This window comes from Pseudomonas sp. Sample_22, from assembly GCF_004307635.1.
Taxonomy (GTDB): domain Bacteria; phylum Pseudomonadota; class Gammaproteobacteria; order Pseudomonadales; family Pseudomonadaceae; genus Aquipseudomonas.
Genome location: NZ_RCNY01000013.1, coordinates 119,361 through 173,755, shown reverse-complemented (window position 1 = coordinate 173,755; position 54,395 = coordinate 119,361). Strand labels below are relative to the sequence as shown.

Sequence of the window (54,395 nt, the reverse complement as noted above, 5' to 3'; positions counted from 1 at the left end):
GTCCTTGAGCGTAACCTCTCTCTTTGGACTCAGGGTCAACATACAAGGAGCGAGGTTTTCCCGCGAGGGCGTCTTTACTGACAATACACTTGCGTGAAAACCACAGTTTTTCCCCCGCCCATTGTCACCTCGCTCTACGCGCATCAGCTTATCCCCGCTATACTTCCCGGCTTTTCCTGAATAAATGCCAATAGGGTCCCGCCGCGCATGGATAAGACCTACCAGCCGCACGCCATTGAAACTTCCTGGTACAACACCTGGGAGTCAGAGAATTACTTCGCCCCGCAAGGCGCGGGCGAGTCCTACACCATCATGATCCCGCCGCCGAACGTCACCGGCAGCCTGCACATGGGGCATGGCTTCAACAACGCGATCATGGACGCCCTCATCCGTTTCCGCCGCATGCAGGGGCGTAACACCCTGTGGCAGCCAGGCACCGACCACGCCGGTATCGCGACGCAGATGCTGGTGGAGCGTCAACTGGAAGCCCAGGGCCAGAATCGTCACGATCTGGGCCGCGACAAATTCCTCGAGAAAGTCTGGGAGTGGAAGGACCAGTCGGGCGGCAACATCAGTCGTCAGATCCGTCGCCTCGGCTCGTCCGTGGACTGGAGCCGTGAGCGCTTCACCATGGACGACGGCCTCTCGGAAGCCGTGAAGGAAGCGTTTGTCCGCCTGCACGAAGACGGCCTGATCTACCGCGGCAAGCGCCTGGTCAACTGGGACACCAAGTTGCACACGGCGATTTCCGACCTCGAAGTGGAAAACCATGACGAGAAAGGTTTCCTGTGGAACCTCAAGTACCCGCTGGCCGACGGCGCCAAGACCGCTGAAGGCAACGACTTCCTGATCGTCGCGACCACGCGTCCGGAAACCATGCTCGGCGACGCCGCAGTCGCGGTGAACCCGAACGATGAACGCTACAAAGCCCTGATCGGCAAATTTGTTGAGCTGCCACTGGTTGGCCGCCGCATCCCGATCATCGCCGACGATTACTGCGACCCTGAATTCGGCACCGGCTGCGTGAAAATCACGCCGGCCCACGATTTCAACGACTACGAAGTCGGCAAGCGCCACAACCTGCCGCTGCTGAACATCTTCGACAAGAACGCCGCGGTCCTGCCGGCCTGCCAGGTGTTCAACCTCGATGGCACGCTCAACGAAAGCATCGACGGCAAGATTCCGGCCGAATATGCCGGCCTGGACCGCTTCGAAGCGCGCAAGCAGATCGTCGCTGCGTTCGAAGCTGCCGGCCTGCTGGTCAGCGTCGACGATCACGGTTTGAAGGTGCCGAAAGGCGACCGCTCCGGCACCATCATCGAGCCATGGCTGACCGACCAGTGGTACGTGTCCACCAAGCCTTTGGCAGAACCGGCGATTGCCGCCGTTGAAGACGGCCGCATCCAGTTCGTACCCAAGCAATACGAAAACATGTACTTCTCGTGGATGCGCGACATCCAGGATTGGTGCATCAGCCGTCAGCTGTGGTGGGGTCACCGGATCCCGGCCTGGTACGACGAGTCGGGCAAGGTCTACGTCGGTCGCGACGAAGCCGAAGTGCGTACCAAGCACAACCTCGGCCCGGACGTGGCGCTGCAACAGGACAACGACGTTCTCGACACCTGGTTCAGTTCGGGCCTGTGGACCTTCTCGACGCTGGGCTGGCCGGAGAAGACCGAGTTCCTGAAGAAATTCCACTCCACCGATGTGCTGGTCACCGGTTTCGACATCATTTTCTTCTGGGTTGCCCGGATGATCATGCTGACCATGCACCTGATCAAGAACGAGGACGGCACGCCGCAGGTTCCGTTCAAGACTGTGTACGTTCATGGCCTGGTGCGTGATGGCCAGGGCCAGAAAATGTCCAAGTCCAAGGGCAATGTCCTGGACCCGCTGGACATCATCGACGGGATCGAACTGGAAGAATTGGTGCAAAAGCGCACCTCCGGCATGATGCAGCCGAAACTGGCGAAAAAGATCGAGAAACAGACCCGCGACGAATTCGCCGAGGGCATCGCCAGCTATGGCACCGACGCCCTGCGCTTCACCTTCTGCTCGCTGGCGTCCACCGGTCGCGACATCAAGTTCGACATGGGCCGCGTCGAAGGCTATCGCAACTTCTGCAACAAGATCTGGAACGCCGCGCGTTACGTGCTGGACAAGGGCGAAGACTGCGGCCAGAACGGCGAAGCCTACGAACTGTCGCTGGCGGATCGCTGGATCATTTCGCAACTGCAGCGCACCGAAGCCGAAGTGACCCGTCAACTGGATCAGTTCCGTTTCGACCTCGCCGCGCAAGCGCTGTACGAGTTCATCTGGAACCAGTACTGCGACTGGTATCTGGAACTGTCCAAGCCTGTGCTGTGGGACGAAAACGCTCCGGTCGAGCGCCAGCGCGGCACCCGTCGCACGCTGGTGCGCGTACTGGAAGTGGCGCTGCGTCTGGCGCACCCGTTCATGCCGTTCATCACTGAAGAAATCTGGCAGCGCATCGCGCCGCTGGCCGGCATTCAGGGCAAGACGATCATGCTGCAACCTTGGCCAGTGGCCAACGAAGAGCGCATCGATCCGGCGGCCGAAGACGACATCGAGTGGCTCAAAGGCCTGATGCTGGGCACGCGCAACATCCGTGGCGAGATGAACATCGGCCCGGGTAAACCGTTGCCGCTGTTCCTGAAAAACGTCAGTGCCGAAGATCAGCGTCGCCTGACCGAAAACGAAGCGCTACTGAAGAAGCTGGCGCGCCTGGAATCGATCACCGTGCTGGCTGCGGGCGAAGAAGCACCGCTGTCCGCCACCGCACTGGTTGGCGAGATGGAAGTGCTGGTGCCTATGGCCGGCCTGATCGACAAAGGTGCCGAGCTGGCGCGTCTGGACAAGGAAATCCAGCGCCTGCAAGGCGAAGTGCAACGGGTTGGCGGCAAGCTGTCCAACGCCGGTTTCGTTGACAAGGCGCCAGCCGAAGTCATCGAGAAGGAACGCGCCAAACTGGCCGAAGCCGAACAGGCTTTGGGCAAGCTGGCCGAGCAGCATGCGCGGATTGCCAGCCTGTAACGGCGACTCGCAATGAACAAGGGAGGCCCAGGTGGCCTCCCTTTTCATGCCTACCGTTCTTCGCCCCCCCTGTAGGAGCAAGGCTTGCCCGCGATGGCGATTCCACAGACGCCATCGCGGGCAAGCCTTGCTCCTACAGGAGGTATCCGCAGACGCCATCGCGAGCAAGCCATGCGCCTGCAGGTCCCCGTGTTGGCATTGTCTGTGGGACAATGCCCGCCACTTTCAGCCATACCCGAATCGACCACCGCCATGACCGCCCCCCGTACACCGAAACCTGCGCGTAGAAAGCCTGAGTCCGCAACCCCGGCCAAAGTCGTGGAGCCGCGCGAAAAGGCCAGCCTGCATCCGCGCAATCGCCATCAGGGTCGCTACGACTTTGTGGCGTTGATCAAAAGCACCCCGGAACTGGCGAAGTTCGTGATCATCAACCCGTACGGCAAGGAAAGCATCGACTTCGCCAGCCCGGACGCGGTGCGGGTGTTCAACCGCGCGCTGCTGAAGTCGTTCTACGGCATCGCCCACTGGGACATTCCGGCCGATTACCTGTGCCCACCGGTTCCCGGCCGCGCGGACTACGTGCACTTTCTGGCCGATCTGCTGGCCAACGGCAATGACGGCGTGATTCCCCGCGGCGCCGCGGTGAAAGTGCTGGACGTCGGTATAGGCGCAAACTGCGTGTACCCGCTGATCGGTCACAGTGACTACCGCTGGCAGTTTCTCGGCTCGGAAATCGATGCCACGGCCATCGCTGCGGCCAAGGCGATCGTTCAATCCAACGGCTTGAACAAAGCCATCCAGATTCGTCAGCAAACCAATCGCAAGCAGATTCTTTTGGGCTTGCTGGAAAGCACCGAGCGCTTTGACCTGACCCTGTGTAACCCGCCGTTTCATGCTTCGCTGGAGGAAGCCACCCGCGGCAGCACGCGCAAGTGGCGAGCGCTGGGCAAGGCCGATCCAAAACGCAAACTGCCGGTGCTGAATTTCGGCGGTCAGGCGGCGGAGTTGTGGTGCGAGGGGGGTGAGGTGCGATTCGTCACGCAACTGATCGCCGAGAGTGCACAGGTCAGCCAACAGGTGTTGTGGTTCAGCACCCTGGTGTCGAAAGCCTCGAACCTGCCGGCTATCCAGACCGCGCTGAAAAAGGCCGGTGCACTGGAAAGCCAGGTGGTGGAAATGTCCCAGGGTCAGAAACAAAGCCGCTTCGTCGCCTGGACCTTTCAGACCAAAGCGCAACAACAAGCCTGGCGGCAGGCGCGCTGGAGCAAAGTCTCTGCAGAGTAAATGATATTGGCAGACCGCCCATGCACTTGTAGGAGCCAGGCTTGCCGGCGAAGGCGTTTTCAAGAGCGCCTTCGCCGGCAAGCCTGGCTCCTGCGAAAAAGGCATGCGCCGATCTGAGCCCACAAAAAAACCGTGCCCGGATTGCTCCGGCGCACGGTTTTTTTTAACAAGTCTTACTTGTTGACAGCGTCGGTCAGGCCTTTGGCCACAACCAGCTTGATCACTTTCTTGGCAGCGATTTCGATGGCAGCGCCAGTCGAAGGGTTGCGGCCGGTACGGGCAGGACGCTCAGTCACTTTCAGCTTGCCGATACCTGGCAGAGTGATTTCGCCGCCGTTTTCCAGCTGATCGGCAACGATTTGGCCCAGTTGGTCCAGAGCGTTACGCGCGGTGGTTTTTGGCGCGTCGATAGCTTCAGCGATGTCGGCGATCAGTTGGTCTTTAGTAAGAGCCATGTAGTGTTCCTTCCCTATCAAATTCATATGGATTGCAGAGTGCAATGTCAGCCATCGAGCCCGATCTTCTGGATCTGGCACCCTCGGCGAAATAACCTCGGGATCGGGGTTATAGATGCCGAAATCAGGGTTTGGTTCGACCTGACAAAAGCTGACTGCAGGCTTAACGCAGTGACTTCGCGCAAGACCGGGCAAAACTAGCACAGAGACGGGGAAATATCCGCCTCTAGCTACCCATTTGGTCAGCTTTATTGCTCTAAACCGGGAAAAAATCGCCCAAGCGCCGCCGGTCGCCCGGGAATTGGCCTTCGAACCGCGCCAAAACCAATGGTTGCGGTACACTGGGCGCTTTTTCGGGGGAGCCTGGCCTCCTCTCTTCAATCAGCCGAGAAGCCCATGCCGATCCGTCATTGCATCGTCCACCTGATCGACAAAAAACCCGACGGCACGCCTGCAGTTCTCCACGCTCGCGACTCTGAACTGGCCGAGTCCGCCGCCATCGAGAACATGCTTGCCGACCTCAACGAAAGCTACAACGCCAAGCAAGGCAAGGCCTGGGGATTGTTTCATCCGGAGTCCGGCGCCTTCCCGTTCAGCGGCTGGTTGAAGGAATACCTCGACGGCGCCCAGGACTTCACAGCCTTCAGTCGCGTAGCGGTGGAACACCTGCAAAAACTGATGGAAGAATCCAACCTCTCGGTCGGTGGCCACGTGTTGTTCGCGCATTACCAACAAGGCATGACCGACTATCTGGCCATCGCCCTGCTGCACCACAGCGAAGGCGTCGCCGTGACCGAGCAACTGGACGTCACGCCGTCCCGTCACCTGGACCTTGGCCAGCTGCATCTGGCGGCGCGGATCAACGTGTCCGAGTGGCAGAACAACAAACAATCCAAGCAGTACATTTCGTTCATCAAAGGCAAGAACGGCAAGAAAGTCTCGGAATACTTCCGCGACTTCATCGGGTGTCAGGAAGGCGTCGACGGGCCGGGTGAAACCCGCACCTTACTCAAGGCGTTCAGCGACTTCGTCGAAAGCGAAGACTTGCCGGAAGACGACGCTCGCGAGAAGACCAAGACCCTGGTCGACTACGCCAGCAGCCAGGCCAAACTCGGCGAACCGATGGGCCTGGAAGAGCTGTCGGAATTGATCGACGAAGATCGTCCAAAAGCCTTCTACGATCACATTCGCAACAAGGACTACGGTCTGTCGCCGGAGATTCCGGCAGATAAGCGCACCCTCAACCAGTTCCGGCGCTTCACCGGCCGCGCCGAGGGCCTGTCGATCAGTTTCGAGGCGCACCTGCTGGGCTCGAAGATCGAGTACGACGAAGAAGCCGGCACGCTGATCATCAAAGGCCTGCCGACCTCACTGACTGATCAGCTCAAGCGACGCAACTGATGCTCGGCAATGTCCTGAAAAAGGTCATGCTGGTTCTGCTGGTCGTGGTGGTCTATCAGAACTGGGGCAAGATCGAGCGGGTGTTCAACCCGTCGCAAGTGGTGTCCGAGCAGACTCAAGCCAGGGCCAAGGTCGTGCTGTACGCCACCGAGTGGTGTGGCTACTGCAAACTGACCCGACGCTTTCTCGACCAGAAAGGCATTGCGTACAAGGAATTCGATATCGAAAAAGATGCCCTCGCGCGCAAGGACTACGAGGCGCTGGGCGGTGGCGGGATTCCGATAATCGATGTGAACGGGACGCTGATTCGTGGGTATGACCCGGATGCGATTCTGGCTGCTTTGAAGTAATCCTTCAGATACACGCAATGCTGTGGCGAGGGAGCTTGCTCCCGCTGGACTGTGTAGCAGTCCCTTTTCCGGGGGCCGCTTCGCGCCCCAACGGGACGGTGCGGCGATCCGACAAGCTCCCTCGCCACAGGTACAGTGTTTGTCCTTAAGTGAACAGCATTACTAGAGCGAGTCAGATCGCTTCGATACGAAAGCCAAAGCGCGGAAAGTGCACATGCACCACACCGCCACGTTCGTCTTCGCGACGCACAATCAATTCCTCGCGCCCGGCAAACAACAACTCGCCCGTCACCGGATCAACGCCATAGTCGGTGGCTGCGACCAACACTTGCTGGCCCGCCGTGAACCCGTTTGGATCGACGAAATCCTCATTCGGTAACGCCGCTGGTGTCGACGAACGAGCCACCTCCAGCGCCTCTTCGGAGGACATTTCGCTGGATGCACCATGACCGAAGCCCAGCACCCGGGCATGCCAGGCGCTGACCGCCGGATACGCATCGACCAATGGCGCAGTCACCGGCGTCGCCTTGAGAAACCACAGCGAGTGCGCCAGCGCGAAGTCGGCAATCGATGGCTCGCCAAACAGGAAGTCGCCCTGCTCGCGCTGCAGTTGCAACTCCAGGCGCGACATGAGGGTGGGCCACTGATGTTTGGCCTGCTCGATGGACAGTTTTGTCGCACTACCACCGCTGAAAAATCCGGCACGGTCGGCGAGAAACGCCTTGATCGCTTCCGGCGGTAAATTGCCGAAGCGCACGGCGACCGATTCCGGTTGGAACACCAGGCTGACCGCATGCTGGAACACCACCGAATCGGCCCAGGTCGCAAAGCTGGCCGTGATCATTTCCTGGCCTTCGGGGAAGAACGCCGGCAAGGCTTTTTCCTGTTCGAGTCGGCGGGCGATCAGCGCCGTGTCGCAATAAATATCCGCGCCGACCTGCAACACCGGCGTCTTGCGGTAACCGCCGGTCAGGGCCGTGAGATCGGGTTTTGGCATCACCGGCGAGATTTTCACCGAACGCCATGACAGCCCTTTGAAACCCAGCAGCAAGCGCGCCTTCTCCGCAAAAGGTGACGTCGGGTAATGATGCAGAATCAACTCGGACATGCTCGGCTCCGCCGCAAAGATCAGGAGCCCGCAGCTTAGCGCGCAATCGTTTAGCAGCCTACAGATCTGCCTGATGGGAACCGATCAGTCAGATTGATAAGACGCCACCAGGCATTCCTTGGCGCTCTTGCGCAACTTTTTGATCAGTCGTTCCTGGCGCAGCGCTTCGCTTTTGTCGCGGCAGACTTCGGTGTAGACCAGCGCCATGGCCGGGCTCGAGAGGAAAAAGCGCGCGCCCTTGCCGCTTTGATGCTTGGCGAATCGTCGCACCGGGTCGTCGCTGATGCCGCAGTAAAGCGAACCGTTGGCCGCACGCACCAGGTACACGAACCAGGGTTTAGTGATGGGAGCTTCGCTCGGGCTGTTCACGTAACGATCGGGACTTGAGTGGAAACAAGCCGCAATCTTATCAGCGACTGGCCTGGAATGCCTTCAGCCCCTTGAGGGCTTGAGTGCGGACGGCGTTGCGTACCAGCGGTGTCCAGCCCAGCAGTAGGCCCTTGACCCCGAGCGCCTGACGCGACCAGGCCCACATATCGAAGCGGTCATGATGTTCGCAGATCTTGCCGTCGCGAAACACGAACCGCGCCTGAATATCGTTGACCACCACATTGCCGGTCTGGCTGAACAGATACGTCGCCACCCAATGCGCGCCGCCTGTGCGCTCGTCACTGTGCACGTTATCGAAGTTCAGGGAAAAGTCCTTGGCGCGGGTGGTGAGCATGCGCCACATGTCGCCGGCATCGCGCCCGCGCAGTTCACCAAACGCAGGATCACTGAACACCACGTCATCGGTATAGCAGGCGCTCATCGCTTCGGCATCCAGTCGCTGGAAAGCCTGGTAGAAGCGGGTGATCAAGGCGTTGTGGGCATCACTCATGGACCGGCTCCGCAAATATCATCAGTAGGTCAGCACGATATGCCGCGAGTGCGTGAATAACCATGGCTATTCACCAAAAAAATGCGGGCACTGCTGCTGCCCTGCGACCCACTGAATGACGCTTCGCAACTTAAAGGTAAACGATATCCAGGGTAGCGCTGCCATCTATGGGCATCTCGGCTGAGAGCGTTCCTGGTTTGTTGATACTCGTCGCCACAATCAGATCGGCCGCCAGTGTCTGGATGGCGACGGGCGTGTAATCCGGGTTACCCGGGCCGCTCACGGACCTCATCCACTCAGGTTGCCAGATTTGGCCAGTGCTCGAATAGAACCATGTATTGCCATTGACTGACTCCACCACTGGAAGTACCGCGCCATCCCCCAGCACGTTCTCCATGGTCAAGTTATAAAACCCAACCTTGTGGTCACCTTCGCCCACACCCAACCCAAAGGAAGACAGGCCATTGTTAGAGGCAGTCCCCTTCCTGTTATCGGTACTTTTAACTGCAAACAATGTAGCGGCATCACAACTGACGCTCATTTGTAGAGCAACTTGCGGTAACGTATTTACGCCATTTTTCAGATCTTTGAATGAGATCTTTCCGTGATCGACCATTCCACCATTGGACAACTGCGGCATACACGCCGCTGGCGTGATTGTCCCCGTAACATTCAAATCGACGCTCGATGCAGCATTGACGCTGGTCGTGCCAGCAACCAGCAGAGTGGCAGCGATATAACTTAAACGCTTTTTCATTCCCTTATGTTCCTTCAGACACTTTATTTATTTTGCAGAGGCGGACTTCAACTTATCGAAATCAGCAAATACCTTGCTTGGCGACTGCAATATAAGCCCACAATAAGCGTCAAAAAATACAACTAATACGAATTTTCCTTGAGGGTGCTGACCCACACGAATTTATCAATCCTGATGCACCATTCCGCTCTCACGGGCATAGGCGAACAGATCCACATCGGTAGAAATGCCCAGTCGTCGCATGGCCATGATTTTCTGTTTGCTGATCGTGGACACGCTGCGGTTGAATTGCTCGGCAATTTCACTCACGGTCATGCCGCTGGCGAGCATTCTCACCACTTCATGTTCCTTGGCCGACAACGATGGAGATCCCGATTGCGCCTCGGTTTCTGCCGAAGCCAGTGCGGCGCGCAAGGAGTCGCTGAGAAATCGCCGCCCTTCGCCCACCGCCTTGACGGCCATCGGCAGCTCCCTGGCCGAGGCATCCTTGGCGATGACCCCCATTACACCTTGGGCAATCGCCGCTCTGAGCGTCATGACGTTGGCGAGCATCGTGACCAGAATGATCGAGGTTTGCGGATAGTGACGCCGCACCATTCCGAGCATTTTCAAGCCATCGGCCTGCACGTTGCCGGGCATGCTGAAGTCAGTGATCAGCAAATCGCAAGGCGATGTTGAAAGCAGGCTCAGCAGGCTGTCAGGCCCCTCAGCCTCGCCCACAATGACGCAAGTGCCGCTCAGGTCGATGAGCATCCGCATTCCAATACGAACCACCGGATGGTCATCAGCAATGATTACCTGCATTGTCGGATTAATCCTGTTGAGTGACTGGAGTGCGCAAAAAAATAGCGCCGTCCTTGCACCATCACAACGACCAATCTCGCACGCCAAAAAATGTCAGCCAATGTCTGCGGGGGACTGTCCTTTATCCGATAGAACAATAAGAATCGCCCTACAGTTCATATATCCGATAGACCACATAGACAGCCTACAGACAACACCCTCACTCAATACAACCTGTAGTACACCTCGCACTTTCTTACAGTCAATGGCACGTTTTCGTATTAGTTGCATTCCACCTGATTACCTCGACCGTTAGATTGCGCCTGTCCGTACACGGCAACTTCCAATCATCTTCGTTCAAGGAAAAGCGAATACATGAACCAAGGACGACCCATCACGCAACGATGCGCCCTCGCTTTGATGAGCATAACGTGGCTGACCTGCGCGCACTCTGCGCTGGCGGCGGGCAACGCCGATCTGAGTGTCAGCGGAATCATTACACCGAGTTCCTGTACACCCTCACTGTCGAACGGCGGCATCGTCGATCACGGCAAACTGACGTCGAAAAATCTCGATCAGGACTTGCCTACTCGGTTGCCCGCCAGCGAACTGCAGTTGCAGATCGATTGTGAAGGCCCGACCTTTTTCACCCTGACCACCATCGACAATCGCGCCGGAACGTCGGCCGTCAACCAGGCCTATCACGGCCTGGGTACGGTCAACGACGACCAGAAGCTGGGTAGCGTGGGATTCGGAATCTTCGAACCGCAAGCTGACGGCAATACGGTGTTGACCATCATGTCCCGCGACAACGGCAGTAACTGGGGACTTTCGACGTATCTGGGGCACGCCGGGTTGACGGCGTTTGCCAGCCCTGACGATCTGCGTACGCCCATCGCGTTGCAGCACCTGAGTGCTCGCTTGCGCGCCGTCACCCTCATTGCGCCAGCCAGTGGCCTGACTCTGCTTGATGAGGTGCCGATCGACGGGCACGCCACACTGCAGATCACTTATTGATCATCGCGCCGCTGTTTATTCCACATCAGGAGCTTCACCATGAACAAGACTTTCAACACCCTCTTCGGCGCCATGTTGCTGGCCGGCAGTGCCTGCGCTTTTGCTGCCTCCAGCGTCGACCTGAGCGTCAGCGGGACGATCACTCCGAGCGCCTGCGAACCGACCCTGTCCAAAGGCGGGCTGGTGGACTACGGCAAGATTTCGGCCAAGAGTTTGAACCCTGACAAAGCGACATGGCTGCCCAAACAATACGTGCAACTGACGCTCACGTGCGACGGACCGACTCTTGCCGGCCTTGAGGCCAAGGATAACCGTGAAGGTTCGGATTTCAATAATGACCCCTACGATTTCGGCCTCGGGCTGATCAACACTAATCAAAAACTGGGAGCGATGAACCTGGAAATTTGGAGACCGCTGGCCGATGGCGTGACAGTCAGCACGATTGGTTCCGAGGACCGCGGTTCGACCTGGAACCAAACCCGCGAACTGATGCGAACCAACATTCTCACCGTCGCCGACGTCAGCAGCGTAATACCAAAACCGTTTCAGACACTGGTTTCCGATCTCGAGATCGCACCTCGAATTGCCCCTGCCAACCAGCTCAACCTGACCAACGAAGTGGCCATCGATGGCTCGGTAACCCTGTCTGTGGTTTACCTGTAAACCATCGAGAAATCGAAGCGCGGCAGGTCGTCCACCCGACCTCCTGCCCGTTCACCAGGACTGCGTTGACCAGAACTAACTCTAGCCATGCTGACTTTTCCTTTTTTTACACAGGCATCCACCATGACTCTTTTCAACGGCGCGCGATGCAGACGTTTCTGTCTGGGCACGCTGGCCTATCTGTTCGCTGGCTACGTCGTGGCCGATGGCATGGTCCCCGACACCTCTGTGGTGATCGTCAATGAAGCCGATGGCGAAACCTCGGTGTCGGTCACCAACACTGACGCAAACCTGTCGTTGCTGCATGTCACCCTCGAAGACATTCCCGAGGACAAGGAACCGCTGTTGTTCGTCACGCCGCCGCTGGCCCGGGTCGAGGCGGGCAAGAGTCAATTGGTGCGGTTCATCCTGCAGACCTCCACGCCCCTGACCACCCAGCGCCTGAAGCGGGTGATTTTCGAGGGCATGCCTCAAGACCGTAAACCGGCCGAAGCCGGGCGTGCACGGGTCGGCGTGACGGTGCGGCAAAATTTGCCGGTGATCCTGCACCCCAAGGGCTTGGCGCCCAATCGCACACCGTGGACGGGGCTGACCTGGCGCCTGCAAAACGATCAGGTCAGCGTGCACAATCCATCACCCTATGTCGTGCGTTTGGCCCAGGAACTGACGCTGCTGCCCGGTAATGGTTCGGCGTTGTTGCCGCGCACCTACGTGCTGCCGGGGGAAACCTTGAGCGTGCCCGCCAAAGGCGCTGCCGCCACCCGCGTACGGATACAACCGGCGACGGTCTACGGCTTCGCGGTGCCGCATTTCGAAACACCGTTCGAGTCCTGAACCGCCACGACTGCGCGACGATGGAATAACCCGCGCCGAAGTTTTCGGGTAACGGCCAGCGAGCTGTTACCCAAGGCGTGACTGAATTTCAACGATCAGTTCAGCACGCCCGCATAAACCAAGTGAACCCCATGAACACAGTAACTTTTTACCGTGATGGCGAAGCCGTGCCTGTGATTCGGACCCGCGTCCACTCACGCCGGTTGCGTCGACGGACAACATTGGCCTTATTGCTGATCAACACGCTGATGGTGCTCGACGCTCGCGGTAGCGAATTACTACTGGCGTCCTTCGATAGCAACACGCTGCGACAGCGCGGTATCGATCCGGCACTGGCGACCTTGCTGATGGAAGCGCCACGCTTCGCCACGGGCCGGCATTCGGTGACGCTCAACGTCAACGGCCAACGACAGGGTCGCGTCGACGTCGCCTTCGATCGCGCCGGTGTACTGTGCTTTGACCGCACGCTGCTCGACAAGGCCAACCTGAACGTGCCCGAGCAGATCCTCGACGACGATGGCCGTTGCTACGACTTTCTCGCCCTCGCGCCGCAAACCGCCATCGAACAGGATCCGGCCAACCTGGCCCTGACGCTGGTTGTGCCGACCCATGCTATTCGACCCGCCGAACGCGATGTCAGCGGCTATCAAACCGGCGGCGTCGCTGCGCTGCTCAACTACGACATTACCGGACAGCACAGCCGTTTTGGCGAGGGTACGAGCCGCTATGCCTCGGCCAACACCGAGCTGGGTTTTAATGCCGGCGACTGGATCGTGCGCAGTCGTCAGGTGCAGACCTGGCAGGATGAAGTGTCGCGCACAACGCATATCGCCGCTTACGCCCAGCGCACCTTCGCCAGTCACGAAGCCGTGTTGCAGGCCGGCCAGATCAACCTTTACAACCCGGTGTTGGCCGGTGCGCAGATCACCGGCGTACAGGTTCTCAACGAACAGGCGCTGCAAGCCGAAGGGCAAAGCGCGGTCATCGAAGGCATCGCCAACAGTCAGGCACAGGTCGAAGTGCGGCAGAACGGTTCGCTGATCTATTCCACCGTGGTGCCCGCAGGCCCCTTTGCCCTGAACAACGTGCGCCGGCTCAATAGCCGCTCCGACGTCGAAGTCACAGTCAAGGAGGAGGACGGCAGCCAGCGCAGTTTCACGATACCGGCGGCGATGCTCGGTATCGGCTTGCCAGCGCCAGGCTTCTCCCTTGCGGCGGGAACCGTGCGCAGGAGTGGCGATGAGCAAGGTGACGAACCTTGGGTCGTCAGTGGCGGATGGAGCGGCGTATTGAACCCGCAAATATTGATCAGCGGCGGGCTGACCGGCGCCGCCGACTATCGCGCGGCCGGTACCAGCGTCGGCCTGTTGCCTTCGCCGGATACCCAGCTCCAGGCGACACTGACCGGCGCGGATGCCAGCGGCCGCCAAGGCGGCCAGGGGCTTCAGGCCGACCTGAGCCTGTCGCACCGTTTCAGCGAGCGCTGGGCACTGAATGCCGCAAGTTCCTACCGAACCCTGGGTTATCGGGAACTGGAAGACGCGGTATTTGACAACACTAATGACGACCAGAAATCCCGCTACCGCGACCAGCAAAGCGCGGCCCTGTCATGGTCCCATCCGTGGTTCGGCGCCTTCAGCGGTGGCTTCAGTCAGTCAAGCTCGTTCGATGGTCAGAGCAGCAGCCGCGCCCTGGCGTCCTGGGGCACCAACATCAAAGGGGTGTCGCTATCGGCAACGGCGGAATGGCAACTCAGTGGGGCCAATCGCACCGACGATAGCGTCTACCTGAATCTGAGCATTCCCCTGGGTGAAAACCGTCGTGCGCGCACCTGGGTACGCAGTTCCGGTGGCGAGTACCGCAGCGGCGTGGGCTTGAGTGAACAGCTCAACGACCAACTGGCGTACCGCGTCGGCGCTGAACACGACTCCCGCAATAAAGAGGTGCAGTCTTCCGCCGGCGTTTCCCTGCTGCCGCGCTACACCCAGCTGGATCTCAACTACACCCGCGCCGACGCCGCGCGCTCCAGTTACCAGGCCAGCGCCCGAGGCGGTGCGGTGCTGCACGACCGAGGTTTGACGCTCTCGCCTTACCCGATCAGCGACACCTTCGGTTTGCTGTCTGTGGGTGAGATGGGTGCCATCAAGGTGTCGACGCCGAGCGGTCCGGTGTGGACCGATTGGCAAGGTCAAGCAGTGATTCCACAGCTCACGGCCTATGGCAAAAGCCCGGTGGAAGTCGACACCAAAACCCTGCCGCGCAACGCCGACATCAGCAACGGCCTGGCGGTGATTTCCGCCGGGCGCGGGGCGGTCGACAAGGTCGAATTCGGCGTCAGCCTGACCCGCCGCGCACTGCTAAAAGTCACCACCGCCAACGGTGCACCCCTGCCCCGCGGCGCTGCGGTGAATACCGAGGATGGCGAGTTTGTCACCCTGGTTCAGGAGGGCGGACTGGTATTCCTGCCCAACGTACTGGACAGCCAGGCGCTGTTCATCAAGGCGCCCGGGCTTGAGCGTTGCGCACTGCATTTCGAACTGCCGGCAGACGCCGATACCGACGCCTACTACGAAACCACTGCCGCCAAGTGCAGAGCCCCATGAGGATGACTTGATGAATCTGACCCGCCTGTTGCTGGCCACCGTCGTTGCGTTGGCGCTCTCACCTTTTGCCTGGGGATCGGTTGAGGACTGTCAGTTCAACCTGAGCCAGCCGGTCGTCGATTACGGCTTGATGAACCGTGCGATCCGCGCCGATTCGGTATCGGAGCGCAACCTCGGCGAGCGGCGGTCGAGCCTCACCCTGACCTGCTCGAAACCCACCGACATGAGCCTGTTTTATCGGGCCATGGCAGCAACGTCCAACCGCTTCCATTTTGCCGAACGTGGCACTTATCAGTTGCACATCCGCGACGCGGTGCTCGATGGTCAGTCGGTAGAGCTGGGGCTGATCGCCGCTGCTGGTCAGGCACCCGCACAAACCGCAGCGCAACTGGTCTGGCGACCGGAACATGGCGTGGTTCCGGTGCAAGGCGGAGTGCCGATACAGGGCCGCACTTTTTCGGCCCAGCTTGAATGGACGGCATGGGTTCAGGAACAAGGGATGCAAGTGCGCGACGCGGTGACCTGGGAGGTGGCCGGGGTGTTCGACGCCGTGTCGGCCGATCGCAGTCGCGAGGCGACGTTGCGTGCACGCTTCGCTCCGGCGGCCTGCGAAGCGGCGCTGTCCAACGGCGGTGTGGTGGATTTCGGCAGCCTGACGATCAACGACCTCAACGCCGACAAGAGCACCCGCCTGCCCGCGCGCTCGCTGAACTTGCGGGTCGGCTGCGATGGGCCGACGGCTTTCGCGTTGATCATGCACGACAATCGTGCGGGCTCGGCGACAGTCGACAGCGACTTCCATTACGGCCTCGGCACCGATGCCCGCAACAACAAAATCGGCTTTTTCGCGCTGAATATCGACCCGGCAAGCGCCAATGCCGACAGTTTTGCCCGCCTTTATCGAACCGACTCAGCCGGTGGCAACACAGGCTGGAGCAGCGCCAGCGCCAACCCGATCGCCATCGCCAAGACCCGTTACCTGAGTTTCACCGACAGCGCTGGCAGCAGCGCGGGCCCGACCATGATTCAGACCTTCAACGCCAGCATCACCGTCGATGCGGTCATCGCGCCGCTCAACAGCCTGGACTTGAGCAACGCCATCGACCTCGATGGCGCAGGAACGATCGAGATCATTTACCTGTAACACCTGACCCACCAGGTTGAATCCGGGGCGCAATCAAGCGCGCTGGATCAGCCAGGAATAAACCCGCAAAAAGGAATGAAAAATGAAAAAGTACTTCATGGCATTGTCGACCGCCGCTCTGGTCAACGTCGCACCATATGCCCTAGAAGTGGTCATGGACGGTTCCGCGACATTCGAAATGAAATACCTGTAAGCCCCTGAAAAACTGCAGGGGCGTGCTCGCTCCTGCAGCTCAGATGCATGAGGAGCCCATCGATGAAAGATTATTTTGCAGCACCTTTGACTGTCGCCCTTGTCTGCGTCGCGCCCCATGTGCTGGCCGCCTCGACGGTCGACCTGACGGTGAAGGGCACGATCACGCCCGTCGCCTGTACACCGGTCCTGTCCAACAATGGCACGGTGGATTACGGAAAGATCTTCCGCCAGGACCTGAGCGTCGACAAGCGCACGCAACTGCCTGATCAAGTGCTGGACCTCAACATCCAATGCAACGGCCCTTCGCGTTTTGCCCTGGTCATGCACGACAACCGCGACGGGTCGGCCATCGTCAACAGCGAGATTTATTACGGGCTGAATCGCGACAAAAGCGGCAACAACATCGGCCTGTATTCGCTGAACTTCGATCCCGCCCAAACGGTGGTGGATGACCTTTCGCAGGTCTACCGCACCGACTCCACCACGGGCGGCCTGGCCTGGAGTTTATCCAGCAGCCGCCCGATTCCGATTGGCGCCAAAAGCTACCTGGGATTTACCGACGTTGCCGGTAGCAACGCCGGTCCGATCTTCATCCAGCACCTGTCGAGCCGAGTCACCATCGAAGCCGTCATCGCGCCCACGTCCCAGCTGGACTTGAGCGCCGATGTCCAGCTCGACGGCTCGGCGACCCTGGACATGGTTTACCTTTGATTCAGATTTTTTCGCTGAGCACCTGGACATACAGTGAACGCCCGGCGCCCAGGCCGGCAATGATGGCGCCGAGGCCGATCACCCCAAAGATCCAGCCCACGGCGGTCCAGCCACCGGTCCAGTCATGCACGATGCCGACTGCGAATGGGCCCATGGATGCCAAGGTGTAACCGAACCCCTGGGCCATGCTCGACAGGTTCGCCGCCACATGGGCATCGCGCGAGCGCAGCACGATCAGGGTCAGCGCCAGGCTGAACGTGGCGCCCTGCCCCAGCCCCAGCACAATCGCCCAGCCCCACAAGCCTTCGAGCGGCGCGTACAGGCAACCGAACAGGCCGCCGAGGGTCAGCGCCATCACAATCACGATGGCCAGGCGCTGATCCTTGCCGCGAGTCGCCAGCCATGGCGCGGCGAGGGAACTGACCAGTTGCACGATCACCGAACCCGACAACACCAGCCCTGCCTGGGTCGGCGTCAGCCCGCGACCGATCAGGATCGATGGCAACCAGCCGAACACGATGTAAGCCAGTGACGATTGCAGGCCCATGTACAAGGTCACTTGCCAGGCCAGCGGGTCGCGCAGCAAACCGCGAACGCGGTAAGCGACATGATGTGCGCCGTGCTTTTGCCCCACTTGCGGTAACCAGAAAAGGGCCGCGACCAGGGCCGGGATCACCCAGAAACCAAGGCCCATGGCCCAGCTCCGGTCGAAATGCTCGCTCAACGGCACGGTCGCCCCCGCTGCCATCGCCGCCCCCAGGCACAGGGCCATGGTGTAGACACCAGTCATGGTGCCGGCCTGCCTCGGGAAATCACGCTTGACGATGCCCGGCAGCAAAACGCCGATCACACCGATGCTGGCACCGGCCAACACGCTGCCGGCAAACAAACCGATTTCGCCAAAAGAGCTGCGCACGATGATGCCGCCAGCGAGGGTCAGCAAAATGCCCAGCACCACCCGCTCGGCACCGAAGCGACGCGCCAGCACCGGCGCCAACGGCGCAAACAGACCGAGGCAAAGCACCGGCAACGTAGTCAGCAAACCAGCCTGGGAGGCCGAAAGACCGAGTGACTTCGACACGTCACTGAGCATCGGCGCCATGCTCGACAACGCGGGGCGCAGGTTCAGCGCCACCAGAATCAACCCCAGCAGCAACAGCCAGGGCCGACGCAGGACCGGATGCGTTTGCTGGACCTGCTCGTCATCGGCCTCGGCATCGATCAGCAACTCTTCGAGCTCCGCCGTGCGCTTGGATTGCGTGATGTTGCTGTGATCGCTGGACATGCGGTTCTCGGTTTCAAGGTTCATTGATCAACTGCCTCGACAGCGCTTTGGCGCGTTCCGGGTCGCGTTGTTCGACGGCATCGAGCAGTGCGATGTGCAGGTCGAACACTTCCTGGCGTCGGGGCGTGATGTTCAGACAGTGGCGCAACTGCGCGCCGACGACGCTGGAGAAATAGCGATACAACTCGCTGAGCGTGGGGTTGTGCGCCGCATCCACCAGGCGACGATGGAACACCAGGTCGCAGGCAATGTAGGTGTCGAGGTCGCCGTGATAGTGGCTGCCGCTGACACCCAGCGCTTCGCGCAACGCCACCAGGTCTTCATCGGTTCGGCGAAGTGCCGCCAGCCCGATGGCCTCGACTTCGAGGATGTGCCGGGTTTCGCGGGCCTGTTCCCGCGAACAACTGGACAACGCCTTCAAGGTGTCCAGCGGATCAACCACCGCCCGTAGATAACTACCGTCGCCCTGGCGGATTTCTATCAACCCGGAAAACGCCAGCACGCGCATGGCTTCACGCACGGTGTTGCGGCTGATGCCCAGTTCTGCCGACAGCTCGGGTTCGGTGGGCAAGCGCTGGCCGACCGTCCAGGCACCTTGGGTGATGCGCAGACGCAACTGGTCCAGCGCCTGGTCGACCAGGGATCGTTTAACTAATGGAGAAATGTCAGACATAAGGCTCGCCTTTTCATCCAATCATAGGATGAATTTTCTGACATGTTAGTCAGCTTCGAGTAGGACGGCAACCGCCTAGGGTCAGAGAGAGGACATGCAGCGGGATTTTCGATTAGTCAAAATTACCCTTTAAGGGTAATTTCAGGGACAGGGTTTTGGATTCTTATGGAAAAGAACACACCCCATTTCGACTTGGCGGTGATCAAGGCCGAAGTCAGGCGGCTTGGAAGAAAAGCCTTCACCAAAACCGCGGCAAAGGCCGGTCTGAATCTCGGCCTTAGCCTCAGAGAGATGCAAGATATCGTTTTCGAGTTACAGAACAGGATGTTGTACAAATCGATGACCACTTATGACGATCATCGAGTCTGGCAGGACGTGTATCACATCAACTCACAAGATCTGGAGATTTACATCAAGGTGGCGTACCGCCCTGCCGGCGGCCCACCGGTAATCTCCTTCAAGGAGAAAAACCCATGAATACCCAGCAATGTTTCAGCTGTGGTGCACGTGAGGGAATGAGACATTTCGAGGGGCGCAGCGAGACCCTGAGTGTCAAAGGCATGGAGCGCCGAGTAGATAATCTTTCTGGCTGGGAGTGCCAGAAGTGCGGTGAAGTCGAGTTGGACCCCGATACGGATAGTGCGGAGCGTTATGGGGAAGCAGGTGATGCGCTGGTCATCGCCGCCAGGCAAATGATCGGCGCCGAGATGAAGCGTATCCGTCGCAAATTGCACCTTACGCAAAAAGAGACGGTGCAACTGCTTTCCGGTGGCGGGCACAACGCATTCTCACGTTACGAACGCGGCGAAGTACTTCCGCCGAAGGCGTTGATGCTGCTAATGCGCCTGCTGGATCGCTACCCGCATTTACTCGCCGATGCGAAAATCCTGGCTGAAGGAGCGGATTTGAGGGGAGCGTTCAAATTTACTGAGCACCAGGAGCACGAAACACTCACTGTGCCGTGAGCGGCAAACATAAAAAACCCGGCGCGAGGCCGGGTTTGTTTTATCAGTCAGCCTGCCATCAATGCAGAATCTGACTCAGGAACAGCTTGGTCCGATCATTCTGCGGATTATCGAAGAAATCGTTCGGCGCCGCCTGTTCGACAATCTCCCCCTTGTCCATGAAGATCACGCGGTTGGCCACGGTACGGGCAAAGCCCATTTCGTGGGTCACGCAGAGCATGGTCATGCCGTCTTCGGCGAGGCCGATCATGGTGTCGAGTACCTCTTTCACCATTTCCGGATCGAGTGCCGACGTCGGTTCGTCGAACAGCATGATTTTCGGCTTCATGCACAGCGCGCGGGCGATCGCCACACGCTGTTGCTGGCCGCCGGACAGTTGCCCCGGGTACTTGTGCGCCTGTTCCGGAATGCGTACGCGCTCCAGGTAATGCATGGCGATTTCCTCGGCCTTGCGCTTGGGCATCTTGCGTACCCACATTGGCGCCAGGGTGCAGTTCTGCAAAATGGTCAAATGCGGGAACAGGTTGAAGTGCTGGAACACCATGCCGACTTCACGGCGGATCGCTTCGATCTGCTTGAGGTCGTTGGTCAGCTCCACGCCATCGACCACGATGCGCCCCTGCTGGTGTTCTTCCAGGCGGTTGAGGCAGCGGATGGTGGTGGACTTGCCGGAACCCGACGGGCCGCACAGGACGATACGCTCGCCCTGCTTGACGTTGAGGTTGATGTCCTTGAGTACGTGAAACTGGCCGTACCATTTGTTCACGCCCTGCATCTGAATAATGCCTTCAGGGCTCACAGGCTGTTTGATTGCTTCGCTCATCACAAAACTTCCTAAATTGGGTAGCGCGTCAGCGCTTGTGGCCAGTGTCGAGCTTGCGTTCCAGATGCATGGAATAGCGCGACATACCAAAACAGAAAATCCAGAACACCAGGGCGGCGAACACGTAGCCTTCGGTGGCCATGCCCAGCCATTTCGGATCGGCAGCCGCTTGTTTGACGCTGTTGAGCAGGTCGAACAAGCCGATGATGATCACCAGGCTGGTGTCCTTGAACAGTGCAATGAACGTGTTGACGATGCCGGGGATTACCAGCTTCAAGGCTTGCGGCAGAATCACCAGGCCCATGCTGCGCCAGTAACCCAGGCCCATCGCCGCGGCCGCTTCGTACTGCCCCTTGGGGATCGCTTGCAGGCCGCCGCGCACCACTTCGGCCACGTAGGCCGACTGGAACAGGATCACGCCGATCAACGCCCGCAGCAGTTTGTCGAAGTTCATGCCTTCAGGCAGGAACAGCGGCAGCATCACCGAGGACATGAACAGCACCGTGATCAACGGCACGCCGCGCCAGAACTCGATGAAGGTCACGCAGACCACCCGAATCGCCGGCATGTTCGAACGTCGGCCCAGCGCCAGGACAATCCCCAACGGCAGCGCACCGGCGATACCGACAGTGGCGATCACCAGGGTCAGCATCAGACCGCCCCACTGGCTGGTCGCCACCTGGGTCAGGCCGAAAACGCCACCGTGCAACAGGCACCAGGCAATGATCGGGTACAGCACCAAAAAGCTCAGGCCATACACCGCTTTACGCGGGAAGCGCGAGATGAACAGAGGCGCTACGCCAATCACCGCCAGCCATACGGTCAGGTCGACGCGCCAGCGCAGATCCGTCGGATAGTAGCCGTACATGAACTGGCCGAAACGCTGCTGGATGAACACCCAGCAGGCGCCCTCCTTGGTGCAGTCGGCCTGGCTGGTGCCTACCCAGTTGGCGTCGATGATGGCCCACTGCAGAATCGGCGGAACCACCAGGTAGATCAGGTAGAACGCGAACAGGGTCAGCAAGGTGTTGAGCCAGCTGGAGAACATGTTTGCGCGCATCCACGCCACTACACCGATGCTGCTGCTCGGTGGTGGCATGTCAGGTTTGAAAGTATGAGTACTCATGCGCTTTTCCTTACCGCTCGATCAGCGCAATGCGCTTGTTGTACCAGTTCATCAGCAGGGAAATGCTGATACTGATCGCCAGGTACACGCTCATGGTGATGGCAATCACCTCGATCGCCTGACCGGTCTGGTTCAGCACCGTACCGGCAAACAGCGAGACCATTTCCGGATAGCCGATACCGGCCGCCAGCGAGGAGTTCTTCGCCAGGTTCAGGTATTGGCTGGTCAGCGGTGGAATGATCACGCGCAGGGCTTGCGGAATGATCACCTTGCGCAGGGTCGGACCGTTGCGCAGGCCGAGGGAATGCGCCGCTTCGGTCTGGCCGTGGCTGACCGACTTGATGCCCGAGCGCACGATCTCGGCGATGAACGCCGCGGTGTACACGGTCAGGGCCAGGGTCAAGGCCAGCAGTTCCGGGATCAGCACCCAGCCACCGACGAAGTTGAAGCCCTTGAGCTGCGGCATTTCCCAGTGCACCGGTGCGCCGACAATCAATGCGCACAGCGCCGGAATCACCAGGAACAGCGCCAGGCCGACCCAGAATTTGTGGAACGGCACGCCGGTGGCTTCGAAGCGTTTGTTGGCCCAGCGGCACATCAGCACGATGGCGACGATGGCCACCACGACGCTGACCACAAACGGCCAGAAACCGTCGGCCATCAGCGCGGCCGGCATGTTCAGGCCGCGACTGCTGACGAAGAAGGTATCGCCGAAGTTATGGCTGTTGCGCGGTCCCGGCATGGTCAGGAATACCGCGAAGTACCAGAACAGGATCTGCAGCAGCGGCGGAATGTTACGGAAGACTTCCACGTATACCGTCGCCACTTTGGCGATGATCCAGTTCTTCGACAGCCGCGCCACACCGACGATGAAGCCGAGGATGGTTGCCAGAATCACGCCGATGAAAGTCACCAGCAATGTGTTGAGCAGGCCGATGACAAACACCCGGGCGTAACTGTCCGCTTCGGTGTAGTCGATCAGGTGTTGAGCGATGCCGAAACCGGCACTGCGCTCCAGAAAGTCGAAACCGGAGGTGATGCCCCGGTGTTGCAGGTTGGTCTGGGTGTTATCGAACAGATACCAGCCCAGCGAGACCACCGCGATAATCGTGATGATCTGGAATACCCACGCACGCACTCGTGGATCGCTGAGGCTGAGCCTCTGCTTTGGTGCGCCGATTGAATTTTGCATGAAGTGCCCCGGAAATAATGGAACAGAACATCACCCGGTGGTTGGCCCACCGGGTGATAGAACCATCAGCGCACTGGTGGTGCGTATTGAATGCCGCCAGCGTTCCACAGAGCGTTCAGCCCGCGGTCGATTTCCAGCGGAGTGCTCTTGCCGAGGTTTTTCTCGAACACTTCACCGTAGTTGCCGACTTGCTTGACGATTTGTACGACCCAGTCTTTCTTCACTTTCAGGTCTTTGCCGTACTCACCGTCGGTACCCAGCAGACGAGCAACGTCCGGGTTCTTGGTGCCCTTGGCTTCGGCTTCGACGTTTTTCGACGTCACGCCCGCTTCTTCGGCGTTGAGCATGGCGTAGCCAACCCAGCGCACGATGGCCAGCCACTCGTCGTCACCGTTACGCACGACCGGGCCCAGAGGTTCTTTGGAAATGGTTTCCGGCAGAACCACGTAGTCTTTCGGCGAAGCCAGCTTGCTGCGCTGGGCGAACAGTTGGGACTTGTCGGAGGTCAGCACGTCGCAACGACCGGATTCCAGCGACTTGGCGCTTTCGTCGGAGGTGTCGAAAGTGATCGGGGTGTATTTCAGACCGTTACCGCGGAAGTAGTCGGAAACGTTCAGTTCGGTAGTGGTGCCGGCCTGGATGCAGATGGTCGCGCCATCCAGCTCTTTGGCGCTCTTGACGCCCAGCTTGTTGTTTACCAGGAAGCCGATGCCGTCGTAGTAAGTGATGAAGCCCGGGAATTTCAGACCCATGCCTGCGTCACGGGAGCTGGTCATGGTGGTGTTGCGCGACAGAATGTCGATTTCGCCGGACTGCAGCGCGGTGAAGCGCTCTTTGGCGTTCAACTGACTGAACTTGACCTTGGTCGCGTCGCCGAATACCGCAGCGGCCACGGCACGGCAGTAGTCAGCATCGATACCGACGATCTTGCCGGTGGCGTCTGGAACCGAGAAACCAGGCAGGCCATCGCTGACGCCGCACTGTACAAAACCTTTCTTCTGCACTGCATCCAGGGTCGCGCCCGCCTGAGCGAACCCACTGACGCCGAGTACTGCGGCTGCAGTCACGACTGCCAGGGTGGATTTCAACATCTTCATTCAAACCTCCAGTTTTGCTCTTGTTGTGTCGGAGCGTGAGTCCTGTCGCACCCTTTTGAGGCGTTGTTGACCCGTGTTGGTTTTTTTTAGGGTCAACCGACGTAGGACCGTAGCCATGAGTCTAGTAGGAGAAAATCCACATCATGGACAACTCACTTCTCACCAATCGGCCGAACGGGCTGTAGCCCTTTCACGTTCGCGAAGCCCGTAGCGGCCACTGGCGAACATCCATTACCGGATTTTTTGCTATCCCACTGCCAACAATGGCCTGATAGTGTTACCGACAGTTGTGGGATTCTTCATACGCGCTTCCCTATAGCAAAGCCCGTACCACACCGCCCGCTTAAGCGGTTAAGCGACAGGTCAATAGCAAAACTTGTAACCTTGCGACATCTTCGTAACTGATCAACCAGACACGCACTCACCCCTCGCACTGAATGAGAGCGCATGCACAATATTGGAGCAAACATGACCGAGCCCTTGATCCTAGAACCCGTCAAGCCCGCAGACGCCTGCGTGATCTGGCTCCACGGCCTGGGCGCCGATCGCTATGACTTCCTGCCCGTGGCTGAAGCCCTGCAGGAAACCTTGTTGAGCACACGCTTCGTTCTGCCTCAGGCGCCAACCTGTGCGGTCACCATCAATGGTGGCTACGAGATGCCCAGCTGGTACGACATATTGGCCATGAGTCCGGCTCGCGCGATCAACCGTGAGCAGCTGGAAGAGTCCGCACAAAAAATCATTAAGTTGATCGACACGCAGCGAGCCATCGGAATAGACGCCTCGCGCATTTTCCTGGCCGGTTTCTCCCAAGGTGGCGCGGTGGTCTTGCACACCGCTTTCCTGAAATGGCAGGGACCGTTGGGTGGCGTACTAGCCCTCTCCACTTATGCCCCGACCTTCAGTGACGAACTGGAGCTGTCCGCCAGTCAGCAGCGTATTCCGGTGCTGTGCTTGCATGGCCAGTACGACGATGTAGTGCAAAACTCGATGGGCCGCAGCGCCTACGAGCATTTGAAGCAGCGTGGTGTCACCGTGACATGGCAGGAATACCCAATGGGTCACGAAGTGTTACCCGAAGAGATCCGCGACCTTGGTGTCTGGCTTGCCGAACGCTTGCGTTGAACTTTCCTGCGATTTTTTGCTTAAAACAGCCCTTTGATCCATCCCACTACGCCGCGCCCGTTTCTTGCATTACACTGGCCGGCGTACATTCCTTAACCAATTGATGAGATGACCGTGCTCAAAGCACTCAAGAAAATGTTCGGTAAAAGCGAGACTGAGCAACTCGCGCCAGTCCCCAGCGCTCCGTCTCACACTCCCGGCCACCGCACCGACGGTAAACAGCCTGGCCGGACCGCCCCTGTAGCGGCACCGAAACACGAGCCCAAGAGCGCGCCGGCCGCCGAGCCTGTTGCGCAAACCGCCGCCGAGCAACCGCGCAGCGAAACCCCGAAACCCGTTAAACCCCGCCGTGAACCGAAGCCAAAAGCCCCGGTCATTCCCTGGAAACTCGAAGACTTCGTCGTCGAACCCCAGGAAGGCAAAACCCGCTTCCACGATTTCAAACTCGCTCCTGAACTGATGCACGCCATTCAGGACCTGGGCTTCCCGTATTGCACGCCGATCCAGGCGCAAGTACTGGGTTTCACCCTCGCCGGTAAAGACGCCATCGGTCGGGCGCAAACCGGTACCGGTAAAACCGCGGCGTTCCTGATTTCGATCATCACCCAGCTGCTGCAAACCCCACCGCCGAAAGAGCGCTACATGGGTGAGCCGCGGGCCTTGATCATCGCCCCGACCCGCGAACTGGTCGTCCAGATCGCCAAGGACGCCGCCGACCTGACCAAGTACACCGGGCTCAATGTCATGACGTTCGTCGGCGGCATGGACTTCGACAAGCAGCTCAAGCACCTCGAAGCCCGCCACTGCGACATTCTGGTGGCCACTCCCGGCCGTCTGCTGGACTTCAACCAGCGTGGCGACGTGCACCTGGACATGGTCGAAGTGATGGTGCTCGACGAAGCCGACCGCATGCTCGACATGGGCTTCATCCCGCAAGTGCGCCAGATCATTCGCCAGACGCCGCCAAAGGCCGAGCGTCAGACGCTGCTGTTCTCCGCGACCTTCACTGAAGACGTGATGAACCTGGCCAAGCAATGGACCACTGATCCTGCGATCGTCGAAATCGAAGTCACCAACGTGGCCAGCGAAAACGTCGAGCAGCACATCTACGCCGTGGCCGGTGCCGACAAATACAAACTGCTCTACAACCTGGTCAACGACAACGGTTGGGAACGGGTAATCGTATTTGCCAACCGCAAGGATGAAGTGCGGCGCATTGAAGAACGCCTGGTGCGCGATGGCATCAACGCTGCGCAACTGTCCGGCGATGTGCCGCAACACAAGCGCATCAAGACTCTGGAAGGCTTCCGCGAAGGCAAGATTCGCGTACTGGTTGCTACCGATGTTGCCGGTCGCGGTATTCACATCGACGGCATCAGCCACGTGATCAACTTCACCCTGCCGGAAGTCCCGGACGACTACGTGCACCGCATCGGTCGTACCGGTCGCGCCGGTGCTGATGGGGTGTCCATCAGCTTTGCCGGTGAAGATGACTCCTACCAGCTACCGTCCATCGAGGCGCTGTTGGGCAAGAAAATCAGCTGTGAAACACCACCGACGCATCTGTTGCGGGCGGTTGAGCGCAAGCGTCCGTAACGGACAACGTGCAAAAAAGGCGCAGCCGGAAACGGACTGCGCTTTTTTTTCGTCCGGCTTTTTCGACAGGGCTTGCTCGTTAAAACAAAAAGTCCATAATAGACAAATTAGTTTACTTCCATGTCCGGAGCCGCCCATGTCCAGTACGCCTCATGTGATCACCCAAGCCCAGGCTCGCGATTTGCTGACACAGATCGACGTGCCGCAGATCATGCGCAAACTGTTTCGCGACCTGGCCGCCGGACAAGCCGTGCAACCGGCGCAGCATCTTGTGGAGTTTCCGAATGGCGCGGGCGACTTCATCAACTACTTGGGCGTGCTGGCGCAAGACGGTGTTTACGGCGTCAAGACGTCGCCCTACATCGTGCGCGAACAGGGGCCGTTGGTGACCGCCTGGACCCTGCTGATGTCGATGCAGACCGGTCAGCCGCTGCTGTTGTGTGATGCCGGCGAACTGACCACGGCGCGCACCGCCGCGACTACCGTGGTGGCGGTCGATGCACTTGCACCTTTGAACGTGACTCGCCTGGCGATCATCGGCAGCGGCAAGGTTGCTCAAGCGCACCTGCATTACGCGAAAAACCTGCGCGACTGGCAGAGTATCAGCCTGTACTCGCCAGGCCTGAGCGAAGATGCGCAAACCATGAGCCAGCTCAAGAGCATCGAACCTCGCCTGAAGATCGTCGACAGCCGCGAAACGGCTATCCAGGACGCGGATGTGATCATGCTCTGCACCTCATCGGCCGGCCCGGTGATCGACCCGTCAAACCTGAACAAACCGGCGCTGATCACCTCGATCAGCACCAATGCTCCTCGTGCCCACGAAGTGCCACCACAGAGCCTCAATGACATGCGGGTGTTCTGTGACTATCGCCTGACCACCCCAGGCTCGGCCGGTGAAATGCTGATCGCCGGCGAGCAGCATGGCTGGGACAAAAACGCGATCGTCGGCGACCTGGCGGATCTGCTCAGCGAGAAGGTGGCGCGTCCCGTTTACGACCGTCACGTGTTCTTCCGCTCGATTGGCCTGGGCCTTGAAGACATTGCGCTGGCCAATGCCATTTACCGTCTCACCCCTGACATCAGATAAACCCGTAGGAGCAAAGCTTGCTCGCGATGACGGCATGTCAGTCAACACTCATGTTGAATGTGCTGGCGTCATCGCGAGCAAGCTTTGCTCCTACAGGAGTTTTCAACCATTTCGGCAATTGCGCCCCTACAGGAGACGTTCATGAGCCAGGCAGACTTCATCATCATCGGCGGCGGAATTGCCGGCGCCTCCACGGGCTTCTGGCTGTCGCAGCACGGGCGAGTGGTGGTACTCGAGCGTGAATCCCATCCGGCCTATCACTCCACCGGACGTTCCGCTGCGCTGTACACCGCGGCTTACGGCACCCCACAGGTTCGTGCATTGACCCAGGCCAGCCGGGATTTTTTCGACAACCCGCCCAGCGGTTTCTGCGAGCACCCGCTGCTGACGCCGCGCGGTGAAATGACCGTGGACTTCACCGGTGATCCGGCCGAATTGAACAATCAATACCTGAGCGCCAAAGCCACGGTCCCGGAGATGCAATTGCTCAGCGCCGAGGAGGCCTGTGTACGCCTGCCGATCCTGCGCCGGGAAAAAGTCCACGGCGCCATCTACGACCCGACCGCCAGCGACATCGACACCGACGCCCTGCATCAGGGTTACTTGCGTGGCATCCGTCGCAATAACGGCGAAGTGCACACCGACACTGAAGTGCTCGGCCTGAGCCGTGATACCGACGGTGCCTGGCAGGTGCAAACCAACAGCCAGACTTTCAGCGCTCCCCTCATCATCAATGCTGCGGGCGCGTGGGCCGACAAGATCGGCACGCTAGCCGGTGCACAACCACTGGGCCTGCAACCGAAACGCCGGGCCGCGTTCATTTTCGCTGGCCCCGAGGGTGTGGATATCCATCATTGGCCGATGCTGGTCAGCCTCGACGAGTCCTTCTATATGAAACCCGACGCCGGGATGTTCCTCGGCTCGCCGGCCAACGCCGACCCGGTTGAACCCCACGACGTGCAGCCTGAAGAGCTGGACATCGCCATGGGCATCTACCAGATCGAAGAAGCCACCACCCTGACGATCCGCCGCCCGACCCGCACCTGGGCCGGCCTGCGCAGCTTCGTCAGTGATGGCGACTTGCTCTCGGGTTTCGATCCGCAGGTGCCGGGGCTGTTCTGGGTGGCGGCTCAAGGGGGTTATGGCATCCAGACCTCACCCGCGATGGGTCAGGCCAGTGCCGCGCTGGTCCGTGGTGAAGCCCTGCCCGAACAACTGACCCGCTTCGGTCTGAGCGCCGAAATGCTCTCCCTCGCTCGTCTGGGTTGATTCACCACCTCAGGTGACGCGCCGACATGATTGCGGCACACTTTCAGAGCCCCGTATTGCGGGGCGCTGAAGTTGCCCGGAGTTCTACTGTATGAAGAGCCGCACCCCATGAACGCCCCAGAAAATGACCCGGCCCTGAACGACTCGTCCCTGGATAACTTCCATGCGATCGCCGATGCCATCGCCACGTTGTTCTTTCCCCATGCCGAGGTGGTGCTGCACGACCTGCGCACGCAAAAGGTCGACTACATCGCCAACAACCTGTCGAAACGGGAAATCGGCGACGACTCCGCACTGGAGGACATGCTCAGCGACGACGTCAGCGAACGAAACATCGGGCCGTACGAAAAGCTGAATTGGGATGGACAGAAGATTCGCAGTCTCAGCACGGTACTGCGCGACAGCGAAGGTCACCCGCTGGCCGTGCTGTGCATCAACCTGAATATTTCGCTGTTCGAAAACGCCAAGGCCGCGCTGGACCTGTTCCTGTCGCCGACCAAGCTGATCCCGCAACCGGACTCACTGTTCCGCGATGACTGGCAGGAACGGATCAACACCTTCCTCCACGCCTGGCTGCGCGAGCGCCAGCTGAGCCTGAACCTGCTGACCCGCGACCACAAACGCGAGCTGGTGCTGGCCCTGCATGCCGAAGGTGCCTTCAAGGGCAAGAGCTCGTCGAACTATGTCGCCAATGTGCTGAACATGGGACGGGCGACGGTGTACAAGCATTTGAAGGAATTGAAGGGTTAGAGATCTGCATTGGCAGTTCCAACCTCATCGCTGGCAAGCCAGCTCCCACAGATTCTGCGGTGATCACATATGTGTGCACGGCGCAGACAATGTGGGAGCGGGCTTGCCCGCGAAAGCGATCTATCAGTCGCCGTAGATATCGGATTTGAAGTACTTCTCGGAAATTTTCTGATACTCGCCATTCGCCCGAATACCGTCGATGGCTGTATTCAGTTGGCTAACCAGTTCGGTATTGCCCTTGCGCACTGCAATCCCCGCGCCCTCGCCCACGTATTTCGGGTCTTTCAGCTCTGGCCCGACAAACGCATAGCCCTTGCCGCGCGGCATCATCAGGAAGTCATTGAGTGGAATGGTATCGGCAAAAATCGCATCGAGACGACCGGCCGCCAGGTCCATGTAGATCTCTTCGTTGTTGCCGTAACGCTTGACGTTGATGCCCTTGGGTTCAAACACCTCGGTGGCATAACGGTCCGTGGTGGTGGCGCGCTGCACTCCGACGGTCTTGCCCTTGACGCTGGCGTACTGGTCGTCCACCACCGCACCTTCTTTCATCACCAGACGCGATGAAGTGAAGTAGTACTTGTGGGTGAAATCGACTGACTTCTTGCGATCTTCGTTGATGGTCATGGACGACAGGGCCATGTCGATTTTCTTCACTTTCAGGGAAGGAATCAGACCGTCGAACTCGCCTTCGACCCACACACACTTGACCTTCATCTGCGCACACAGGGCGTTGCCGATGTCGTAGTCAAAACCCACAATCTCGCCTTTTTCGGTTTTCGAAGCGAACGGTGGATATGCCGCTTCGATACCGATGCGCAAGGTTTTCTCGGCGGCAAATACAGAGCTGCACGCCAACAGGCTCAGGGCCAGACCGGTGATGAGGGGGAATTTCTTCATGTTCGTTCTCTCGCGGGTTGTTGTTGGTTTGGCAAGACAGAAGAAAGAGCAGAAACGGGGCAAAGCCTTTTTTGTACTTATAATTCCATACTGGACTTTTATGTATAAATCGTCAATCGGACAAATGCAGCCCGTGCCGGCCGGTGGTCGGGTGGTAAATAGATGAGTCGTTGGCGATGCAGATGGCCCCTTCACGGGCAAGCCTCGCTCCTACAGGTTTCGCGTCATGATGGGACGGCGCTAAACTTTTAGGAGCAAGGCTTGCCCGCGATGATTGACTGAAGGACGCTACAGCAATTACTGCTTCCAGCGATCCGCCGCAGCATGATCGCTGTCACGCCCTTCCACCCAGCGCGGTCCGTCGCTGGTATTTTCCTTCTTCCAGAACGGCGCGCGGGTTTTCAGGTAGTCCATGACAAAGGCGCAGGCATCGAACGCCGCCTGACGGTGGGCGCTGGCGGCGCCAACGAAGACGATCGGCTCACCCGGTTCCAACGCGCCGATGCGGTGCAACACTTGCAGCTTGAGCAGCGGCCAGCGCTGCTCGGCTTCGAGGGCGATCTTGCCGAGGGCTTTTTCGGTCATGCCAGGATAGTGTTCGAGGAACATCCCGGCCACATCGAGGCCATCATTGAAGTCGCGAACGTAACCGACAAAGCTCACCACCGCGCCGACGCCGACATTCGCATCGTGCATGGCGTTGACTTCAGCGCCGGGATCAAACGCCGTGGATTGCACACGAATGGCCAAGATTCAACCTCCGGTCACGGTCGGAAAAAACGCCACTTCGTCGCCGTCGCTGACCGGTTCGTCGAGTTGGCAAAGGTCTTCATTGCGCGCGCACATCAGATTCTGCTCGCGGAGCACCTCGGCGCCGTCGCGCTGGGCCAACAACACTCGCACGTCATCGACGGTGGCGAAGTTGCCCTCGACGTTTACCGCATCCACACCCAACGCTTCCCGATACCGGGCAAAAAACTTCACGGTGATATTCATGACGGGTCCGCCTGGAAATGCCCGCTCTTGCCGCCGACTTTTTCCAGCAAGCGCACGCTTTCAATGGTCATGCCGCGATCGACGGCCTTGCACATGTCGTAGATCGTCAGCGCCGCGACGCTGGCGGCGGTCAGGGCTTCCATTTCGACACCGGTCTGCCCGGACAATTTGCAGCGCGCGACAATTCGCACGCTGTCGTCACCTTCGGCACTGAGCTCGACTTTCACACCCGTGAGCATCAGCGGGTGGCACAGCGGAATCAAATCACTGGTTTTCTTCGCCGCCTGAATGCCGGCAATGCGCGCTACCGCAAATACATCACCCTTGGGGTGACCGCCACTGACGATCATTTGCAGGGTTTCGGGGAGCATGCGCACCAGCGCTTGGGCCGTCGCCTCACGGAACGTCACGGCTTTTTCAGTGACGTCGACCATGTTGGCGCGACCTTGGGAATCGAGATGAGTCAGCACGGGATTACTCCTGATCAGGAGCGTCGATTGTAAACCTGCGGGTCAATTTTCCGCACGCACGATTATCGGACGTCCCCCTGTAGGAGCGAGCCTGCTCGCGAAAAACGCAAGAACAACGTGGTCATTCAGGCAACACGCATTATCGTTCACGTCCATCGCAAGCAGGCTCGCTCCTACAGGGGTTATATGTCGGGCATAAGAATCCGGGCGGCTTTGTCGGCCGCCCGGTTTGGGTGAAGGATTACAAATGCGATTCGGCGTATTCGGCCAGGATCGAACGAGGCACCCCTTGCAGGGTGATGTGCACCCCGTTCGGGAAATCCTTGAAGCGCTCAGTGAGGTAGGTCAGCCCGGAACTGGTCGCGGACAGGTAAGGGGTGTCGATTTGCGCCAGGTTGCCCAGGCACACCACTTTCGAACCGGCGCCGGCACGGGTGATGATGGTTTTCATCTGGTGCGGCGTGAGGTTCTGGCATTCATCGATCAGGATCAGACTCTGCTGGAAGCTGCGGCCCCGAATGTAGTTGAGGGATTTGAACTGCAACGGCACTTTGCTGAGGATGTAGTCGACGCTGCCATGGGTGCTTTCGTCATCCATGTGCAAGGCTTCGAGGTTGTCGGTGATGGCGCCCAGCCACGGCTCCATTTTTTCCGCTTCGGTGCCGGGCAGGAAACCGATTTCCTGGTCCAGGCCCTGCACGCTGCGGGTGGCGATGATCCGCCGGTAACGCTTGCTGACCATGGTCTGCTCGATCGCAGCCGCCAGTGCCAGAATGGTTTTACCGGAACCGGCAGCACCGGACAGGTTGACCAGGTGGATGTCCGGATCGAGCAAGGCGAAAAGCGCCAGGCTCTGATAGATGTCACGCGGTTTGAGACCCCAAGCCTCCTGATGCAACAGCGGTTCCTGGTGCAAGTCCAGAATCAGCAGCTGGTCGTTCTCAATCTCCTTGATCCAGCCGACAAAGCCCTGCTCATCAATGATGAACTCGTTGATGTGCACCGCTGGCAAATTGTCGATCAGCTTCACCTGATGCCAGGTGCGACCATGCCCCTGACGAGTCTCGACCTTGCTCACCAGATCCCAGAAGGAGCCCGTCATGTTGTGGTAGCCGTTGGGCAGCAGCGACACATCGTCGACCAGTTGGTCGGTGCTGTAGTCCTCGGCCGCGATCCCGCACGCGCGAGCTTTGAGGCGCATGTTGATGTCTTTGGTGACCAGCACGACAGGTTTTTTCGGGTCGTGGGTATGCAGATCGATCAACTGGTTGATGATTTTATTGTCGTTCAGATGCTCGGGCAGAATGATGCTGGGCTCGGCACGCTTACTCATCAGAATTGACAGCAAACCTTTCGGCCCGCCCTTGCCCCGCTGAATCGGCACGCCCTGTTCAACGTCCTCGGGTGAGGCATCGCCCAGGGTCTTGTCGATCAGCCGGATGGCCTGACGGCATTCGGCGGCAACGCTGTGATGGCCGCTCTTGAGCTTGTCCAGCTCTTCCAGCACGGTCATCGGGATGGCGACGTGGTGTTCTTCGAAGTTGAGCAGCGCGTTTGGATCGTGAATCAATACGTTGGTATCGAGTACATAAAGGATTGGCTGGTTGGAAGAAGAGCTACGTCCGTGATCATCCATACTCGGTCACCTTTGTCAGAGCCAGTCGACGCAATACCTTGGCGGTGCTGCGCCTCGAAGTGGCCGCCGAATCTCACCAGCACAGATCCTAGTGACTGCAAACAAACGGGTCTTGGAAGACGCCACCTGTGTTGCAGGTTTCGGCGGTCTGTCTTCGTAATACTCCAAAACCCATGACAGAAAAAAGCACTTTGACGTTTTTTTGAAGTTTATTTTTCAGAGTGACGAAAAGCGCTTGGCGGACTGCCATCACCCGTTTAAAGTCGGAGATCAACCTGCAACGAATCCCCTCCTGAAATCGCCTTTTGCCCAATGTTTACGGGGTTTTGACCTTTTCAGCGAAACCCGCTCTGACAGTCTTCCCAACCGATCCCGCTTTGCGACGTTTGCGTCATCAGCCAAGGCAGCGCCGTTTTCACGCCATCCTGCTTCACATTGAAATTGATCACGCCATGACGCCACAGCAGCATCAAGGTCAGCACCCGTTGTGCGCTCTGATTGGCCTTGAGTTTGCCTGCGCCGTCCTGGGCATCGATATCCCATAGCGCCACCTGCAAGCCCTGAGCCTTGAAGAAACCTTCGGCATCGGCGCGGCGCTGACCATCGGGCGGGCGAAACAGCGGCACAAAATTTTCCGGCAGCTTGCCTTTGATCAGCTCGACACTGCGCCGCACCGAGTCCTGCCAGTCCTGCCAGTGGCTGTGGGAACGAAACTCCCAGCCTTGCACACCGACGCATTGGGCCGAGTACGTCGATTGCAGGCTGGCGACCGAACGCTCCGTCAGCCGGGCCTGGATGTCCCTGCCGAGCACGAAAAACGTGCCGCTCATGTTGGCCTTGCGCAGGTACTCGCTGACCCAGGCCGTGTTATCCGGTGCTGCATTGGCCGCGCTGTCGAACGTCAGCAAAAACAACCGGTCATGCATTGCCTCGCCGTTGCGCTCAAAGTCACCAAAACGATCGACTTCGCTGCTGGTCTGCGGGAAGAGCGCAGCCTTGCGCAGTTGCTCGTCGAGGTACTGGCCATGGAACGCACGACTCGGTTCCGCCCAACGGGTGTAGTAGCTGTCTTCGCTGATCTGGAACTTGGCGGCTTGTTCACGCAGGGTGGGCATGTCCTCGACCAGGAAACAGAAGGACGCATCCTGATCGCAGCTCTGTTGAGCGAAATTGTAATTGGCAAGCAAGCGCTGCCACAGGCGTTGGCGAACCCGGTTGACCGAGTCCAGATTGATCGTGCGCAAGCCCAAACGCTGGGCCAACGCGGGTTCGTCGAGGGACTCGCTGGCCAGCAGCACACTGGCGAACATGAGGATTTCCGCACGCGAGGCGACATCGAACAATGTCGGGTTGCCGAGTTGTTCCGGCCAGGTGCTGCGATCGAGCGTCGCCACGTCGCCCGGCGCCGCCAGGGCGCCGAAGCTCAAAAGCCAGGCCGAGAGTAGAAAAACAATGCGCAATGGGATGTCTCCATAACAAAACCCGCGCGGCACTATAGCTGATCCGACCGCAACTCCCGCAGCCAAGCCGAACGCCTTGTGCGAGGTAGCTTGCTCCCGCAGCCAAGCCGACTCATTGTGGCGAGGGAGCTTGCTCCCGCTGGGCTGCGAAGCAGACCCAACCCGGCGACCTCATTCCGCCAGGCTAAATACGTGCCCCCTCTTGCGACCGCTTCGCGCTCGAGCGCGAGCAAGCTCCCTCGCCACAGAAGCCCATCCTGGCAAACCATCGATCACCTATCACCTTGATAGCTGGAGTCATTGAGGCCAACCCCCTAGAATCGCCGCCACGATTAAAGGAGACGACTTCATGCTGATGGTGATTTCCCCCGCCAAGACCCTCGACTACGAAACACCGCCGGCGACGCAGCGCTTTACCCAGCCGCAGTATCTGGACCACTCCCAGGAACTGATCATGCAACTGCGCGACCTGACGCCGGCGCAGATCAGCGAGTTGATGCACGTCTCCGACAAAATCGGCGGCCTCAACGCTGCGCGCTTCGGCAGCTGGACACCCGCCTTCACTCCGGATAACGCCAAGCAGGCGCTACTGGCGTTCAAGGGCGATGTGTACACCGGGCTGAATGCGCAAACCTTCAGCGAAGCCGATTTCGATTACGCCCAGCAACACCTGCGCATGCTATCGGGCTTGTACGGCCTGCTGCGCCCACTGGATTTGATGCAACCGTATCGCCTGGAAATGGGCACCAAACTGGCCAATGCCCGTGGCAAGGACCTGTACGCCTTCTGGGGCACGCGGATCAGCGAATGGTTGAACGAAGCCCTGGCCGATCAAGGTGACGACATATTGCTCAACCTCGCGTCCAACGAGTATTTCTCGGCGGTCAAACGCAGCGCCTTGAACGCGCGCATTATCAATACCGAGTTCAAGGACCTCAAGAACGGTCAGTACAAGATCATCAGCTTCTATGCGAAAAAGGCCCGAGGCATGATGAGTCGCTTCGTCATCGAAGAACGCATCGACGACCCGGCAGCGCTCAAAAACTTTGATGTGCAGGGCTATCGTTACAGCGCCGAGCAGTCAAAACCGGACAGTCTGGTGTTCCTGCGCGACCACGCACCAGAGTGATGCGCAAGCACCGCGCAGGAAGGGTCAACCCCCTCCTGCGCCGTCACTGATCGTCCGACAATCTCCCCGCCAGTTCGCCAGTCAATTGGCGCCAAAAAACCATCGATCATTTTTCTAACTTTAGTTTCACTCGACTTCAATCATTTTTTTACGTAGTGGCACTGACTTTTTTTAACAGTAGTGGCACAAAAATATCCCCTCCGACGATCCGCCTATATATAAAGGGCGAAACGGCAAGTGCTATCAAAATGAGAGCAGTGCCATCTTTCTCAATATTTCAAAAAATTTCAGATTTCGCGATGGGCGGGCTGGAACTATGTCCAAATGCACCGCTCATACCACCGGTAACGATTCTCGCCGAGACTGTACGAGATAACTTACGCAGAGAAGTGATTCATGTAGCGAAGTTGCAATACAAACTTTCGCCAACTAATCCCTGATTTGGGCAACATCAAGCGGACAGGAGATAACGCATTAACACTATCCCCTACAAGGCCAAGGCCGCGCCCCTATAAACGTGCTCACCCGAGCACCCAACCGCTTGATCCACGGGCTATCCGCCTGAGATTGAGCGCGCAGCACCCGTGCACGAACACCCTCTGAACAGGGGGGTTGGCTGCATAACAGGGCAAGTCATAACAACAAGGCCTAGTTGCGCACACCTTGAGTGCACTTATTTAGACACTCGGAACTTTTATGCCAGCACACGGCACAGCTGCGCCTGTAAGCCGCACTTCCGAGTGCACTTTGACCGCTGAAAACATTAACTCCGGCCATCTAATGGCTTGGTAAAACACAAGCTTGATAACGAGGTAATTTCGATGCGCATCAGCATATTTGGTTTGGGTTACGTTGGCGCAGTGTGTGCCGGTTGCCTGTCTGCACGGGGTCATGACGTCGTTGGCGTCGATGTTGCCAAAGACAAGATCGATATGATCAACGCGGGCAAATCGCCAATCGTTGAACCAGGCCTGGGTGAACTTCTGGCGCAAGGTATCCAGACCGGTCGCCTGCGTGGCACCACCAATTTCGCCGAGGCGATTCGCGACACCGACCTGTCGATGATCTGCGTCGGCACGCCGAGCAAGAAGAACGGCGACCTGGAGCTGAACTACATCGAAGCCGTGTGCCGCGAGATCGGTTTTGTCCTGCGTGACAAGTCCACCCGCCACACCATCGTGGTGCGCAGCACCGTGTTGCCGGGCACCGTGGCCAACGTGGTCATCCCGATTCTCGAAGACTGCTCCGGCAAGAAGGCCGGCGTTGATTTCGGCGTGGCCGTGAACCCTGAGTTCCTGCGTGAAAGCACCGCGATTGCCGACTACGACCAGCCGCCGATGACTGTGATCGGTGAGTTCGACAAAGCATCGGGTGACGTTCTGCAATCGCTGTACGAAGAACTCGACGCGCCGATCATCCGCAAGGACATCGCCGTTGCCGAGATGATCAAGTACACCTGCAACGTATGGCACGCCACCAAGGTGACCTTCGCCAACGAGATCGGCAACATCGCCAAGGCTGTCGGCGTCGACGGCCGCGAAGTGATGGACGTGGTCTGTCAGGACAAGACCCTGAACCTGTCGCAGTACTACATGCGTCCAGGCTTCGCTTTCGGCGGTTCCTGCCTGCCCAAAGACGTGCGTGCCCTGACCTACCGCGCCGGTTCGCTGGACGTGGAAGCGCCGCTGCTGAACTCGCTGATGCGCAGTAACGAATCCCAGGTTCAGAACGCCTTCGACATCGTTTCCAGCCACGACAAACGCAAAGTCGCCCTGCTGGGCCTGAGTTTCAAGGCCGGTACCGACGACCTGCGCGAGAGCCCGCTGGTTGACCTGGCGGAAATGCTGATCGGCAAGGGCTTCGACCTGAAGATCTACGACAGCAACGTTGAATACGCCCGCGTCCACGGTGCGAACAAGGACTACATCGAGTCGAAGATCCCGCACGTCTCGTCCCTGCTCGATTCCGACTTCGACGCGGTGATCAACAACTCCGACGTGATCATCCTGGGTAACCGTGACGAGAAATTCCGCGCCCTGGTCAAGGACGTTCCGCACGGCAAGCAGGTGATCGACCTGGTCGGCTTCATGTCCAAGGCCACCAGCGCCAGCGGCCGCACCGAAGGCATCTGCTGGTAACACGGAATCCCGTCTCGGATAGCGCACTTTCGCGCATGAAAAACCTGTAGGAGCAAGGCTTGCCCGCGATGGCGATCTCAAGTGTGTCATCGCCGGCAAGCCGCGCTCCTACAGGGGGCGAGGGGCTCGCAAATGACTTTAGGATTCCGATTATGCACAGGCTAAAGCACGGCCTACTCCAGGCCGCCGGTTGGCTGTTTTATCTAAGTTTACTGATGGGCATCGCCATGGCGTTGCCTGTGTCCACATTCGACTCCGAGTCGAAGGACTTCATTTTCCTGATCGGTATCGTCGGTATCTGGCGCTACTCGATGGGTGCCACGCACTTCCTGCGCGGCATGCTGTTTCTGTACGTGGTCTACCCGCACCTGCGGCGCAAAGTGCGCAAGCTGGGCAAGGCGGCGGACCCGTCCCATGTCTTCTTGATGGTCACCAGTTTCCGTATTGACGCCCTGACCACCGCGCAGGTCTACAGCTCGGTGATTCGCGAAGCGATCGACTGCGGCCTGCCGACCACCATGGTCTGCTCCATCGTGGAAATGTCCGATGAGCTGCTGGTGAAAAGCCTGTGGAAACGGATGAATCCGCCACCGCATGTGAAGCTCGACTTCGTGCGCATTCCCGGCACCGGCAAGCGCGATGGCCTGGCTTACGGTTTCCGCGCCATCTCCCGTCACCTGCCGGATGACCGCGCGGTCGTGGCGGTGATCGACGGCGATACCGTGCTCGGCGAAGGCGTCGTGCGCAAGACCGTGCCGTGGTTCCAACTGTTCGGCAACGTCGGCGGCCTGACCACCAACGAGTTCTGCGAAGTACGCGGCGGCTACATCATGAGCGAATGGCACAAGCTGCGTTTCGCCCAGCGTCACATCAACATGTGCTCGATGGCTTTGTCCAAGCGCGTGTTGACCATGACCGGGCGCATGTCGGTGTTCCGCGCCACCGTGGTCACCAACCCGGAATTCATCGCCGACGTGGAAAGCGACTCGCTGCAACACTGGCGCCTGGGTCGCTTCAAGTTCCTGACCGGCGACGACAAATCGAGCTGGTTCAGCCTGATGCGCCTGGGCTACGACACGTTCTACGTGCCCGATGCCGCGATCAACACCGTTGAGCATCCGCCGGAAAAGAGCTTCATCAAGGCCAGCCGCAAATTGATGTTCCGCTGGTACGGCAACAACCTGCGCCAGAATTCCCGCGCCCTGGGCCTTGGCATCAAGCGCCTCGGTGCGTTCACGTCGGTGGTGCTGTTCGATCAGCGCGTGTCGATGTGGACCTCGCTGCTCGGCCTGACCGTAGCGATCATCGCCAGCTTCAAGTACGGCACCGCCTTCATCCTGGTGTACCTGCTGTGGATCGGTATCACTCGCCTGATCCTGACCCTGTTGCTGTCCTGTTCCGGCCACCGGATCGGGCCGGCTTACCCGGCGATTCTCTATTACAACCAGATCGTCGGCGCGCTGGTGAAGATCTACGTGTTCTTCCGCCTCGACCAACAGTCCTGGACTCGCCAGCCCACATCCCTGACCCGTGATCTCGCCAGCTTTCAACGTTGGTTCAACACCTGGTCGTCTCGGACCATGACCTTCTCCGCCGGCAGCATTTTTGTCGCCGTGCTGCTGATGATGGTCTGACCGCCCCCTTATTGAATTAACAAGGAAATCGCCTCTATGAATACCGCCGTCAATGCCAACGTAGTCCATGAATCCGAAGCCCAGCGCCAACACGCCCGCGTGAAAATTCCGGCCAAGCTGCGTTTCTTCGGCCCCGACCGGACACCGGTCGAAGCGCGAGTGATCGACCTGTCCGCCGGTGGCCTGGCCTTCAATGCCGGGCAACTGCCACTGAAGGTCGGCGACAAATACAAGGCTCGTCTGCAATTCGTCATCGACAACCTTGGCTTGGCCATGGATGTGGAGCTGCAGGTGCGCTCCAATGATCGCGAGACCGGTCGTACCGGTTGCCAGTTCCAGAACCTGGAACCGCAAGACATCTCGACCTTGCGCCACCTGATCACTTCGCACCTGGCCGGCGACATCGTCACCATCGGCGAAGTGCTGGCGACCCTGCAGCGCGACAACTTCACCAAGGCGCGCAAGAGCAAGGACGGCGGCCACGGCATGAGCGCGTTCGGCCGCATGAAAGCCGTGACCTTCAGCCTGGGCATTTTCGTCGTCGGCCTGGCGGCATTCGGTTTCATCTTCAAGTCGGTGTACGGCATGTACTTCGTCAGCCACGCCCAGGCCGGCCTGGTCAGCGTGCCGGGCGTGAACATCACCATGCCCCGCGACGGTACCGTGCAGAGCCTGGTGAAGTCCGACGGCGTGGCCGCCAAAGGCGCACCGCTGGCGACGTTCAGCACCAGCATGCTCGACGTGCTCAAGGGCCATCTGGAAGACGACCAACTGTCGCCGGCCAAAGTTGAAGAACTGTTCGGCAAGCAAATGACCGGCACCCTGACCTCGCCATGCGATTGCACCGTGGCCCAGCAAATGGTCGCCAACGGTCAGTACGCCAGCAAGGGCGATGTGATCTTCCAACTGGTGCCGCGCAACACCGAAGCCAACGTTGAAGCGCGCTTCACCTACCGCCAGTTCGCTGACGTACTGCCAGGCACCGCGGTGCGCTTCCAGATCGCCGGTGAAGACAAGACCCGCACCGGCAAGATCGTCAGCAGCACCAGCCTGAAAAGCGCCGACCTGTCGTCCGACATTCGCGTGCTGATCCAGCCTGACGAAGCCCTGGACAGCACCCTCGCCGGCCGCCCGGTTGAAGTCAACAGCGACCGCGGCCCGAACCTGAACTGGCTGATCGACAAAGCCATGGCTGCTGGTCTGTAACCGGAGGACATGCCCGTGACTACCCCACCAACCCCAAGAACACCGCTGTCCCTGTGGGAGCGAGCCTGCTCGCGATGGGATCCGCGCGGTTTGTCTGATGCACCGAGCCGTCTGCATCGCGAGCAGGCTCACTCCTACAAGGGTTCTCTGTGTGCCGTCGCATTGGCCGTCAGCCTTGCCGGTTGCGCCGGCCTGCCTGACCAGCGCCTGGCCAACGAAGCGCTCAAGCGCGGCGACACCGCCACCGCGGCAGCGAACTATCAACAGTTGGCAAGCCTGGGCTACAGCGAAGCCCAGGTCGGCCTGGCCGACATTCAGGTCGACAGCCGCGACCCGGCGCAAATGAAACAGGCCGAGGCGACCTACCGCGCCGCTGCCAGCGTTTCGCCGCGGGCCCAGGCGCGTCTCGGTCGCCTGCTGGTGGCCAAGCCCGGCTCCACCGAAGCCGAGCAGCACGAAGCCGAGACTCTACTCAAGAAAGCCGCCGCTGCTGGCGAAGGCAACACCTTGATCCCGTTGGCGATGCTGTACCTGCAGTACCCGCACAGCTTCCCCAACGTGAATGCCCAGCAGCAGATCAGCCAATGGCGCGCCGAAGGCAAGCCGGAAGCCGGTCTGGCGCAAGTGCTGTTGTATCGCACCCAAGGCACTTACGATCAGCACCTGGACGACGTGGAAAAGATCTGCAAAGCCGCGATCAACACCACCGATATCTGCTACGTCGAACTGGCCACGGTCTACCAGAAAAAAGCCCAGCCTGAACAACAGGCCGAGTTGATCAAACAGATGCAGGCCGGTCATGCCCGCGGCACCGTAACGGCCCAACGTGTCGACAGCGTCGCCCGTGTCCTGGCCGATGCGAACCTCGGCACGCCTGACGAAAAAACCGCACAGTCGTTGCTCGAACCGATCGCTCCGGGTTACCCGGCATCGTGGGTCACCCTCGCGCAACTGCTCTACGACTTCCCCGAACTGGGCGACGTCGATCAGATGATGAAGTACCTGGACAACGGCCGCGCTGCCGACCAACCGCGTGCCGAGTTGTTGCTGGGCAAACTCTACTACGAAGGCAAGATGGTCCCGGCCGACGCCAAGGTCGCCGAAGAACACTTCCAGAAAGCCGTCGGCCGCGAAGTCGCCGCCGATTACTACCTCGGCCAGATCTATCGCCGTGGCTACCTGGGCAAGGTCTATCCGCAAAAGGCCCTCGATCACCTGCTGACCGCTGCGCGCAATGGTCAGAACAGCGCCGACTTTGCCATCGCCCAGCTGTTCTCCCAAGGCAAAGGCACCAAGCCTGACCCGCTCAATGCGTACGTCTTCAGCCAATTGGCCAAGGCCCAGAACACTCCGCAGGCCACCGAGCTTGCACAAACACTCGAAGCGCAACTGCCGCCTGCGCAACTGGCCCAAGCCCAACGTCTGTTGAAACAGGAACAGGCCGTGCGCGGCAACTTGAGCCAGAACACGCTGCCGCTGCATGCCCTGCAAGAAGAAGATGGCGAGGAATCCCTATGAAATTGAATCCATTCATGAAGGCCGGTATCGGTCTCACGTTCGCGCTGATCTGGTCTTGCCCGACACTCGCGGCGATGACTGAAGACACCAAGAACTTTGGCCTGGACGTGAAGATCACCGGTCAGTTCGAAGACGACCGTGACCTGGGCACCCAGAGCGGTGGCGATGTCAACGGCCTCGGCCTCGACTTGCGTCCGTGGGTCTATGGCGAAAGCGGCGCGTGGAGCGCCTACGCCATGGGTCAGGCGGTGACGTCTACCGACATCATCGAGACCGACACCCTGCAACAGTCCGACGGTGCCGAGAACACCAACAACAACGACCGCGAAACCAAGAAGAACTACCTGGCGATGCGCGAGTTCTGGGTCGGCTACAGCGGCTTCACGCCCTACCCCGGCGAGATCCTGAAGTTTGGTCGCCAGCGCCTGCGCAATGACGACGGCCAGTGGCGCGACACCAATATCGAGGCCCTGAACTGGACCTTCGACACCACGCTGCTGCGCGCCAACGTGGGTATCGCCGAACGCTTCAGCGAGTACCGCACCGACTTGAAAGAACTGGCCCCTGAAGACAAGGATCGCCTGCACGCTTACGCCGACGCGGCGTACCAGTGGACACCGGGCAACTGGGTCGGCATTCGTGGTCATCACACCCACGACGACGGCAAGCTCGATTACCCGACGCCCGGCGAAGCCAGCGATTCGCTGGACAAGAAACAGAACGGCGACATCAGCTGGCTGGGCCTCACCGCCGACAGCGACGCCTACAACTGGCGCAACACCAACACCGTCAACTACTGGGGCAGCATCACCGGCATGAGCGGTGACCGCGACACGGTCAACCCGCTGAACGCCGATGGCAGCGCTCCGGCGCAAGCCAAGCGCAGCGGCGATGTCGACGGCTGGGCCACGGACCTGGGCGTGCGTCTGCGCCTCGATCCGCAATGGCAAGTGGGTGCCGCCTATGCCCGTGCCAGCGAAGACTACGAACAGAACGGCCTGGAAAGTAACCGCTCGAACTACACCGGTACCCGCTCGCGCGTGCACCGTTTCGGCGAAGCGTTCCGTGGCGAAATGAACAACCTGCAATCGGCCACGCTGTTCGGTTCGTGGATGCTCAACGACGAATACGACGCCAGCCTGATCTACCACAAATTCTGGCGTGTCGACGGCAACAAACCGGTCGGCAGCAACGGCATCGACGCGGTGCAGAACAACACCGACGACGTGACCGGCGCAATCCTTTCCAGCACCTCCCTGCCGCTGAACGATGGCGAGAAAGACCTCGGTCAGGAAATGGATCTGGTCGTCACCAAGTACTTCAAGCAAGGCTTGCTGCCGGCCTCGATGAGCCAGGCGATCGACGAGCCTTCGGCGCTGGTGCGCTTGCGTGGCGGCGTGTTCAAGCCGGGTGATGCGTACGGCAAGGAAGTCGACTCGTACATGCACCGCGCATTCATCGACGTGATCTGGCGCTTCTGATGCACATTGCGAAGGGAGTCTCCCAGATGAATCATCAAGCCCGAAAAGGCTCGATCAGCCTGTTGGCCGGCGCCATGCTGCTGGCCAGCGCGACTGCCTTCGCCAATGTGGAGCCAGCGGCTCCTCTAGCCGGCAAGCAGGCGACCGTGGCCAAGGAGCTGCAACAGGCCAAGACCTATACCGTCAGCAGTGCACCGACCGCGCCGCTGGAACTGGCCACGCCGAAGCTGCCGGACGTTTCCGGCTACACCGCCGAGGCCATCGCGGCGAAAATCGTGCGCGGCAAAGCGGGCAAGATCAGTGTGCGCCGGATGATGCAGGAAGACGCTCTGAAGGACTTCATCGGCGGCGACAACAAGATGGCCGAATGGGTGGTGCGCCAGCACGGCATCCCTCAGGCGATCTTTGTCGACGACGGCTACATGAACCTCAAGGACCTGGCGAAGAAGCTGCCCAAGCAGTATTTCAGCGAAACCTCGCCGGGTGTGTTCCTGGCCAGATTGCCGATCGTGGTCGGCCGTAACGGCATCCTCGAAATCGACAAACAGACCCAGGAATTGCGTCTGTCCCAGGAAGCCGGTTCGTTCCTGGTCAACGACGGCAAATTGTTCGTGCGTGACACCAGGATCACTGGCTGGCGCGAGAAGGACAACGGCCCGGCGACGTTCAAGTCGCCAAAGGAATTCCGTCCGTTCCTGCTGGCATGGGGCGGCACCGAGACCTACATCGCCAACAGCAAGCTCGCCAGTTTCGGTTATGCCAACAGTAAGTCCTACGGCGTGAGTATTTCCCAGTACACGCCGAACATGGCCAAGGTGCTCAAGCGTCCTGAGCCGACCGGCTGGATCGTCGGTTCCGAATTCTCGGACATGTGGTACGGCTTCTACTGCTACGAAACCAGCAACTTCGTAGTCAAGGGCAACACCTACAAAGACAACATCGTCTACGGCATCGACCCCCACGACCGTTCCCACGGCCTGATCATTGCCGACAACACGGTGTACGGAACGAAGAAGAAGCACGGGATCATTATTTCCCGTGAAGTCAACGACAGCTTCATCTTCAACAACCGCAGCTACGACAACAAGTTGTCGGGCCTGGTGATCGACCGTAACAGCGTCAACAACCTGATCGCCTACAACGAGATCTATCAGAACCACACCGACGGCATCACCCTCTACGAGAGTGCCGACAACCTGCTGTGGGGCAACAAAGTCGTCAGCAACCGCCGCCACGGCATCCGCATTCGTAACAGCGTGAACATTCGTCTCTACGAAAACATCGCCATGGCCAACGGTTTGACCGGCGTCTATGGCCACATCAAAGACCTGACCAACACCGACCGAGACATCAAGCTCGACCCGTTCGACGCCCAGGTGTCGCTGATCGTGGTCGGCGGTGAACTGGCGGCCAACGGCAGCGGCCCGCTGTCCATCGACTCGCCGCTGAGCGTCGAGTTGTATCGCGTGTCCATGCTCGCCCCGACCAAATCCAGTGGCATCAGCTTCTCGGGGATTCTCGGTGAGCGCCAGGATGAAATTCTCGACTTGCTGGTACGCCAGCAGAAAGCCGTGCTGATCGACCCTGTCGAACGCCAGACCGAAATGCAGGACTGAGGATAATTTTATGCACCCACACTTGATCAAATTACTCAGCCTGTCGGCCCTGACCGCGGGCATTCTCGCGGCCAGTGGCGGCGCCCGTGCCGATGAAGTCCAGGCACCCAAATTTTCCGCTGAACCGTGCTGCAGCCTCTGCCCGGCCGCTCACGATGCGAAGAATTACACCACACGTTATCAGCAGAATTTCACCACGCTGGTGCAGGCCCAGGGCGACTGGTTGTTCCGTACGCAAGAAGACTTGCGCACCGAGTTCGACACCACCCCCGCCGGCTACAAACGCATGAAACAACTGCACGATGCGTTCAAGAGCAAAGGCGTGGAACTGGTCATCGTTTACCAGCCGACCCGTGGCCTGGTGAACCGCAACAAGCTCAACCCGGCGGAGAAAGCCAGCTACGACTTCGACAAGGCGTTGCGCAACTACAAGACCATGCTCGGCCGTTTCGCGCAGATGGGTTACGTAGTGCCGGACCTGTCGCCGCTGACCAACGAACAACTGCCCGAGACCCTGCCCGCCCACGACTTTTACTTCCGCGGCGACCAGCACTGGACACCGTACGGCGCGCAGCGCACAGCGAAAATCGTTGCCGAAAAGGTCAAGCAGATCCCGGCCTTCGCCGACATTCCCAAGCGTGAATTCGAGACCCATAAGTCGGGTCGCATGGGCAAGACCGGAACATTGCACAACATGGCCGGTCAACTCTGTGGCACCAGCTACGCGATCCAGTACATGGATCAATTCACCACCGAGCCAAAAGGTGAAGCAGGCGATGGCGATCTGTTCGGCGACTCCGGCAATCCGGAGATCACCCTGGTCGGCACCAGCCACAGTGGCAAGAACTACAACTTCGCCGGTTTCCTCGAAGAGGCCATCGGCGCCGACATTCTCAACGTGGCGTTCCCCGGCGGTGGCCTGGAAGGTTCGATGCTGCAGTACCTGGGCAGCGAGGAGTTCCAGAAGAACCCACCGAAAATTCTCATCTGGGAATTCTCGCCGCTCTATCGCCTCGACCAGGAAACCATCTACCGCCAGATGATGGCGTTGCTGGACAACGGTTGCGAAGGCAAGGATGCACAGATGTCCGGGAGCGCCACCCTGAAGCCGGGCAAAAACGAATTGATGGTCAACAGCAAAAACCTCGACCTGCGTAACAGCAGTCACCAGGTCGACATCCGCTTCGCCGACACGTCGGTGAAAACCTTGCAAGCCACCCTCTGGTACATGAACGGTCGCCACGAGGACATCAAGATCGAAAAACCGGAAACCTCCGAGACTGACGGACGTTTCGCCTTCGAGTTGCGCACGGACGAAGACTGGGCCTCGCAGAATCTGCTGGCCGTTGAAGTCCAGGGCCCGGAAAAAGCGGGCGCCGCGCCACAGAAAGTCGAAGCGAAAATCTGCAAACGCAACGTGTTCCCGGGCGCTGAGCAACGTACCGCTTCAGCCGGGCAATGAGGTCTGCTATGCGAAATCCGAAACTGGCAACACTGACGCTTTTGAGCCTGGCGATGTTCGCCGGTGCGACCCAGGCGGCGGCGCCTTTGCGTCCGCCACAGGGTTACTTCGCGCCGATCGAGAAAGTCAAAACCGGCGACAAGAGCGAAGGCTGCGAAGCAATGCCGACGCCGTACACCGGCTCGCTGCAATTTCGCAGCAAGTACGAAGGTTCGGACAAGGCCCGTTCGACCCTGAACGTGCAATCGGAAAAAGCCTTCCGCGACAGCACCGCCGATATCACCAAGATCGAGCGCGGCACCAGCAAGCGCGTCATGCAATTCATGCGTGACGGTCGCCCGGAACAACTGGAATGCACGCTCAACTGGCTTACGGCATGGGCCAAGGCGGATGCGTTGATGTCCAAGGACTTCAACCACACCGGCAAGTCGATGCGCAAATGGGCACTGGGCAGCATGGCGTCCTCGTACATTCGCCTGAAGTTTTCCGACTCCCGTCCGCTGGCCAATCATCAGCAAGAGTCGCAGCTGATCGAGGCCTGGTTCAGCAAGATGGCCGACCAGGTGGTCAGCGATTGGGACAACCTGCCGCTGGAAAAAACCAACAACCATTCGTACTGGGCCGCCTGGTCGGTGATGGCAACCGCCGTCGCCACCAACCGCCGCGACCTGTTCGACTGGGCCGTGAAGGAATACAAGGTCGGCGCCAATCAGGTCGACGCCCAGGGCTTTTTGCCTAACGAACTCAAGCGTCAGCAACGTGCGTTGGCCTACCACAACTATGCCCTGCCGCCGCTGGCGATGATCGCCAGTTTCGCCCAGGTCAACGGAGTGGACTTGCGTCAGGAAAACAACGGCGCACTGAAACGCCTGGGTGACCGGGTACTCGCCGGGGTCAAGGACCCGGACGAATTCGAGCAGAAGAACGGTAAGGAACAGGACATGACCGACCTCAAGGTCGACTCGAAATTCGCCTGGCTCGAACCGTTCTGCTCGCTCTACACCTGCGCGCCGGACGTGCTGGAGAAGAAGCATGACATGCAACCGTTCAAGACTTTCCGCCTGGGTGGAGACTTGACCCGGGTCTACGACCCGGCCAATGAAAAGGGCAAAAAGGGCAGTTGAGTCAACGCTGATCGTTCCCACGCTCTGCGTGGGAATGCAGCCCGTGACGCTCCGCGTCACATGCCGAAGCGGACGCAGAGCGTCCATTGAGGCATTCCCACGCAGAGCGTGGGAACGATCATGTACCTCCCCCGGTTTTCGGTGGGGGGTTTGGGGGGGCCGTTGGCCCTTGACTGTTGGTTCAAACAAGGAGAGATCGGGATGGTTTTTTCGTCCAACGTGTTCCTGTTTTTGTTCTTGCCGATCTTTCTCGGCTTGTACTACCTGAGCGGGCAACGCTATCGCAATCTGTTGCTGCTGATTGCCAGCTACGTGTTCTATGCCTGGTGGCGTGTGGACTTTCTGGCGCTGTTCGCAGCGGTCACGCTGTGGAACTACTGGATCGGCCTGAAGGTCGGTGCCGCCGGTGTCCGGACCAAACCGGCACAACGCTGGTTGCTGCTCGGAGTGGCTGTCGACCTGTGCATCCTCGGCTACTTCAAGTACGCCAACTTCGGCGTCGACAGCATCAACGCGATGATGACGTCGGTGGGCCTGGAGCCGTTCATTCTGACCCACGTGCTGTTGCCGATCGGTATCTCGTTCTACATCTTCGAGTCCATCAGCTACATCATCGACGTCTACCGTGGCGACACCCCGGCGACCCGCAACCTGATCGACTTCGCGGCGTTCGTGGCGATCTTCCCGCACTTGATCGCAGGTCCCGTGTTGCGTTTTCGCGACCTCGCCGACCAGTTCAACAACCGCACGCACACCCTCGACAAATTCTCCGAGGGCTGCACGCGGTTCATGCAGGGTTTCATCAAGAAAGTCTTCATCGCCGACACCCTCGCGGTGGTGGCCGACCATTGCTTCGCCCTGCAAAACCCGACCACGGGCGATGCCTGGCTGGGGGCACTGGCCTACACCGCGCAGTTGTACTTCGACTTCTCCGGCTACAGCGACATGGCCATCGGCCTGGGCTTGATGATGGGTTTCCGTTTCATGGAAAACTTCAAGCAGCCGTACATCAGTCAGTCGATCACCGAGTTCTGGCGCCGCTGGCACATCAGCCTGTCGACCTGGTTGCGTGACTATCTGTACATCACCCTGGGCGGCAACCGTAAAGGCACGCTGACCACCTATCGCAACCTGTTCCTGACCATGCTGCTCGGTGGCCTGTGGCACGGCGCCAACATCACCTACATCGTCTGGGGTGCGTGGCACGGCATGTGGCTGGCGATTGAAAAGGCCCTGGGCCTGAACACTTCGCCGCGCAGCTTCAACCCGATCCGCTGGGCGCTGACCTTCCTGCTGGTGGTGATGGGCTGGGTGATCTTCCGTGCAGAAAACCTGCACGTCGCCGGTCGCATGTATGGCGCGATGTTCAGCTTCGGCGACTGGTCACTGTCGGAACTCAACCAGGCCAGCCTCACCGGTCTGCAAGTGGCAACGCTGATCGTCGCCTACGTGACCCTGGCGTTCTTCGGCCTGCGTGACTTCTACAGCAACCAGCCTGCGGTCAAGACCAAGCCTGCGGTGAACGTGGACAGCGACGGCCCGGCCGCCAGCGAACCGGGTCTGATCAAGGCCGCGCCTGGGGATAACCCGACGAGCATCCACCAGCCTGGCTACACCGTCGGCGTCGACGCCCAGGTGCAACCGGCCTACTGGACCGCTGACTGGTCGCGCTACGTGATGCGTGCGCTGGTGCTGCTGCTGTTCATCGCCTCGATTCTCAAACTCTCGGCGCAAAGCTTCTCGCCGTTCCTTTACTTCCAGTTCTGAGGGATCTGACCATGACCCGCTCATTACGCATCTTTTACATCGCCCTGTTCCTGGTGACGCTGCTCGCCCTCGGCCTGTGGTCGGTTCGCAGCTTCCTGGGCTTCAGCACCAATGCCGATGCGACGGTGCTCAACGGCCGCTGGACCAAGGCGGTGGAAACCCACTACGACGACGAGTTTCCGATCAAGCGTCTTGGCACCAACCTCTGGGCGGCGCTGGATTTCAAACTGTTCAACGAAGGTCGTCCGGGCGTGGTGCTCGGGCGCGACCAGTGGTTGTACAGCGATGAAGAATTCCACCCGACCGTCAACGAAGAGCTGAACCTGCAAGGCAACTACGCGCTGGTCGAAGGCGTACGCCAGACCCTCAAAGAGAAAGGCGTGAAACTGGTAATGGCGGTGGTACCGGCCAAGGTGCGTCTGTATCCGGAGCATCTGGGCGAGGAAAAACCGGCCAGCATCCACGCCAACCTTTACCAGGACTTCCACAAGCGTCTGGCTGCCGACCGCATCCTTGCTCCTGACCTGCTTGGCCCGCTGCAACAGGCCAAGCAGAACGGTCAGCAGGTGTTCCTGCGCACCGACACCCACTGGACACCACAAGGTGCCGAGATCGCGGCCAACCGTTTGGCCAAGACCATTGCCGACAAGTACCCGCTGAGCGGCGAGCCACAGCGCTTCGTCACCGAACCTGCGGAAACCGTTACGCACAAGGGCGACCTGCGGCTGTTCCTGCCACTGGACCCGCTGTTCGAAAACCTGATGCCCAAGCAGGAGCCTCTGCAGAAGCGCAATACGGTCGCGGCTGAAGATCAAGCGGCCGGTGACGACGCGCTGTTTGCCAACACCGAAGTGCCGGTGGCCCTGATCGGCACCAGCTACAGCGCCAACCCCAACTGGAACTTCGTCGGTGCGCTCAAGCAAGCGCTGAACAGCGACGTGGTCAATTACGCCGAAGACGGCCACGGCCCGATTCTGCCAATGCTCAGCTACCTCAAAAGCGATGCTTTCAAGAACAGCCCGCCACAAGTGCTGATCTGGGAGTTTCCTGAACGATATCTGCCTGTGAACAACGAAATCGGCGACGCCGACCCGCAGTGGGTCGCAGAGCTTAAACAAGCCGGCGCCCGCCAACAAAACGTAGCCGCAAACACTAAATCCGAGACGCCCGACCGGGCGCAAAACTGAAAGAGAGAGGTACTACCATGACTTTCACTACTCCTCGTCGTCTCGCCAAGACCTTTGCACTGGTTGCTGGTATGAGTGTGCTCTCGATGCAGGCCTTCGCCGGTGGCGATGCTGCGCTGTACGGCCCGACTGCACCGAAAGGTTCATCCTTCGTGCGTATCTACAACGCCAGCAACGCCGAAGTCAGCGCCACCGTCGGCAGCACCAGCCTGAGCGACGTCGCACCGCTGTCCAGCAGTGACTTCAGCTTCATGCCGGGCGGTGACTACAGCGCCAAGGTCGGCAGCCAGACCCTGCCGGTGAAACTGGCCGGCGATCACTATTACACCCTGGTCAACAACGCCAGCGGCGCGCCGCAACTGATCGAAGAGCCGCCGTTCAAGAACAAGCAGAAATCCCTGGTGCGCGTGCAGAACCTCAGCGACAAGGCACTGACCCTGAAAACCGCCGACGGCAAGACCGACGTGGTGCCGAACGTGGCACCCAAGGGCCGTGGCGAACGTGAAATCAACCCGGTGAAAGTCAGCCTGGCGCTATACGATGGCGCAACGAAAGTCGGCGACGTGAAACCCGTCGCCCTGGAACGCGGTGAAGCGGCAGTGCTGTACGTCACCGGCAACGGCAGCAGCCTGTCGCCAGTCTGGGTAAAACGCCCGGTATCGACGCGCTAATTAATTCGTCCGGTTGACCCATTTCCCTGTGGGAGCGGGCTTGCCCGCGATGCAGACGACTCGGTGAAACAGATGCACCAAGTTGATGCCATCGCTGGCAAGCCAGCTCCCACAGGGATCGAGGAATCAACGGGGACACGGAACAAGAACAAGAGTGAAACGACAGAACGAAGTAGCTCTAACCAAACGATTTTCAAGGAGTAACAACATGATTCCGGTGATCTTGTCAGGTGGTAGTGGCTCACGTCTTTGGCCGCTTTCCCGTAAGCAGTTCCCTAAACAGTTCCTGGCGCTGACCGGCGAACACACGCTGTTCCAGCAAACCCTGGAACGCCTGGTGTTCGAAGGCATGGACACGCCGATCGTGGTCTGCAACAAGGACCACCGCTTCATCGTCAATGAGCAATTGGCGGCCCGCAAACTGGAAACCCAGCGCATCCTGATGGAACCGTTCGGTCGCAACACTGCGCCGGCCGTGGCCCTGACCGCGATGATGCTGGTTAACGAAGGTCGTGACGAACTGATGCTGGTGCTCCCGGCCGATCACGTACTGGAAGACCAGAAAGCCCTGCAACGCGCCCTGGCCCTGGCCACCGTGGCGGCGGAAAACGGCGAAATGGTGCTGTTCGGCGTACCGGCCACCAAGCCGGAAACCGGTTACGGCTACATCAAGTCGACCAACGATTCGCTGCTGCCTGAAGGCGTCAGCCGTGTATCGCACTTCGTCGAAAAACCCGACGTCAAACGTGCCACCGAATACGTGCAATCCGGCGGCTACTTCTGGAACAGCGGCATGTTCCTGTTCCGCGCCAGCCGCTTCCTCGAAGAACTGAAAAAGCACGACCCGGACATCTACGACACCTGCCTGCTGACCCTGGAGCGCAGTGCCCAGGACGCTGACACCGTCAGCATCGACGAAGCCACTTTCGCCTGCTGCCCGGACAACTCCATCGACTACTCGGTGATGGAAAAAACCCAACGCGCCTGCGTCGTACCGCTGACGGCCGGCTGGAGCGATGTCGGCTGCTGGTCGTCGTTGTGGGAAGTGAACGAAAAAGACGCCAACGGCAACGTCACCAAAGGCGACGTGGTCATCCAGGACAGCAAAAACTGCATGATCCACGGCAACGGCAAACTGGTGTCGGTGATCGGCCTGGAAAACATCGTCGTGGTCGAAACCAAGGACGCCATGATGATCGCGCACAAGGACAAGGTCCAAGGCGTGAAACAAATGGTCAACACCCTCAACGAACAGGGCCGCACTGAAACCCAGAACCACTGCGAAGTCTATCGTCCATGGGGCTCCTACGACTCGGTGGACATGGGCGGCCGCTTCCAGGTCAAGCACATCTCGGTCAAGCCGGGCGCGTGCCTGTCGCTGCAGATGCACCACCACCGTGCCGAACACTGGATCGTCGTCAGCGGCACCGCCGAAGTGACCTGCGACGAAAACGTGTTCCTGCTCACCGAGAACCAGTCGACCTACATTCCGATTGCTTCGGTGCACCGCCTGCGTAACCCGGGGAAGATTCCACTCGAGATCATCGAAGTGCAGTCTGGTAGTTACTTGGGTGAGGACGATATCGAGCGGTTTGAAGATATCTACGGGCGCTCGACCCCAATCGAGCGTGGCGTGTCGGTGAAAACCATCGCGCAATAAACTTCTGTAACTTAAGCCCTCGACCAACTCGCTGCGTTCCCTATCCGCAGCGGTTTGGCCGGGGGCTTTTTTTGTCCGGATTCTTTCGCTGGCTCGACTGGCCCCATCGC

48 protein-coding genes are annotated in these 54,395 nt (G+C 59.4%); 30 read left to right on the top strand and 18 right to left on the bottom strand.

Features of this window, described 5'->3' with window-relative positions:
- Positions 1-207 precede the first annotated feature (207 nt).
- Positions 208-3,054 (top strand): valine--tRNA ligase, encoded by a 2,847-nt coding sequence (locus D8U73_RS02530; RefSeq protein WP_130903638.1) that lies wholly within the window; start codon positions 208-210, stop codon positions 3,052-3,054.
- A gap of 252 nt (positions 3,055-3,306) precedes the next feature.
- Positions 3,307-4,338, top strand: coding sequence for a 23S rRNA (adenine(1618)-N(6))-methyltransferase RlmF (gene rlmF, locus D8U73_RS02525; RefSeq protein ID WP_130903637.1), 1,032 nt, complete (start codon positions 3,307-3,309; stop codon positions 4,336-4,338).
- Positions 4,339-4,511: 173 nt separating this feature from the next.
- Here the strand turns inward: rlmF and D8U73_RS02520 are convergent, their stop codons facing one another.
- Positions 4,512-4,793: an HU family DNA-binding protein gene (locus D8U73_RS02520; RefSeq protein ID WP_007905514.1), complete on the bottom strand. Its 282-nt coding sequence runs from the start codon at positions 4,791-4,793 to the stop codon at positions 4,512-4,514.
- A gap of 396 nt (positions 4,794-5,189) precedes the next feature.
- On the opposite strand from D8U73_RS02520, the gene yejK reads away from it, so the two are divergent.
- Positions 5,190-6,194 carry a nucleoid-associated protein YejK gene (gene yejK / locus D8U73_RS02515; protein WP_056853631.1) on the top strand — a complete coding sequence of 335 codons (1,005 nt, stop codon included), beginning with the start codon at positions 5,190-5,192 and terminating at the stop codon, positions 6,192-6,194.
- The gene (locus D8U73_RS02510) at positions 6,194-6,544 is read left to right on the top strand and encodes a glutaredoxin domain-containing protein (RefSeq protein ID WP_056853632.1); all 351 of its coding nucleotides are present in this window, start codon (positions 6,194-6,196) and stop codon (positions 6,542-6,544) included. The genes yejK and D8U73_RS02510 overlap by 1 nt, the downstream gene beginning before the upstream one ends.
- A 172-nt stretch (positions 6,545-6,716) precedes the next feature.
- On the opposite strand, the gene D8U73_RS02505 is transcribed toward D8U73_RS02510, so the two are convergent.
- The 5 genes from D8U73_RS02505 to D8U73_RS02485 all read right to left on the bottom strand — a co-directional run bounded on the left by D8U73_RS02505 (position 6,717) and on the right by D8U73_RS02485 (position 10,093).
- Positions 6,717-7,652: a glutathione S-transferase family protein gene (locus D8U73_RS02505; RefSeq protein ID WP_130903636.1), complete on the bottom strand. Its 936-nt coding sequence runs from the start codon at positions 7,650-7,652 to the stop codon at positions 6,717-6,719.
- Positions 7,653-7,736: 84 nt separating this feature from the next.
- Positions 7,737-8,021, bottom strand: a complete 285-nt coding sequence (locus D8U73_RS02500; RefSeq protein WP_056853634.1) for a GIY-YIG nuclease family protein — start codon at positions 8,019-8,021, stop codon at positions 7,737-7,739.
- 40 nt (positions 8,022-8,061) lie between these two features.
- Positions 8,062-8,532, bottom strand: coding sequence for a nuclear transport factor 2 family protein (locus tag D8U73_RS02495; RefSeq protein WP_130903635.1), 471 nt, complete (start codon positions 8,530-8,532; stop codon positions 8,062-8,064).
- Between the two features lie 130 nt (positions 8,533-8,662).
- Positions 8,663-9,289: a DUF1120 domain-containing protein gene (locus tag D8U73_RS02490; protein WP_130903634.1), complete on the bottom strand. Its 627-nt coding sequence runs from the start codon at positions 9,287-9,289 to the stop codon at positions 8,663-8,665.
- Between the two features lie 165 nt (positions 9,290-9,454).
- Positions 9,455-10,093: a response regulator gene (locus D8U73_RS02485; RefSeq protein WP_130903633.1), complete on the bottom strand. Its 639-nt coding sequence runs from the start codon at positions 10,091-10,093 to the stop codon at positions 9,455-9,457.
- Positions 10,094-10,492: 399 nt separating this feature from the next.
- Here D8U73_RS02485 and D8U73_RS02480 point away from each other — a divergent pair, with 399 nt between their 5' ends.
- The 6 genes from D8U73_RS02480 (at position 10,493) to D8U73_RS02455 (ending at position 17,239) form a co-directional block, all read left to right on the top strand.
- A complete protein-coding gene (locus D8U73_RS02480) occupies positions 10,493-11,089 on the top strand; it encodes a DUF1120 domain-containing protein (protein WP_130903632.1) in 597 nt (198 codons plus the stop codon).
- Between the two features lie 39 nt (positions 11,090-11,128).
- Positions 11,129-11,752 (top strand): DUF1120 domain-containing protein, encoded by a 624-nt coding sequence (locus D8U73_RS02475; RefSeq protein ID WP_130903631.1) that lies wholly within the window; start codon positions 11,129-11,131, stop codon positions 11,750-11,752.
- A 123-nt stretch (positions 11,753-11,875) separates the two neighbouring features.
- On the top strand, positions 11,876-12,586 hold the full coding sequence (locus D8U73_RS02470) for a fimbria/pilus chaperone family protein (protein ID WP_130903630.1): 711 nt from the start codon (positions 11,876-11,878) through the stop codon (positions 12,584-12,586).
- 131 nt (positions 12,587-12,717) lie between these two features.
- Positions 12,718-15,189 (top strand): fimbria/pilus outer membrane usher protein, encoded by a 2,472-nt coding sequence (locus D8U73_RS02465; protein ID WP_130903629.1) that lies wholly within the window; start codon positions 12,718-12,720, stop codon positions 15,187-15,189.
- Positions 15,190-15,199: 10 nt separating this feature from the next.
- Complete coding sequence (locus D8U73_RS02460; RefSeq protein ID WP_130903628.1) at positions 15,200-16,333, top strand: DUF1120 domain-containing protein; 1,134 nt, start codon at positions 15,200-15,202, stop codon at positions 16,331-16,333.
- Between the two features lie 255 nt (positions 16,334-16,588).
- Entirely contained in the window at positions 16,589-17,239 is a 651-nt protein-coding gene (locus D8U73_RS02455) for a DUF1120 domain-containing protein (RefSeq protein ID WP_130903627.1), read from the top strand.
- 1 nt (position 17,240) lies between these two features.
- On the opposite strand, the gene D8U73_RS02450 is transcribed toward D8U73_RS02455, so the two are convergent.
- Together D8U73_RS02450 and D8U73_RS02445 are read right to left on the bottom strand one after the other, a co-directional pair.
- Positions 17,241-18,548, bottom strand: a complete 1,308-nt coding sequence (locus D8U73_RS02450) for a CynX/NimT family MFS transporter (RefSeq protein WP_130903626.1) — start codon at positions 18,546-18,548, stop codon at positions 17,241-17,243.
- Positions 18,538-19,197: a FadR/GntR family transcriptional regulator gene (locus D8U73_RS02445; RefSeq protein ID WP_130903625.1), complete on the bottom strand. Its 660-nt coding sequence runs from the start codon at positions 19,195-19,197 to the stop codon at positions 18,538-18,540. Before D8U73_RS02445 ends, D8U73_RS02450 begins: the two co-directional genes overlap by 11 nt.
- Before the next feature lie 165 nt (positions 19,198-19,362).
- Between D8U73_RS02445 and D8U73_RS02440 the strand changes: the two genes are divergently transcribed.
- A complete protein-coding gene (locus D8U73_RS02440; RefSeq protein WP_130903624.1) occupies positions 19,363-19,674 on the top strand; it encodes a type II toxin-antitoxin system MqsR family toxin in 312 nt (103 codons plus the stop codon).
- Positions 19,671-20,162, top strand: coding sequence for a type II toxin-antitoxin system MqsA family antitoxin (locus tag D8U73_RS02435; RefSeq protein ID WP_130903623.1), 492 nt, complete (start codon positions 19,671-19,673; stop codon positions 20,160-20,162). Before D8U73_RS02440 ends, D8U73_RS02435 begins: the two co-directional genes overlap by 4 nt.
- Positions 20,163-20,220: 58 nt before the next feature.
- On the opposite strand, the gene D8U73_RS02430 is transcribed toward D8U73_RS02435, so the two are convergent.
- The 4 genes from D8U73_RS02430 to D8U73_RS02415 form a co-directional block, all read right to left on the bottom strand.
- Entirely contained in the window at positions 20,221-20,985 is a 765-nt protein-coding gene (locus tag D8U73_RS02430; protein WP_003178331.1) for an amino acid ABC transporter ATP-binding protein, read from the bottom strand.
- A 28-nt stretch (positions 20,986-21,013) separates the two neighbouring features.
- Positions 21,014-22,111, bottom strand: coding sequence for an amino acid ABC transporter permease (locus tag D8U73_RS02425; RefSeq protein WP_056853648.1), 1,098 nt, complete (start codon positions 22,109-22,111; stop codon positions 21,014-21,016).
- Between the two features lie 10 nt (positions 22,112-22,121).
- The gene (locus tag D8U73_RS02420; RefSeq protein ID WP_056853649.1) at positions 22,122-23,303 is read right to left on the bottom strand and encodes an amino acid ABC transporter permease; all 1,182 of its coding nucleotides are present in this window, start codon (positions 23,301-23,303) and stop codon (positions 22,122-22,124) included.
- A gap of 65 nt (positions 23,304-23,368) precedes the next feature.
- Positions 23,369-24,400, bottom strand: a complete 1,032-nt coding sequence (locus D8U73_RS02415) for an amino acid ABC transporter substrate-binding protein (protein ID WP_056853650.1) — start codon at positions 24,398-24,400, stop codon at positions 23,369-23,371.
- A 468-nt stretch (positions 24,401-24,868) separates the two neighbouring features.
- Between D8U73_RS02415 and D8U73_RS02410 the strand changes: the two genes are divergently transcribed.
- The 5 genes from D8U73_RS02410 to D8U73_RS02390 all read left to right on the top strand — a co-directional run bounded on the left by D8U73_RS02410 (position 24,869) and on the right by D8U73_RS02390 (position 30,230).
- Positions 24,869-25,525, top strand: a complete 657-nt coding sequence (locus D8U73_RS02410) for an alpha/beta hydrolase (protein ID WP_056853651.1) — start codon at positions 24,869-24,871, stop codon at positions 25,523-25,525.
- A 108-nt stretch (positions 25,526-25,633) separates the two neighbouring features.
- The gene (gene rhlB / locus D8U73_RS02405; RefSeq protein WP_130903622.1) at positions 25,634-27,121 is read left to right on the top strand and encodes an ATP-dependent RNA helicase RhlB; all 1,488 of its coding nucleotides are present in this window, start codon (positions 25,634-25,636) and stop codon (positions 27,119-27,121) included.
- A 136-nt stretch (positions 27,122-27,257) separates the two neighbouring features.
- Positions 27,258-28,211, top strand: coding sequence for an ornithine cyclodeaminase family protein (locus D8U73_RS02400; protein WP_130887015.1), 954 nt, complete (start codon positions 27,258-27,260; stop codon positions 28,209-28,211).
- 141 nt (positions 28,212-28,352) lie between these two features.
- On the top strand, positions 28,353-29,480 hold the full coding sequence (locus tag D8U73_RS02395) for an FAD-binding oxidoreductase (protein WP_130887016.1): 1,128 nt from the start codon (positions 28,353-28,355) through the stop codon (positions 29,478-29,480).
- Between the two features lie 108 nt (positions 29,481-29,588).
- A complete protein-coding gene (locus D8U73_RS02390) occupies positions 29,589-30,230 on the top strand; it encodes a PAS domain-containing protein (RefSeq protein ID WP_056853655.1) in 642 nt (213 codons plus the stop codon).
- A 123-nt stretch (positions 30,231-30,353) separates the two neighbouring features.
- On the opposite strand, the gene D8U73_RS02385 is transcribed toward D8U73_RS02390, so the two are convergent.
- From D8U73_RS02385 to D8U73_RS02360, 6 genes are all read right to left on the bottom strand, one after another.
- On the bottom strand, positions 30,354-31,130 hold the full coding sequence (locus D8U73_RS02385; protein WP_130903621.1) for an ABC transporter substrate-binding protein: 777 nt from the start codon (positions 31,128-31,130) through the stop codon (positions 30,354-30,356).
- A 297-nt stretch (positions 31,131-31,427) separates the two neighbouring features.
- Positions 31,428-31,880: a molybdopterin synthase catalytic subunit MoaE gene (gene moaE / locus D8U73_RS02380; RefSeq protein ID WP_056853657.1), complete on the bottom strand. Its 453-nt coding sequence runs from the start codon at positions 31,878-31,880 to the stop codon at positions 31,428-31,430.
- A gap of 3 nt (positions 31,881-31,883) precedes the next feature.
- Entirely contained in the window at positions 31,884-32,126 is a 243-nt protein-coding gene (locus tag D8U73_RS02375) for a MoaD/ThiS family protein (protein ID WP_056853658.1), read from the bottom strand.
- Positions 32,123-32,596, bottom strand: a complete 474-nt coding sequence (moaC, locus tag D8U73_RS02370) for a cyclic pyranopterin monophosphate synthase MoaC (protein ID WP_008060536.1) — start codon at positions 32,594-32,596, stop codon at positions 32,123-32,125. The genes D8U73_RS02375 and moaC overlap by 4 nt, the downstream gene beginning before the upstream one ends.
- A 241-nt stretch (positions 32,597-32,837) precedes the next feature.
- Positions 32,838-34,232: a PhoH family protein gene (locus tag D8U73_RS02365; protein WP_130903620.1), complete on the bottom strand. Its 1,395-nt coding sequence runs from the start codon at positions 34,230-34,232 to the stop codon at positions 32,838-32,840.
- Between the two features lie 335 nt (positions 34,233-34,567).
- A complete protein-coding gene (locus D8U73_RS02360) occupies positions 34,568-35,692 on the bottom strand; it encodes a polysaccharide deacetylase family protein (protein WP_056854496.1) in 1,125 nt (374 codons plus the stop codon).
- A gap of 349 nt (positions 35,693-36,041) precedes the next feature.
- Here D8U73_RS02360 and yaaA point away from each other — a divergent pair, with 349 nt between their 5' ends.
- The 13 genes from yaaA (at position 36,042) to D8U73_RS02295 (ending at position 54,285) form a co-directional block, all read left to right on the top strand.
- Positions 36,042-36,821, top strand: a complete 780-nt coding sequence (yaaA, locus tag D8U73_RS02355) for a peroxide stress protein YaaA (RefSeq protein WP_130903619.1) — start codon at positions 36,042-36,044, stop codon at positions 36,819-36,821.
- Between the two features lie 821 nt (positions 36,822-37,642).
- Positions 37,643-38,959, top strand: coding sequence for a nucleotide sugar dehydrogenase (locus D8U73_RS02350; RefSeq protein WP_130903618.1), 1,317 nt, complete (start codon positions 37,643-37,645; stop codon positions 38,957-38,959).
- Positions 38,960-39,108: 149 nt separating this feature from the next.
- Positions 39,109-40,593 (top strand): mannuronan synthase, encoded by a 1,485-nt coding sequence (alg8, locus tag D8U73_RS02345; RefSeq protein WP_172668677.1) that lies wholly within the window; start codon positions 39,109-39,111, stop codon positions 40,591-40,593.
- Between the two features lie 36 nt (positions 40,594-40,629).
- Entirely contained in the window at positions 40,630-41,799 is a 1,170-nt protein-coding gene (locus D8U73_RS02340) for an alginate biosynthesis protein Alg44 (protein ID WP_130903617.1), read from the top strand.
- Between the two features lie 15 nt (positions 41,800-41,814).
- On the top strand, positions 41,815-43,317 hold the full coding sequence (gene algK, locus D8U73_RS02335; protein ID WP_277751634.1) for an alginate biosynthesis TPR repeat lipoprotein AlgK: 1,503 nt from the start codon (positions 41,815-41,817) through the stop codon (positions 43,315-43,317).
- On the top strand, positions 43,314-44,798 hold the full coding sequence (locus D8U73_RS02330) for an alginate export family protein (RefSeq protein WP_056854501.1): 1,485 nt from the start codon (positions 43,314-43,316) through the stop codon (positions 44,796-44,798). Before algK ends, D8U73_RS02330 begins: the two co-directional genes overlap by 4 nt.
- A gap of 26 nt (positions 44,799-44,824) precedes the next feature.
- On the top strand, positions 44,825-46,414 hold the full coding sequence (gene algG, locus D8U73_RS02325) for a mannuronan 5-epimerase AlgG (protein WP_056854502.1): 1,590 nt from the start codon (positions 44,825-44,827) through the stop codon (positions 46,412-46,414).
- A gap of 10 nt (positions 46,415-46,424) precedes the next feature.
- Entirely contained in the window at positions 46,425-47,876 is a 1,452-nt protein-coding gene (locus D8U73_RS02320; protein WP_056854503.1) for an alginate O-acetyltransferase, read from the top strand.
- Positions 47,877-47,884: 8 nt separating this feature from the next.
- Positions 47,885-49,000 carry a mannuronate-specific alginate lyase gene (locus tag D8U73_RS02315; RefSeq protein WP_056854504.1) on the top strand — a complete coding sequence of 372 codons (1,116 nt, stop codon included), beginning with the start codon at positions 47,885-47,887 and terminating at the stop codon, positions 48,998-49,000.
- Between the two features lie 201 nt (positions 49,001-49,201).
- A complete protein-coding gene (locus D8U73_RS02310) occupies positions 49,202-50,767 on the top strand; it encodes an MBOAT family protein (protein ID WP_130903616.1) in 1,566 nt (521 codons plus the stop codon).
- Positions 50,768-50,778: 11 nt separating this feature from the next.
- Positions 50,779-51,954 carry an alginate O-acetyltransferase gene (locus D8U73_RS02305; protein WP_130903615.1) on the top strand — a complete coding sequence of 392 codons (1,176 nt, stop codon included), beginning with the start codon at positions 50,779-50,781 and terminating at the stop codon, positions 51,952-51,954.
- Positions 51,955-51,971: 17 nt separating this feature from the next.
- Positions 51,972-52,625: an alginate O-acetyltransferase AlgF gene (locus D8U73_RS02300; RefSeq protein WP_056854507.1), complete on the top strand. Its 654-nt coding sequence runs from the start codon at positions 51,972-51,974 to the stop codon at positions 52,623-52,625.
- 208 nt (positions 52,626-52,833) lie between these two features.
- Positions 52,834-54,285: a mannose-1-phosphate guanylyltransferase/mannose-6-phosphate isomerase gene (locus D8U73_RS02295; RefSeq protein ID WP_056854508.1), complete on the top strand. Its 1,452-nt coding sequence runs from the start codon at positions 52,834-52,836 to the stop codon at positions 54,283-54,285.
- Positions 54,286-54,395: the final 110 nt, after the last annotated feature.

What these genes read in the sequence shown, in the direction of transcription:
- D8U73_RS02530 (WP_130903638.1), top strand. Translation starts at nt 208, where the DNA reads ATGGATAAGACCTACCAGCCGCACGCCATTGAAACTTCCTGGTACAAC.
- rlmF (WP_130903637.1), top strand. Translation starts at nt 3,307, where the DNA reads ATGACCGCCCCCCGTACACCGAAACCTGCGCGTAGAAAGCCTGAGTCC.
- D8U73_RS02520 (WP_007905514.1), bottom strand. Translation starts at nt 4,793, where the DNA reads ATGGCTCTTACTAAAGACCAACTGATCGCCGACATCGCTGAAGCTATC.
- yejK (WP_056853631.1), top strand. Translation starts at nt 5,190, where the DNA reads ATGCCGATCCGTCATTGCATCGTCCACCTGATCGACAAAAAACCCGAC.
- D8U73_RS02510 (WP_056853632.1), top strand. Translation starts at nt 6,194, where the DNA reads ATGCTCGGCAATGTCCTGAAAAAGGTCATGCTGGTTCTGCTGGTCGTG.
- D8U73_RS02505 (WP_130903636.1), bottom strand. Translation starts at nt 7,652, where the DNA reads ATGTCCGAGTTGATTCTGCATCATTACCCGACGTCACCTTTTGCGGAG.
- D8U73_RS02495 (WP_130903635.1), bottom strand. Translation starts at nt 8,532, where the DNA reads ATGAGTGATGCCCACAACGCCTTGATCACCCGCTTCTACCAGGCTTTC.
- D8U73_RS02490 (WP_130903634.1), bottom strand. Translation starts at nt 9,289, where the DNA reads ATGAAAAAGCGTTTAAGTTATATCGCTGCCACTCTGCTGGTTGCTGGC.
- D8U73_RS02485 (WP_130903633.1), bottom strand. Translation starts at nt 10,093, where the DNA reads ATGCAGGTAATCATTGCTGATGACCATCCGGTGGTTCGTATTGGAATG.
- D8U73_RS02480 (WP_130903632.1), top strand. Translation starts at nt 10,493, where the DNA reads ATGAGCATAACGTGGCTGACCTGCGCGCACTCTGCGCTGGCGGCGGGC.
- D8U73_RS02475 (WP_130903631.1), top strand. Translation starts at nt 11,129, where the DNA reads ATGAACAAGACTTTCAACACCCTCTTCGGCGCCATGTTGCTGGCCGGC.
- D8U73_RS02470 (WP_130903630.1), top strand. Translation starts at nt 11,876, where the DNA reads ATGACTCTTTTCAACGGCGCGCGATGCAGACGTTTCTGTCTGGGCACG.
- D8U73_RS02465 (WP_130903629.1), top strand. Translation starts at nt 12,718, where the DNA reads ATGAACACAGTAACTTTTTACCGTGATGGCGAAGCCGTGCCTGTGATT.
- D8U73_RS02460 (WP_130903628.1), top strand. Translation starts at nt 15,200, where the DNA reads ATGAATCTGACCCGCCTGTTGCTGGCCACCGTCGTTGCGTTGGCGCTC.
- D8U73_RS02455 (WP_130903627.1), top strand. Translation starts at nt 16,589, where the DNA reads ATGAAAGATTATTTTGCAGCACCTTTGACTGTCGCCCTTGTCTGCGTC.
- D8U73_RS02450 (WP_130903626.1), bottom strand. Translation starts at nt 18,548, where the DNA reads ATGAACCTTGAAACCGAGAACCGCATGTCCAGCGATCACAGCAACATC.
- D8U73_RS02445 (WP_130903625.1), bottom strand. Translation starts at nt 19,197, where the DNA reads ATGTCTGACATTTCTCCATTAGTTAAACGATCCCTGGTCGACCAGGCG.
- D8U73_RS02440 (WP_130903624.1), top strand. Translation starts at nt 19,363, where the DNA reads ATGGAAAAGAACACACCCCATTTCGACTTGGCGGTGATCAAGGCCGAA.
- D8U73_RS02435 (WP_130903623.1), top strand. Translation starts at nt 19,671, where the DNA reads ATGAATACCCAGCAATGTTTCAGCTGTGGTGCACGTGAGGGAATGAGA.
- D8U73_RS02430 (WP_003178331.1), bottom strand. Translation starts at nt 20,985, where the DNA reads ATGAGCGAAGCAATCAAACAGCCTGTGAGCCCTGAAGGCATTATTCAG.
- D8U73_RS02425 (WP_056853648.1), bottom strand. Translation starts at nt 22,111, where the DNA reads ATGAGTACTCATACTTTCAAACCTGACATGCCACCACCGAGCAGCAGC.
- D8U73_RS02420 (WP_056853649.1), bottom strand. Translation starts at nt 23,303, where the DNA reads ATGCAAAATTCAATCGGCGCACCAAAGCAGAGGCTCAGCCTCAGCGAT.
- D8U73_RS02415 (WP_056853650.1), bottom strand. Translation starts at nt 24,400, where the DNA reads ATGAAGATGTTGAAATCCACCCTGGCAGTCGTGACTGCAGCCGCAGTA.
- D8U73_RS02410 (WP_056853651.1), top strand. Translation starts at nt 24,869, where the DNA reads ATGACCGAGCCCTTGATCCTAGAACCCGTCAAGCCCGCAGACGCCTGC.
- rhlB (WP_130903622.1), top strand. Translation starts at nt 25,634, where the DNA reads ATGACCGTGCTCAAAGCACTCAAGAAAATGTTCGGTAAAAGCGAGACT.
- D8U73_RS02400 (WP_130887015.1), top strand. Translation starts at nt 27,258, where the DNA reads ATGTCCAGTACGCCTCATGTGATCACCCAAGCCCAGGCTCGCGATTTG.
- D8U73_RS02395 (WP_130887016.1), top strand. Translation starts at nt 28,353, where the DNA reads ATGAGCCAGGCAGACTTCATCATCATCGGCGGCGGAATTGCCGGCGCC.
- D8U73_RS02390 (WP_056853655.1), top strand. Translation starts at nt 29,589, where the DNA reads ATGAACGCCCCAGAAAATGACCCGGCCCTGAACGACTCGTCCCTGGAT.
- D8U73_RS02385 (WP_130903621.1), bottom strand. Translation starts at nt 31,130, where the DNA reads ATGAAGAAATTCCCCCTCATCACCGGTCTGGCCCTGAGCCTGTTGGCG.
- D8U73_RS02375 (WP_056853658.1), bottom strand. Translation starts at nt 32,126, where the DNA reads ATGAATATCACCGTGAAGTTTTTTGCCCGGTATCGGGAAGCGTTGGGT.
- D8U73_RS02365 (WP_130903620.1), bottom strand. Translation starts at nt 34,232, where the DNA reads ATGGATGATCACGGACGTAGCTCTTCTTCCAACCAGCCAATCCTTTAT.
- yaaA (WP_130903619.1), top strand. Translation starts at nt 36,042, where the DNA reads ATGCTGATGGTGATTTCCCCCGCCAAGACCCTCGACTACGAAACACCG.
- D8U73_RS02350 (WP_130903618.1), top strand. Translation starts at nt 37,643, where the DNA reads ATGCGCATCAGCATATTTGGTTTGGGTTACGTTGGCGCAGTGTGTGCC.
- D8U73_RS02340 (WP_130903617.1), top strand. Translation starts at nt 40,630, where the DNA reads ATGAATACCGCCGTCAATGCCAACGTAGTCCATGAATCCGAAGCCCAG.
- D8U73_RS02330 (WP_056854501.1), top strand. Translation starts at nt 43,314, where the DNA reads ATGAAATTGAATCCATTCATGAAGGCCGGTATCGGTCTCACGTTCGCG.
- algG (WP_056854502.1), top strand. Translation starts at nt 44,825, where the DNA reads ATGAATCATCAAGCCCGAAAAGGCTCGATCAGCCTGTTGGCCGGCGCC.
- D8U73_RS02320 (WP_056854503.1), top strand. Translation starts at nt 46,425, where the DNA reads ATGCACCCACACTTGATCAAATTACTCAGCCTGTCGGCCCTGACCGCG.
- D8U73_RS02315 (WP_056854504.1), top strand. Translation starts at nt 47,885, where the DNA reads ATGCGAAATCCGAAACTGGCAACACTGACGCTTTTGAGCCTGGCGATG.
- D8U73_RS02310 (WP_130903616.1), top strand. Translation starts at nt 49,202, where the DNA reads ATGGTTTTTTCGTCCAACGTGTTCCTGTTTTTGTTCTTGCCGATCTTT.
- D8U73_RS02305 (WP_130903615.1), top strand. Translation starts at nt 50,779, where the DNA reads ATGACCCGCTCATTACGCATCTTTTACATCGCCCTGTTCCTGGTGACG.
- D8U73_RS02300 (WP_056854507.1), top strand. Translation starts at nt 51,972, where the DNA reads ATGACTTTCACTACTCCTCGTCGTCTCGCCAAGACCTTTGCACTGGTT.
- D8U73_RS02295 (WP_056854508.1), top strand. Translation starts at nt 52,834, where the DNA reads ATGATTCCGGTGATCTTGTCAGGTGGTAGTGGCTCACGTCTTTGGCCG.